Below are 56,966 nucleotides of genomic sequence, written 5' to 3'. Positions count from 1 at the left end.
ATTCCTGGCTACAGCCGTCTCTCCAAGGTCCACAAGTTCTCCGTCGCCGGCATCGCTGCCGCCGGTGTCGCCGCCGTGACCTTCGCGGCTGTGCCCGGTTCGGCCGAGGCCAACGGCGACACGCAGTCGATCGCGGTCAAGCCCGTCGCCCAGGACTCCACCACGTTCGGCACCAAGGCCCAGCAGGAGGCCCTGACCAAGCAGTCCGGTTCCTTCGCCGCCCAGGCGAAGACCGAGGCCCACACGAAGGCCGCCGAGGCCAAGCAGAAGGCCGAGGCCGACGCCAAGAAGACCGCCGGCGCCGCCAAGGCGAAGGCGGACAAGGAGCGCTCCGGCAAGGCGCCGGCGAACCGCTCGGAGAAGCGCGCCGCCGCTCCCGCCCCCAAGGCCCCCGCGCCGCGGCACTACGGCGACAACCTCGAAGGCTGGATCCGCCAGTCGCTGGACATCCTGCACTCGCAGGGCATACCCGGCAGCTACGAGGGCATCAAGCGCAACATCATGCGCGAGTCGACCGGTAACCCGCAGGCCATCAACAACTGGGACTCGAACGCCGTCGCCGGCATCCCGTCCAAGGGTCTGCTCCAGGTCATCGACCCGACGTTCAAGCAGTACCACGTCGCCGGCACGTCCTGGGACATCTACGACCCGGTCGCCAACATCACCGCCGCCTGCAAGTACGCGGCGGACCGGTACGGCTCGATGGACAACGTGAACTCGGCCTACTGAGCCGGTTCCGGCATCAGGCCGCGGCCATGAACGCCGAAGGGCGGCCGCACCCCACGACGGGGTGCGGCCGCCCTTTTGCGTGTGTGTGCGGGTGTACGGGCGTGTGCGGGCGGGGGCGGGCGTGTGGGCTCGTACGGGCGGTGTGGGCTCGTACGGGCGGGTGCGGGGGCGCGGACCCGTACGGGCCGGGTGCGGGCTCGTACGGCGCTCGTACGCCCGTAGGCGGTCTGTAGGCGGTGCGTACGGGCGCGGGCGCGCTTTGATGGCCGTACGGGCGTAGGGGCGTACGGGCGCCGGCCCGGCTGGGCCGGTCGGTACGGGCAGCCGCCCGGCCCCGTCGGTACGGGCGCCGGCCCGGCCCCGTCGCTAGCGCATGACCTCCGGCTCGTGGCGGCGCAGCAGCCGGGCGACCGCGAGGCCGCAGATGACGCCGAGGGCAAGGAGGACGGCGACGTCGAGGCCCCAGACGGCCGCGGAGTGCTCCCACAGCGGGTCGAGGTTGGTCGGGTCGTCCTTGTCCATCGGGGACATGATGTGCGCCAGGTCGAGGGTCGCGCCCGCGGCGCCGACGGCCCAGCGGGACGGCATCAGCCAGGCGATCTGCTCGACGCCGGGCGAGTCGTAGATCTTGAACATGATGCCGGTGAAGACGACCTGGACGATCGCGAACATCACCAGCAGCGGCATGGTCTTCTCGGCGGTCTTGACCAGGGAGGAGATGACGAGGCCGATCATCATCGAGGTGAAGCCGAGGGCGATGATCACCAGGCACAGCTCGACGGCGGGGAGGCTGGCGAGGACGACGCCCTCCTTCGGCAGCTCGCGGATCGAGAAGCCGATCGCGCAGAGGATGCCGCCCTGGACGGCGGTGATCACACCGAGGACGATCACCTTGGACATCAGATAGGCGGAGCGGGACAGGCCGACGGCCCGTTCCCGTTCGTAGATCACCCGTTCCTTGATCAGTTCGCGGACGGAGTTGGCGGCGCCCGAGAAGCACATGCCGACCGCGAGGATCAGCAGGATGGTCCCCGCGTCCTGGTTGAAGTGGCCCTTCGTGGGCGCGCCGAGCCCGAAGTCGGAGGGGATCACGCAGCTCACCCCGCCGAGCACGGCGGGCAGGATCAGCATCAGCCCCATGAAGCCGCGGTCGGAGGCGATGACCGAGGTGTAGCGGCGCATCAGCGTCCAGAGCTGCGAGCCCCAGCTCTGCGGCTTCGGCACCCGGGCGGGCGGCTGCGCGTAGTGCGCGTACGCCTGCTGGGGGGCGGCGGCGTCCAGGTCGGCGGCGTACATCTGGTAGTGCTGCGAGCCGCGCCAGCGGCCGGACCAGTCGTAGTCGCGGTAGTTCTCGAAGGCGGAGAAGACATCGGCCCAGGTGCCGTAGCCGAAGAAGTTCAGCGCCTCGTCGGGCGGGCCGAAGTAGGCGACCGAGCCGCCCGGGGCCATCACCAGGAGCTTGTCACAGAGAGCGAGCTCGGCGACGGAGTGGGTGACGACCAGCACGGTGCGGCCGTCGTCGGCGAGGCCGCGCAGCAACTGCATGACGTCGCGGTCCATGCCCGGGTCGAGGCCGGAGGTCGGCTCGTCCAAGAAGATCAGCGACGGCTTGGTGAGCAGTTCCAGGGCGACCGAGACGCGCTTGCGCTGGCCGCCGGAGAGGGAGTGGACCTTTTTCTCCGCGTGGATGTCGAGCTTGAGCTCGCGCAGCACCTCGCCGATGCGGGCCTCGCGCTCGTTCTCGGCGGTGTCGCCGGGGAAGCGGAGCTTGGCCGCGTACCGCAGCGCTTTTCGGACGCTCAGCTCCTTGTGCAGGATGTCGTCCTGCGGGACCAGGCCGATGCGCTGACGCAGCTCGGCGAACTGCTTGTAGAGGTTCCGGTTGTCGTACAGGACCTCGCCCTGGTCGGCCGGGCGGTAGCCGGTGAGCGCGCGCAGCAGCGTCGACTTGCCGGAGCCGGAGGGGCCGATGACGGCGATCAGCGACTTCTCCGGGACTCCGAAGGAGACGTCCTTGAGGATGGTCTTGTTCTCGGCAACCGTGACGGTGAGGTGGCGGGCCGAGAAGGAGACCTCGCCGGTGTCGACGAATTCCTCCAGCCGGTCACCGACCAGGCGGAAAGTGGAGTGGCCGACTCCGACGATGTCGTTCGGCCCGATGATCTGGTGCCGGACCGGCTGTCCATTGACATAGGTGCCGTTGTGGCTGCCGAGGTCGACGATTTCGAAGCGGCCGTCCGGGGTGGCTTTGAATTCGGCGTGATAACGGGAGACCTGAAGGTCGGAAACGACCAGTTCATTCTCCAGCGCACGGCCGATGCGCATCACGCGGCCCAGCGCCAACTGGTGGAAGGTGGTGGGGCTGCGGTCGCCGTGGACCGGCGGGACCGGGCGCCCGCCGTCCGCGCCCGGCGGCGGCTGCCGCGGGGGGACGTACGCCTGGTGCGGCGGCTGTTGGTACGCCTGGGGCGACTGGTGCGACTGGTGCGACGGTTGCTGTGCCTGCGGCCAGCCGGCGGCTTGCGGTTGTACGGGCTGCTGGTGCGGCGGGATGGGCTGTTGCTGCGGCGGTACGGACTGCTGGTGCGGCGCGGGGCGCTGGGCCCAGCCGGGGCCCGGCTGTTGGGGCTGCGGTGCCGGGTCCCGTACGCCTTGGAACCCTTGTGCTCCCTGCGCTCCCTGCACTCCCTGCGCGACCTGCGGCGGCGCGGCATTCGCCGGCTGGGCTGCCTGGGCCGGCTGGGCCGACTGCGCCGCGTCCGGAGCCGCGGCGGGGGTGCCGGAGAGGATCAACCGCGGGCCGTCGGTGGCGTTGCCGAGGTGGACGGTCGAGCCGGGGCCGATCTCCATCCGCTGGACGCGTTGTCCCTGTACGTACGTGCCGTTGGTGCTGCCGTGGTCCTCGATGACCCAACTGCGGCCGTCCCAGCGGACGGTGGCGTGCCGCCATGAGACCCGGGCGTCCTCCAGCGCCATGTCCCCCTGCGGATCTCGCCCGAGGGTATATGACCTGGATGGATCGAGTGTCCAGGTCTGTCCGTTCAATTCCAGTACGAGTTCCCGCACTCCATGCCCCACTACTTGTCCCCCGAATTACCCCCCGCGACAGGGAGTCTAGGGATGGCGAACATCGGGAGGAACTATTTCAGGGACAGTCCGTCGTCTGAAAATCGGGATTGATCAGGGGGCCGGTAACAAGGGACTCGGTAAGGGAAGCGGGTAACGCGGCCGAGGCCGGTGGGCCGGTGGCCGGGCCGCCGGCGAGGGATGGTTACGGGGCCCGTTGACGCGACCGGAAGGCGCCCGGAGAGTGGTAACCGCCCCCGGATACGTACGTATCGCGTGTATCCGGGCAACTGGTGTGGATCGGGGGGCCGTGATGACCAGCAGCGGGGGCGTGGGCGGCGGCGTCGGCAGGCGCGGGGGCAGGAGTGACGCCGGCCGGGCCGGCCCCGGCCGCGGCAGCAGGCGGACGAGGCGCGGCGCGGACATTCTCCTGACCTCCATAGCGGCGGTGAGCTGGGCTTTCCTCGCGATGGGGGCGGTCGCGGCGCTCGGCCTGAAGCTGCTCGGGGCGGACGGCACGGGGCGGTTGGGGCCGATGACGGCGGCAGCCGTGGTGCTCGCCGTCGGCGGGTCCGTCACCCCCTCCGGCGACCTGAAGGCCTTCGGTCTGGAGGGCGCGCAGGCGCGTACCGCCATCGATATCGCGCCACTGGGCGTGAGCCTGGTGGGCGCGCTCGTCCTCGGCTGGATCTTCCTGCGGTCGCTGCGGGCCGCCGGCGCGACGATCCGGGGCAGGGAGCTGGCGGCGCGGGCGGCGACCGTGACCGCGCTCTTCCTGGTGCTGGTCGGCGTGCTCGCCTGGGCCGGTTCCGACACGATCACCATCGACGGTTCGGAACTGGGCCTCGACAAGATCGGCGGCGGGCGCACCGGCATCGAGATTCCGGGCCTCGGCGACCTCGGAGACCTCGGCGGCGGGCTGGCGAACGGGCTGGCCGACCTGGCGAACGCGAAGGCCGCCGTCGGCTTCAGCGTACGGACGGGGGCCTCGCTGCTCGGGGGCGCGCTGTGGGTCCTCGCGGTCCTGCTGATCGCGCTGCTCGCCTCCCGTTCCACGCCGCTGCCGCGCGGCTGGGACGTGCTGCACCGGACCGTACGGCCGGCGGCGTCGGCGCTGCGCGCGGCGCTGGTCCTCTCGGTCTGCGCGGGGCTCGCGGCGGCCGCGTACGCGGCGATCGGCGACGACCATCCGCGCCGGGTGCTCGGCTCGGCCGTGCTCGCGGCGCCGAACGGGGTGTGGCTCGGCCTGCCGCTCGGGCTCTTCGTGCCGTGGCACGGCAGTGCGAGCGGCGCGCTGGCCCGGCTGCTGCCGGACCCGCTCGACAAGTTGCTGGGCTCGGAGTCGGACGAGTCGGTGACGGTGGGGCGGCTGGCGGAGCTGGACGGGCGGGTGTGGCTGCTGGTCGTCGCGTGCGTGTTGACGATGCTGGCCACGGGGGTGCTCGCGGCGGCCCGTACGCCGTGGGACGGGCGGCGGCCGCTCGCCTTCGCGGGGCGGCTGGCGGCGTGGCTGGGCGCGGTGACGGCGCTCACGCTGCCGCTGCTGGTGTGGCTGACGCGGGTGAAGGCGGACGCGAGCCTGTCGGTGCTGGGCTTCGACGCGTTCGGGGCGGGGCTCGACCTGCACGGGCACGCCGTGGCGGCGCTGCTGCTGGGGGCGGCGTGGGGGGCCGCGGCGGGGGTCGTCGGCGGGTTGCTGGCGTGCGCGACGGGGGCCGCGGGGCGGCGGGCCTCCCCGTACGCGCGGGGGCGCGGCGGCGACGGTTTGGGCGGACCGGGCCTCGACCGCTCGCGCACCTACCCGGACCTGGCGTACGGGCCGGGCCCGTACAACCCCTCCCCCACCTACCGCCCCCACGACGAGACCAACCCCTACCTCCGCCCCGCCCCCGACGACCCCTACTCCACCCCCACCCGAACCGCCGCCCCCAAACCACCCCCACGCCACCACTCCCCACCAGCCCCACCTCCCCCACCGCCGTCACCCCCGCCATCGCCTCCGGCGCGGGACCGCCCGGAGGATTCTGGGTGACGGCGGGACTGAGGGGGTGGTTGGGCTGGGGCTGGGGGCTGGGGCCACCTCGGGCTGGGGCCCACCTCGGGCGGGGGACGAGGAGCGGGGGTCGCCGCGGACGGGGAGGACGAGGAGCGGGGCCGCCTCGGGGCGGGAAAGGCGAGGCCGGGGGCCCACCTCGGGCTGGGGGACGAGGAGCGGGTCGCGGCGGGCAGGGAGGTGCGAGGGCCGGTGGCCCACCCCGGGCGGGGAGAGGGGGGATCGGAGGCCCGCCTCGGGCCGCGAAAGGGGTACGGACCGGAGGCCCGCCTCGGACTGAGAGCGGGGGTGCGGACCGGGGCCCACCCCGGGCTGGAAGGAGCCAGGACCGGAGGCATAGCTCGGGCTGGGCGAGGGCCCGCGGGGTAGACCGCCCGCTGAGAGGCGGCGCCCGCCGGGCGGACAGCCGGACCCCGCGGTGGGTGGGCCCCGCCGGGTGGGTCGCCCGGCGCGACGCGGTCCCGGCCCGGCCGCTCCGCCGCGCGGCGGGTGAACACCCGGGCCCGTGGTGGGAAGGGGTGCTCACCAGGTGCGCCACCGCTCGCGAGACGGTCTCGACCGGGCCACTGCGCCACCGGGCGGGCTGGAACGAGCGCCCGCCATGCGGCCCACCCGGACTGCCACGCCGCCCGGCAGGCGAACAAGCCGGCCCCCGGGGCGGGAGAGGACGCCCACCGCAGGAACCACCGCTCACGCGAGAGGGTCTTACCGGCCCCTGCATCGCCCAGCGGGCAAGCGCCCGGGGGGCCGCCTGCGGCTGGGCAGGGAGCGTCCAGCGGGCCGCTCGTTGCCGAACGAGTGGGGGGCATGCCCGTACGCAGAGGTCTGCCGGGGGGCGCAGCGGCTGCGGTGGCGGCAGCGGGCGCCGGGGCGCGGGCCGTCGCGGCACCGGCGCCGGTGCGGCCGTAGAACAGGGCTTTCCGGGCGGTAGCCCGGAGCGGCAGGGGAGTGCGTCCACGTGCCGAGAAACGCCGCCCGCGCAGGGGCTGCCGCCCGGCAGGCAAGCGCCCGGAGCCCACCTCGCCCTGGGAGCGAGCGCCCACCGGGCCATTCAGCGGCGAGCGTGGTGGCACGCCCGTACGCAGGTGGCCGTCGGGCCCGCATCGCCTGCGCGGGCGCAGTGCGCATCAGCCGCGTCTCGCCGCTGCGGTACCGGCGGCGAGCGCCGGAGCAGCCGCCTACGGGCGCCCACTCGGGCCCCGGTGCTGGCGGCCGGGGCGGGCGTAGAACAGGGCTTTCCGGGCGGCAGCCCGGAGCGGCGGGCCTGCACGGCAGTGGTGCGACCACGTGCCGGAAAACGCCGCCCGCGCAGGGCCTGCCGCCCGGCGGGCAAGCGCCCGGGGGCCGCCTCGCGGCTGGGAGGGAGCGCCCCCGGGCCGTTCGTCGCCGAGCGAGTGGGGTGGCATGGCCGTACGCAGGGGTTCGCCGGGGCGCGTCGGTGCGGCGGGCCGGTGTGCAGCGGCCTCGGATCGCTGCCGCGGGGGCGACGGCGGGCACCGGGGCTCGGCCCGTACCGGTCGCGGCCGCTCCAGCGGAGGCCGACGGTCCCCCGCCGCACCGGCGCCGGTGCGGCCGTAGAACGGGCTTTCCGGGCGGTAGCCCGGAGCGGCGGGCCGGCACGGCGGGGTGGTGCGTCCACGTGCCGAGAAGCGTCGCCCGACGGGCGAGCGCCCGGGGCCCACCTCGCGCTGGGAGCGAGCGCCCACCGGGCCATTCAGCGGCGAGCGTGGTGGCACGCCCGTACGCAGGTGGCCGTCGGGCTCGCATTGCCTGGCCGGGCGCGGTGCGCACCAGCCGCATCTCGGCGTCGCAGTCCCAGCGGCGAGCGCCGGCGCAGCCGCGTACGGGCGCCCGCACGGGCCCCGGCACCGGCACCGGCACCGCCGTAGAACAGCTATGGCCGGGCGGCAGCCCGGAGCGGCAGGGGGTGCGTCCATGTGCCGAGAAACGCCGCCCGGCGGGCGAGCGGCCGGGGCCCACCTCGCGCTGGGAGGGAGCGCCCACAGGGCCATCCAGCGACGAGCGGGGTGGCACGCCCGTACGCAGGGGGCCGTCGGGCTCGCATTGCCTGGCCGGGCGCGGTGCGCACCAGCCGCATCTCGGCGTCGCAGTCCCAGCGGCGAGCGCCGGAGCAGCCGCGTACGGGCGCCCGCACGGGCCCCGGCACCGGCACCGGCACCGCCGTAGAACGGCTATGGCCGGGCGGTAGCCCGGAGCGGCGGGCCGGCGCGGCGGTGGTGGTGCGAGCACGTGCCGGGGAACGCCGCCCGCGCAGGGGCTGGGGTCCAGCACGCGGGACACATGTACGGTTTCGGGGCGTCGCCCGATACCGTATGAGCACCATGAGCGCATCGCAGACTCCGCCTGTCTCCGGCGTCCCCGCCGTCTCCGGTCTCGTCCGGGACGACGCCCCCACCCTTCTCGTCAAGATCTTCGGCAAGGACCGGCCCGGTATCACGGCCGGGCTTTTCGACACGCTCGCCGCCTGGTCGGTGGATGTCATAGACATCGAGCAGGTCGTCACCCGAGGCCGGATCGTGCTCTGCGCACTGATCACCGCCCCCGCCGGCAACGGCGGCGGCGCCACCGAGGGCGAACTGCGGGCGACCGTGCACAGTTGGGCCGAGTCGCTGCAACTGCAAGCGGAGATCATCTCGGGCCGGGGCGACAACCGGCCGCGCGGCACGGGCCGTTCGCATGTCACCGTGCTCGGGCATCCGCTGACCGCCGAGTCGACGGCGGCCATCGCCGCCCGTATCACCGGCACCGGCGGCAACATCGACCGTATCTTCCGGCTCGCCAAGTACCCCGTCACGGCCGTGGAGTTCGCGGTCTCCGGCGCCGACACGCCCGTACTGCGCACCGCGCTCGCCACCGAGGCGGCGCGGCTCGGCGTGGACGTGGCCGTCGTGGCGTCCGGACTCCAGCGGCGGGCCCAGCGGCTCGTGGTGATGGACGTGGATTCGACCCTCATCCAGGACGAGGTCATCGAGTTGTTCGCGGCGCACGCGGGCTGCGAGGCCGAGGTCGCCGAGGTGACCGCCCAGGCGATGCGCGGCGAACTGGACTTCGCGCAGTCGCTGCACGCGCGCGTCGCGCTGCTGGCCGGACTGGACGAGTCCGTGATCGACAAGGTGCGCTCGGAGGTCCGGCTGACGCCCGGGGCCCGTACGCTCATCCGCACCCTCAAGCGGCTCGGCTACCAGGTCGGGGTCGTCTCCGGCGGCTTCACGCAGGTCACCGACGACCTCCAGGAGCGGCTGGGGCTGGACTTCGCCTCCGCCAACACCCTTGAGGTGGTGGACGGGAAGCTGACCGGCCGCGTCACCGGGGAGATCGTGGACCGGGCGGGCAAGGCGCGGCTGCTGCGCCGGTTCGCCGCCGAGGCGAAGGTGCCGCTCGATCAGACCGTGGCGGTCGGTGACGGCGCGAACGATCTGGACATGCTCAACGCGGCCGGCCTCGGCGTCGCGTTCAACGCGAAGCCGGTGGTGCGGCAGGCCGCGCACACCGCCGTGAACGTGCCCTTCCTGGACACGGTCCTGTATCTGCTGGGCATCACCCGCGAAGAGGTCGAGGCGGCCGACACCCACGAATAGGCTCGGCCCCGCCTCTCCTCGTACGGACTGCGGGCCACGGATCACGGACCACGGATTACGGATCACGGATTACGGACCAGAGCCCCGGAGCCGTCACGGCTCCGGGGCTCGACGCGCTGACCAGCCGGCGCGGGCGGCTACTCGTGCGGGGCCCAGAATTGGACGAGGCGGCCGACGCCGTGCTCGACGCCCTTCCAGGAACCTTCGAAGGTGATCACGGCGATGGAGGCGGTCGGAAAGCCGGAACGGTTCATTCGCGGCAGCAGGTCGCCCTCCGCCTCGCCCGCGAGGGCGTCGGCCAGGGCGTGCATGCCGGGGTTGTGGCCGACGAGCAGCAGGTCGCGCACGTCGTCGGGGGTCTCGTTGAGTACGGCGATCAGTTCGCCGAGGCTGGCCTCGTACAGCCGGTCCTCGTAAACGGTCTTCGGGCGCTGCGGCAGCTCGTGGACCGCGAGCTTCCAGGTCTCGCGGGTACGGGCCGCGGTCGAGCACAGGGCCAGGTCGGGGACGATGCCCGCGTCGGCGAGGCGGCGTCCGGCGATCGGCGCGTCCTTGCGGCCGCGCTCCGCGAGCGGACGTTCGTGGTCGTCCACGTCGGGCCAGTCGGCCTTGGCGTGTCGGAGAATGACGATCCTGCGGGATTCCGTGGCTTGGGGGGTCGTACCCCGGGAAGATGCGGCGGCGCTCATACGTCCAGCTTCGCATGAAACCGTCCGTGCGGCGCGGGGTGTTGAAAGCCTCGTTCACCATGGCGGACCGGCCCGCCGGAGCCTGTACACGCCAGTGCGCGAGCCGACCGAACGGCCACCTCGGGGCATCCGGACGGCGGCCTCGGGGGCACCCGGCCGGCACCCGCGGGCCTGCGGCCGGGCCATTTCGGGGTGGCGGGCCGTACGGGCCCGGGCCGCGCGGACGCAGCCACCTCGGAGGCGCCATCCGTACGGCCTCGGGCCCGGCGGCCGGGCGCCGCGATCTCGGGATGGCGGACCGTATGGCCCCGGTCACCGCGGACGGCTCCTCTCCCCCGCGGGCCGTACGGTACGGAGTGTGCGCCTGCGGACGGGCCCGCTGCCCCTGGCGTGAGCGGGACGCTCATCGGCCGGTGAGCGGTCCCCCGGCCGCGCGCCAGCCGATCCGGGCGAGCTACCCGTCGATGCGGGCGGGCCACCCACCGCCCGGCGCGGCCCGCGTAGGCCGACAGGGCCCGTACCCGCCGCCGCCCCTCGGGAAGCCACCGCGTCAGGTCAGCCACCGCCCGTCAGGACAGCACGCCGCCGAAGATGTGCCGGAGCCATTCCAGCGCGTGGGCGGCCGCGTCGGCGTTGACCGAGTCTGCGGCGGCCGGCGAGACCTTCAGGGCGAACAGTGCGACGAAGGCCACCGCGGGGAGCACCAGGGCCCACCAGGGCAGCCGCGTCTGCGCGGTACGGGGAGCGGGGACCTGCAGGTGCGTGTCGGCGGACACGGGGATCGCCTCCGAGCGGTTCGAGCGGGCACCGCCGGTTCGCGGTGTACATCAAACCTAGGGAGCGCGGGTCGTCCGTCCCATCCGGCGACCCACCCACTTCCCCCTGACCCAGCACCCCTAGGGGTGGTAGAGCTAGCCCCACCACCGGGGCCGGCGGGGGCGGTCAGGGGGACGCGAAGGACGCGACGATCGCGATGACGACGGTGATGGCGAGCATCACGCCGAGGATGGTCAGCAGGGTCTTCTGGCCGTTTTTGGGGTTCTCATCGAGCACGGGCATGGAGCAAGTCTCCCACCCTGCCCGGCGGTCGCGCCGTGGGGTCCTGCGGTCGTGCCACGGCACCCGGGGCCTGCTCCGGGGCCGTTCCCCGGCGGATCGGCAGGTGTCGTCAGACCGGAAGGCACCGGTAGGCACCGTCAGGCCGTCAGACCTCGTCCTCGATGACGCGGTCGCGGCCCGCCAGTACCCCCGCGAACACCTGAGGCACCATCAGGGCCGCCATCAGGGCGATCGGCTGCCCCCAGCCGCCGCTGTGCTGGTAGAGCACGCCGACGAGGAGCGGGCCGGGTATGGCGATGAGGTAACCGGTGCTCTGCGCGAAGGCGGAGAGGCGGATCACGCCCGAACTGGTCCGCGCCCGCATCCCGATCATCGTCAGGGCCAGCGGGAAGGCACAGTTGGAGAGGCCGATCAGCAGGGCCCAGGCCCAGGCGCCGGCGGCCGGGGCGAGGTAGAGCCCGGCGTAGCCGGTGAGGCCGAAGAGGCCGAGGAGCACGACGAGCGGGCTCTGGCTGCGCAGCCGGGCGGCGATGCGCGGCAGCAGGAAGGAGAGCGGCACGCTCACCAGCATGATCACGGCCAGCAGTACGCCCGAGGTGGAGGCGGACATCCCCGCGTCGCGGAAGATCTGCGGCATCCAGCCCATGGTGATGTACGCGCCGGTGGCCTGGAGGCCGAAGAAGACGGCCATCGCCCATGCGGTGGCGGAACGGATGATGGGGGCGCGCACGGCCCCCGCGGAGGACGTACCGGACGCGGCCCCCGCGGAGGCCGTGCCGGACGCGGCGCCCGCAGAGGCCGTGCCGGACGCGGCCGTACCGGACGCCGACGTACCGGAACCCCCGCTCCCGGCGCTCCGGCTCCGGCCCGCGAGGTCGCGGTCGGGATGCGTACGGTCGCGGGCGATGGCCGTCCACGGCAGGACCGCGAGCACGCCGAGTACGGCCCACACGCCGAGTCCGAGGCGCCAACTGCCGCCCAGCGCCTGGGTCAGCGGCACGGTCGTCGCGGCCGCCGCCGCGGTGCCCACGGCCATGGCCATGGAGTAGACGCCGGTCATCGGGCCGACCCGGTCGGGGAAGTACCGCTTGACGATCACCGGCATCAGGACGTTGGAGACGGCTATGCCGGCCAGCGCGAGGGCGCTCGCGGCCAGGAAGGCGGGCGTGCCGCCGGCGAACGGCCGCAGGACGAGGCCGGCCGTGATGGCCGCCATGCCCGCGCAGACGACCATGCCGGGCCCCCACCGGCGCGCGAGCCGGGGCGCGGCGAAGCCGAAGAGGGCGAAGCAGAGGGCGGGCACCGAGGTGAGCAGCCCGGCGACGGCGCCGCTCATGCCGAGGCCGGTACGCACCTCCTTGAGGAGGGGGCCGAGGCTGGTTACGGCGGGGCGGAGGTTGAGGGCGGCGAGGATGAGGCCGGCGATGACCAGGGGGCGCAGCCACCGCGAGCCGGCGCCACGGGAACCGGACGCCGCGGATATGTCGGGCGCCTCACGTGCCGCGTGACCCTCATGCGCCGCGTGACCATCATGTGCCTCGTGACCCTCACGCGCCGCGTACCCCTCGCACGTCCCAGGAGTCTCGTGGCCGCGATCCGCCGCCGCGCCACCCGTAGTGCTCGTCATAACCTCTTCGTCGGCCATTGGTCCATCATAGAATCATAGGATGAATGACTGTCCAGTTTTTCATGAGGTGGAAAACCTCCACCGCGCACGCTCAGGAGCCTCATGCCACTGACCTCGCCCCGGCGCTCCGCCCTCGTCGACCAGGTGATCGCCGCGCTGCGGAACCAGATCACCTCCGGTGAATGGCGCGTCGGCTCCCGTATCCCGACCGAGCCCGAGCTGGTCGAACAGCTCGGGGTGGCCCGCAACACGGTCCGGGAGGCGGTGCGCGCGCTGGCGCACAACGGCCTGCTGGACATCCGGCAGGGCTCGGGCACGTACGTCGTCGCCACCAGCGAGCTGGCCGGGGTGATGAACCGCCGCTTCGCCGACTCCGACCCCGAGCACGTCGCGGAGTTGCGCGGCGCGCTGGAGACGCGGGCCGCCGCGCTGGCGGCCCTGCGGCGCACCGACGCGGACCTGCGGCAGTTGGACGCGCTGCTCGACCGGCGCGAACGGGCGTGGGAGTCGGGGGACGCGGAGCTGTTCGTGGAGGCGGACGCGACCTTGCACGCGGCCGTCGTGGCCGCCGCGCACAACGAGGTCATGAGCGAGGTGTACGCGGACCTCGGCGGGGTGGTCCGCGGCTTTCTGCGCGCGGGCCTCGGCACGGAACTGCGGCCGGAGGCGTGGATGGACCACTCACGGCTGGTCGACGCGATCCGCGCGGGCGACAGCGAGCGGGCGGAGACCGAGGCGGCGGGGCACAACTACGACTGCCGCCCGGCGCGGTGCACCCGGAGCTGAGGGGCAGACGGCTCAGCGGTCACGGCGACGCCCCGGCCCCCGCGCGCTGCGGGTTCCGGGGCGTCGGTCGCGTACGTCCGTACGTACGGAGGGCCTGCCGGCGGGCGGTCAGGCCCCCATCATGTGGACGCCGCCGTCCACGTGGACGATCTCGCCCGTGGTGCGCGGGAAGAAGTCCGAGAGGAGGCCGACGACGCCGCGGCCGGCGGGCTCCGGGTCGGTGAGGTCCCAGCCGATGGGCGCGCGATGGTTCCAGACGTCCGCCAGCTCCTCGAAGCCGGGGATGGACTTGGCGGCCATCGACTTGATGGGGCCGGCCGAGACCAGGTTGCAGCGGACGTTCTTGGCGCCCAGGTCGCGGGCGAGGTAGCGGTTGGTGGACTCCAGGGCCGCCTTGGCGACGCCCATCCAGTCGTACTTCGGCCAGGCGAACTGCGCGTCGAAGGTGAGGCCGACGACCGAGCCGCCGTGCTCCATGAGCGGCAGGCAGGCCATGGTCAGGGCCTTCAGGGAGTACGCGGAGACGTGGACGGCGGTCGAGACGTCCTCCCAGGTCGCCTCCAGGAAGTTGAAGGCGCCCTGCGGGCCGAAAGCGATGGAGTGCACGATGCCGTCCAGGCCCGCGCCGTCGCCCTGGAGCTCGCGGACCTTGTCGGCCAGGCCGTCGAGGTGCTCCTGGTTGGTCACGTCCAGCTCGATGACCGGGGCGGGCTTGGGGAGCCGCTTCGCGATGCGCTCGACGAGGGAGAGCCGGCCGAAGCCCGTGAGGATCACCTCGGCGCCCTCGTTCTGGGCGACCTTGGCGGCCTGGAAGGCGATCGAGGACTCCGTGAGGACGCCCGTCACCAGAATGCGCTTGCCTGCGAGGATTCCGCTCATGCTGATCAGTGACCCATGCCCAATCCGCCGTCGACAGGAATGACGGCTCCAGTGATGTATGCGGCCTCGTCCGAGGCGAGGAAGCGGACCGAGGCCGCGACCTCGTCCGGCTGCGCGTAACGCCCCAGCGGGACCCGCCCGACGATGCCCTCGCGCTGCTCGTCGCTGAGTACGCGCGTCATCTCCGTGTCGACGAAGCCGGGGGCGACGACGTTGACGGTGATGTTCCGGGAGCCCAGCTCACGGGCGAGGGAGCGGGCGAAGCCGACGAGTCCGGCCTTGGAGGCGGCGTAGTTGGTCTGCCCGGCGGAGCCCGTCAGCCCGACGACGGAGGAGATGAGCACGACCCGGCCCTTGCGGGCGCGCAGCATGGGCTTCGAGGCGCGCTTGACGATGCGGAAGGTGCCGGTGAGGTTGGTCTCGACGACCGACGCGAAGTCGTCCTCGGACATCCGCAGCAGGAGCTGGTCGCGGGTGATGCCGGCGTTCGCCACCAGCACCTCGACCGCGCCCTGCTTCTCCTCGATCTCCTTGTACGCCTGCTCGACCTGCTCGGGGTCCGTGATGTCGCACTTCACGGCCAGGAACCCGGCCGGCGGCTCACCGGAGCGGTAGGTGATGGCGACCTTGTCGCCTGCGTCGGCGAAGGACCGGGCGATGGCGAGGCCGATGCCCCGGTTGCCTCCGGTGACGAGAACCGAGCGGCTCAACGGATCACCCTTTCGTAGGTGGTGCTGGATACACCGAACGTATAGGTCCGCGTCGCCGAAAACAGAATCGAGCTCCCACAGGCGCGAGTGGCCCTCCCTGTCGGGTCCCTACAGAACCCCGCCCACTCGGCCCCGCCCACTCGGCCCCGGACGACTCGGTGCGCCCGATCGGAGGGCGGCAGGCGCGTAACCCTACGGGCCCACGCGCGTAACACGGCGTGCTACGGTCAGGCGTATGGCTACCAGGGAACGCTTCAGCATCAGCATGGACCCGGCCGTCCGTGCGGCGGTGAAGGAGCACGCCGACGCCATGGGGCTCGACGTGTCCTCGTACGTCACCTCCGCCGTGCTGCGCCAGATGGCGGACGACGCGCTCGTCGCCCGCCGCTTCGCGGCAGCGGATGCCGCGGTCAGCGCCACGGAGGCGCTGCCGGCACCCGAGGCCACCGGGCCGGAGTTCGACGAGTCCGAACTGGCGGCGGCCCGGGCCGGCATCGCCGAAGCACTCGCGGCCGAGGGCCGGAACGCGGCGTGAGCTCACCGGTCTTCGTCTACGACACGGGGATGCTCATCGCCCTGGACCGCCGGGAGAAATCAGCCCACATCCTGCACACGGTCCTGACGGAGGAGGGGCACCCGCCCGTCGTGCCGCTCCCCGTCCTCGCCCAGGCGTGGCGCCCGGGGCGGTGGACTCCGCTGACGCGCGCGGTGCCGCAGTGCGTCGTCTTCGGCACCCGTACCGCGGCACTGCCCGCGTGCGGCCCCTGCCAGGCGGGGCACACGGCGGACGACGCGAAACGCGCCGGTCATCTGCTGGCCACGGCGTCGATCCCGCAGGAGAAGCGTCCCGACGCCGTCGACGCCCTGCTCGTGGTCGTCGCCGCCCGCCACCCGTCCGCGGTCATCGTCACCTCGGACCCCCACGACATCGTCGCCTACCGCGACGCCCTCACCGCTCCCCCGGACGACGGCGTCCGCGTGCTCCCCGCCCCGGACATCCCCGCCTTCCTCGCGGGCAAGCGGGTCCTGCGATAGCGCCGGGCCCCGCCCGGCTGCCGGGTCGGCTTCCGTCGAGGCGTCGTATCCCGCGGACTCCGGCCGTCCGGTGAAACGAACGAACGGTGGCCGCCCGCACCGTCGTGCGTCGGCCCCCCGCCGGGGGAAGGCGCTGGGCAACGGCGCACCCGGGCGGCATGATGCGCAGGAACCGATACCGGAGGATGCCGTGTCTGCTGCTTCACCACATTCGCTCGACATCGACGCGTCGTTCCTCGCGTTGCCGCTGCGCCCGCTGGCCGACGCGGCGCTGGCGCGGGCGCGGGCGCTCGGGGCCGAGCATGCCGACTTCCGTTTCGAGCGGGTGCGCAGCGCGTCGTGGCGGTTGCGGGACGCGCGGCCGGCGGGGGCTTCGGACACGACGGACCTGGGGTACGCGGTGCGGGTGGTGCACGGCGGGGCGTGGGGGTTCGCGTCCGGGGTGGATCTGAGCATGGACGCGGCGGCGCGGGTGGCCGCGCAGGCCGTGGCGATGGCGAAGCTGTCGGCGCGGGTGATCGCGGCGGCGGGTTCGGACGAGCGGGTGGAGCTGGCGGCGGAGCCGGTGCACGCGGAGCGGACGTGGGTCTCGTCGTACGAGATCGATCCGTTCACCGTGCCGGACGCCGAGAAGACGGAGCTGCTGGCCGACTGGAGCGCCCGGCTGCTGCGCGCGGACGGGGTGACGCACGCGGACGCGGCGCTGCTGACCGTTCACGAGAACAAGTTCTACGCCGATACGGCCGGCACCGTGACGACCCAGCAGCGGGTCCGGCTGCATCCCGAGCTGACGGCCGTCGCGGTCGACCCGGCGAGCGGCGAGTTCGACTCGATGCGCACGCTCGCCCCGCCTGTGGGGCGCGGCTGGGAGTACCTGACGGACGGCCGCTACGACTGGGACGGCGAGCTGGCGCGCATGCCGGAGCTGCTCGCGGAGAAGATGCGCGCCCCGAGCGTCGAGCCCGGCGCGTACGACCTGGTGGTGGACCCGTCCAACCTGTGGCTGACGATCCATGAGTCGATCGGCCACGCCACCGAGCTGGACCGGGCGCTGGGCTACGAGGCGGCGTACGCGGGCACGTCCTTCGCCACCTTCGATCAGCTCGGCAAGCTCGCCTACGGCTCCGAGATCATGAACGTGACCGGTGACCGTACGGTCGAGCACGGGCTGGCGACCATCGGCTACGACGACGAGGGCGTGGCCGGCCAGTCCTGGGACCTGATCAAGGACGGCACGCTCGTCGGCTACCAACTCGACCGGCGGATCGCGAAGCTGACCGGCTTCGAGCGGTCCAACGGGTGCGCGTACGCGGACTCCCCGGGCCATGTGCCCGTACAGCGGATGGCGAACGTCTCGCTGCGGCCCGCGCCCGACGGCCCGTCCACGGACGAGCTGATCGCCGGCGTCGAGCACGGCATCTACGTGGTGGGCGACCGCTCCTGGTCCATCGACATGCAGCGCTACAACTTCCAGTTCACCGGGCAGCGCTTCCACCGGATCGAGAACGGGCGGCTCGCCGGGCAGCTCCGCGACGTCGCGTACCAGGCGTCGACGCCCGACTTCTGGGGCTCGATGGCGGCCGTCGGCGGGCCACGGACATACGTCCTGGGCGGGGCCTTCAACTGCGGCAAGGCCCAGCCGGGCCAGATCGCGGCGGTCTCGCACGGCTGCCCCTCGGCGCTCTTCGAGGGCGTCAACATCCTCAACACCACGCGGGAGGCCGGCCGATGAGCCCGCGCCGCCCCCGAGCCGTACGCCCCGCAGCCCTCGAACAGCACCACCACCTCGCCCAGGAGGCCCGCCGATGAGCCCGCGCAGCAGCAAGCCCCACGAGACCGTCGAACGGGCCCTGGAGCTGTCCCGCGCGGACGGCTGCGTGGTCATCGCCGAGGAAAGCTCCACCGCCAACCTCCGCTGGGCGGGCAACGCGCTGACCACCAACGGCGTCACGCGCGGCCGCGGGCTGACCGTCGTCGCGACCGTCGACGGGGCCCAGGGCACCGCCTGCGGCGTCGTCTCCCGTTCGGCCGTCACGGCAGAGGAGCTGGAGCCGCTGGTACGGGCCGCCGAAGCCGCCGCGCGGGCCGCCGGACCCGCCGAGGACGCCCGGCCGCTGGTCACGGACGTGCCGCACTCCCCCGGCTTCGCCGACGCGCCCGCCGAGACATCCTCCGAGGTGTTCGCGGACTTCGCCCCGGCGCTCGGCGAGTCCTTCGCGCGGGCCCGCGCGGCCGGCCGGGCGCTGTACGGGTTCGCCCGCCACGAGGTCGTCACCAGCTACCTCGCCACCTCCACCGGGCTGCGGCTCCGCCACGACCAGCCCACCGGCATCCTGGAACTGAACGCGAAGGCCCCCGGCCGGGACGGCGGACCGGTGCGCTCCGCCTGGGCGGGGCGGTCCACGCGGGACTTCAAGGACGTCGACCCGACGGCCCTCGACGCCGACCTGGCCCGGCGGCTCGCCTGGGCCGAGCGGCGGACCGAGCTGCCCGCCGGCCGGTACGAGACGCTGGTCCCGCCGACCGCCGTGGCCGACCTGCTGATCTACCAGCAGTGGCAGGCGTCGTCCGCCCGGGACGCGGTGGAGGGCCGTACGGTCTTCGCCAGGCCCGGCGGCGCCACCCGCGTCGGCGAGCGGCTGTCCGAACTGCCGCTCACCCTGCGCAGCGACCCGGCCGAGCCCGGCCTGGAGGCCGCGCCGTTCGTGATCGCGCACGCCTCGGAGGACGACGCGTCGGTGTTCGACAACGGGCTGCCGCTGGCCGGCACCGACTGGATCCGCGACGGCGTGCTGAACCGGCTGCTGGCCACGCGCCACAGCGCCGAGCTCACGGGGCAGCCCGTCGCCCCGGCCGTGGACAATCTGATCCTCGACGGCGGCGGCGACCGTTCGCTGGAGCAGATGATCGCGGCGACGGAGCGCGGGCTGCTGCTGACGAGCATGTGGTACATCCGCGAGGTCGACCCGGCCACCCTGCTGCTGACCGGGCTCACCCGCGACGGCGTCTACCTGGTGGAGCGCGGCGAGGTCGTCGGCGAGGTGAACAACTTCCGCTTCAACGAGTCGCCGGTCGGCCTCCTCTCCCGCGCCACCGAGGCGGGCCGCACCGAGCGCACCCTGCCGCGCGAGTGGGGCGACTGGTTCACCCGCGCCGCGATGCCGGCGCTGCGGGTGCCGGACTTCAACATGAGCTCCGTCAGCCAGGGGGTGTGAACGGCGGCCGGGGCGCGGCCGAGCGCGGCCGGAGCGCGGCGGGGGCGGGGGCGTGTGAGCCTCGGCCTGACCGTGCCAGCCGCCGCCCGGCCATACGAGCCGCGGCCTGGCCGTACCAGCCGCCGAATAGACTGGTCCCGACCATCCCACCCGTACACCGATCATCAGGAACGCCATGACACGCCTCGGCGAATCCGTCGCCCGCGCCAGCGAGCTGCTCGCACAGGACCTCTCCTCCGACACGACGGTCGAGCGGCTGCTCACCGAGACGGGCTCGCGGCGCTATCTCGACCTGACGGATCTCTCCGCCGTGGAACAGGCGGAGCTGATCGCCGGGCGGGCCGTGAACGTGCTGCCGTCGGCGGAGAAGCTGGCCGAGGAGATCGAGTCCGTACGGGCCCAGGGCCGCGGCCTGAAGGTCAAGCTGGGCATCGACCCCACCGGGGCCGATGTCCACCTGGGCCACACCGTGCCCATGATCGTGCTGAGCCGCTTCCAGCGGATGGGCCATGACGTCACGCTGCTGATCGGCGACATCACGGCCAAGATCGGCGACCCGTCGGGGCGGTCCGCGGAGCGCCCGCCGCTCACCGACGAGGACATCGCCCGGCACCTGTCCACGTACCAGGACCAGGTCCGGCCGTTCTTCGACTTCGACAAGGTCGCCGTGCGGTTCAACAGCGAGTGGCTGGCGGGGATCACGCTGCCGAAGCTCATCGGCATCCTCGCCCAGGTACCGGCCTCGCAGTTGCTCCAGCGCGACGACTTCCGCAACCGGTTGGCGGCCGGCTCCGGGCTGACCATGTCGGAGCTGATCTACCCGATCGCGATGGCCATCGACTCCGCCGAGCTGGCCTGCGACATCGAGCTGGGCGGCGTCGACCAACTGCTCAACATGCAGATGGGCCGCAAGGTGATGGAGATCTACGGCCAGCGGCCGCAGATGATCGCCACCATGCCGCTGATCGAGGGCACCGACGGCACCGGCGCGAAGATGAGCAAGTCCAAGGGGAACGCGGTCGCCCTGACCGCCCCCGCCGACGACGTCTTCGGCAAGATCATGTCGATCCCGGACCGGCTGATGGTGCCGTACCTGCGGGCCTGGACCGAGTGGACCGACGCCGAGATCGACGCGGTGGGCGCCCGCCTGGAGGCCCGCACCCTGCACCCGATGGATCTGAAGAAGGTGCTGGCCGGCGAGGTCGTGGCCGCGCTCTACGGGGTGCCGGCGGCGATGGCGGCGCGCGCCGGGTTCACGGCGCAGTTCTCGAAGAAGAGCTTCGTGGACGTCGGCTCGCTGCCCGTGGTGGACCTGGCCGAGCACGGCGAGAAGCCCGCGACGGCGGTGCTCGCCACGGTCCTGGAGTTCCAGCCCAGCGCGTCGGCGGCCCGCCGGGTCGCCAAGCAGAACGGGCTGCGGCTGGTCGTGGAGACCGGCGACGGCCAGGAGTCGGTCGTACTGGCCGAGGCGGAGGCGATCCGGCCGCTGGCCGAGGTCGTCGCCGAGGTGCTGGCGAAGGCCGGGCTCGGGGCCGACGGCGGCGTATACCTGAAGGCCGGCCGGAAGCTCGCCCAACTCCACGGCGTGCAGAAGGACTGAGCCCTACCAGTCGGCGTTCGCGGCGGCTATGAGGCGGTACGCGGCCGGGAAACCACCCGTCAGGTGGTTTCCCGGCCGTTGCCTTGTCTCCGTTTGTGTTGCCTTGTCTCCGCTTGTGTCGCCCTGTCTCTGTTTTGTGGCGCCTTGTCTCCGCTTGTTCGGCCCCGCCCGCTCAGGTGCGCTGCTTGCCGCCCCGTACCGCGGCCCATAGCCGGTCCCCCACGGCGACGATCACGACCGCGCCCACCAGTTGCAGCAGATGCCTCGTCCAGTCGATGCCGCGGGTGTCGTTGACGCCGAGCCCGGTGGCCGCCCAGTTGCCGAGGACGCTGCCGAGGATGCCGCAGACGGCGGTCAGCCACAGCGGGATCTGCTGCTTGCCCGGAAGGATCGCCTTGGCGATCAGACCGAGCACCAAACCGACGATGATGGCCCACAACCAGCTCATGTCGCCTCCTATGCGGCGCGAAGTGGCGTGCCCAGCCAGTCTCCGTCCGATACCCGTACGGCGCATGTCGGACCGCGTTGTACGAGGTAGAGATGGCACAGGACGGCGTCGCGAGGAGCGACCCGGTCTCGAACCCCGACGTGGCTCGGCGTAACGTTGGCTACGTCCCGGACGGGGAGAGCCGGCACTGCGATCAGGTGGTGGAACGTGATGCGGAAGCAGAGCAGTGCCGAGGCTTTCCGGATCACCGGCGCCCGGCAGGGGCTGACGGAGGACGTGCGCGGCCGGCAGCGGCGCTACATCATCTCCATGTCGGTGCGGACCCTGGCCGTCATCGCGACGGTCATCTTGTGGGACGTCGAGCGTTTTGTGGCCATCGCCACGCTGGTTCTGGGCGCCGCGCTGCCTTATATCGCGGTGGTCATCGCCAACGCGGGCCGCGAGAACACCCCTTCGCTGCCGGGCACGTTCGTGCCGCCGCCGACCCGTCCGATGCTGGTCGCCGGCGCGGCGGAGCCCGGCGCGGAACCGGTCCCGGAAGCCAAGGCCCGTGAGCGGAGCGAGGGTTCGGCGCCCCAGAGCTGATCTTCAGCGCGGCACAAAGCTCAAGAAAAGCTCAGATCAATCATGTGGTTCCGGTGCACCGCCCCGGCTCGCCCGTGACATACTTCGTATGCGCTCCGCATCCCCCGTCGGAGCGACGGACCGACGCCGGGCGGCTCCCCCCGTGGCTGCCCGGCGTCGCCATGTGCACACTGGTTCCTGTGAACGACGAATCGCCGATCTGCTCGGCCAAGGGCTGCCGCGCCGCCGCCGTGTGGGTGCTGGCGTGGAACAACCCCAAGATCCACACTCCGGAGCGCCGCAAGACGTGGCTCGCGTGCGAGGAGCACCGCGAGCATCTCTCCCAGTTCCTCGGCGTCCGTTCGATGCTCAAAGACGTCGTGCCGCTCGCCGACTGGGAGGCGCGGGCGGCCGAGCGATCGGCGACCGACGGCTGACGCACCGAAGCCACCGGGCAGTCAGCCGCCCGCGACCGGCGCCTCCGGCGGTCAGCCGCCGATGGCCGACATCGGGCGCTGAGGCTGGAGGAAGGACGGGTCGTCCAGACCGGAACCGGCCTTCTTCCCCCACATCGCGCGCTTCCAGAGGCCGGCGATCTCCTCGTCGGCCGCGCCGGAGCGCAGCGCGCCGCGCAGGTCCGATTCCTCCTGGGCGAACAGGCACGTACGGATCTGGCCGTCGGCCGTGAGCCGGGTGCGGTCGCAGGCGGCGCAGAACGGCCGGGTGACGGAGGCGATGACGCCCACCCGGGCCGGGCCGCCGTCGACGATCCAGCGCTCGGCGGGCGCGGAGCCGCGCGCGTCGTCGCCCTCGGGGGTGAGGTCGAAGCGGGTGCGCAGCGACGCGAGGATGTCCCCGGCGGTGATCATGCCCTCGCGCTTCCAGCCATGCTGGGCGTCGAGCGGCATCTGCTCGATGAAGCGCAGCTCGTACTCGTTCTCGACGGCCCAGGCGAGGAGGTCGGGCGCCTCGTCGTCGTTGAGGCCCGGCATCAGCACGGAGTTGACCTTGACGGGGGTGAGCCCCGCGTCGCGGGCGGCCGCGAGCCCGTCGAGCACGTCGCCGTGGCGCTTGCGCCGGGTCATGGCCTGGAAGACATCGGGGCGCAGCGTGTCGAGGGAGACGTTGACGCGGTCGAGGCCGGCGTCGGCGAGGGCCCGGGCGGTGCGCTGGAGGCCGATGCCGTTGGTGGTGAGCGACATCTTGGGGCGCGGTTCGAGGGCGGCGACCCGGTCGACGATCGAGACGAGGCCGGGGCGGAGCAGCGGTTCGCCGCCCGTGAAGCGGACGTCGGTGATGCCCAGTTCCGTGACGGCGATGCCGATCAGGCGGACGATCTCGTCATCGGTGAGCAGATCGGGCTTGGCGAGCCACTGCAGGCCCTCCTCCGGCATGCAGTACGTACAGCGGAGGTTGCAGCGGTCCGTCAGGGAGACGCGGAGGTCGGTGGCGACGCGACCAAAGGTGTCGATGAGCATGGTGGCGGCCCCTCCTGCGGAAACAAACCATGGATACATCCAATAATCCGCAGCGTACGCGATGGGTCGGACACTCAGCACACGCCCGACGGGAGCGGGGGCGAGGTGAGCGGCCGGTGGCCTGTGCGACGAGGGGCCGCCACTGGTCGTACGGCCGGATGACGGCCGTCACGGAGCGGTACGGGCTGGTGACACCGGCCGGCGGCGCGGGCCGGCGGTACGGGCTAGTGGGCGCCGTAACCCGTGAGCGAGCGGACCTCCAGTTCGGCGTACTTGCGGGCGTCCGGCCGCTCCTTCGACAGCAGCGAGCCGAGCCAGCCGAGCAGGAAGCCCAGCGGGATGGAGACCAGGCCGGGGTTGGCGAGCGGGAAGTAGTCGAAGTCCATGCCGGGGAAGAGCGCCTTGTCGTTGCCGGACAGCACCGGCGAGAAGATCACCAGCGCGACCGAGGAGATGAGCCCGCCGTAGATCGACCAGGTCGCGCCCTGGGTGGTGAAGCGCTTCCAGAAGAGGCTGTAGAGGATGGTCGGCAGGTTGGCGGAGGCGGCGACGGCGAAGGCGAGGGCCACCAGCGCCGCGGCGTTCAGCCGGTGGGCGAAGATGCCGAGCACGATGGAGATCGCGCCGATGGCGATGGCCGCGAACTTGGCGGTGAGGACTTCCTCGCGCTCGCTGGTGCGGCCCCTGCGGATGACGTTGGCCCACAGGTCGTGCGCGAAGGACGCGGACGAGGCGAGGGTCAGGCCCGCGACGACGGCGAGGATGGTGGCGAAGGCGACGGCGGAGATGACGGCGAGCAGGATCGCGCCGCCGGTCGAATCGGCGCCGCCGCCGACCTCCTGGGCGAGCAGCGGGGCCGCGGTGTTGCCCGCCTCGTTGGAGGCGATGATCGCCTTGGAGCCGACGAGGGCGGCGGCCCCGAAGCCGAGCGCGATGGTCATCAGGTAGAACGCGCCGATGATGCCGATGGCCCAGTTGACGGACTTACGGGCGGCCTTGGCGGTCGGCACCGTGTAGAAGCGGATGAGGATGTGCGGCAGTCCGGCCGTACCGAGGACGAGCGCGACGCCGAGCGAGATGAAGTTGAGTTTGGACGTGCCGTCCTTGCCGTACTGGAGGCCGGGTTCGAGGAACGCCTTGCCCTTGCCGCTCTCCTTGGCCGCCTCGCCGAGCAGCGTGGAGACGTTCCAGCCGAACTTGTTGAGCACCAGGATCGTGACGAGCAGGGTGCCCGCGATGAGCATGACCGCCTTGACGATCTGCACCCAGGTGGTGCCCTTCATGCCGCCGATGGTCACGTACAGCACCATGACGAGGCCGACGAGGGCGATGATCCAGCGCCGGGCGCCCTCGCCCGTGGCGCCGAGCAGCAGCGCGACCAGGGCGCCCGCGCCGACCATCTGGGCCAGCAGGTAGAAGATCGAGACGACGATGGTGGAGGTGCCGGCGGCGGTGCGTACGGGCCGCTGCTTGAGCCGGTAGGCGAGCACGTCGGCCATGGTGAACCGGCCGGAGTTGCGCAGCGGTTCGGCGACCAGCAGGAGCGCGACGAGCCAGGCGACGAGGAAGCCGATGGAGTAGAGGAAGCCGTCGTAGCCGAAGAGGGCGATGGCGCCGGCGATGCCGAGGAAGGAGGCGGCGGACATGTAGTCGCCGGAGATCGCCAGGCCGTTCTGGAAGCCGCTGAACGAGCGGCCGCCGGCGTAGAAGTCGGTGGCGTCCTTGGTCTGCCGGCCGGCCCACACCGTGATGCCCAGGGTGATGGCGACGAAGACGGAGAAGAGCGTGATGATCAGGGTGCGGTGCTCGCTGGCTGCCGCGACGGCGAGCTGCTGGCTGGTGGTCACGCGTCGCCCTCCAGGCGCTCTTTGATGGCTTCGGCCTTCGGGTCGATGCGGCGGGCGGCGTGCCGGGAGTACCACCACGCGATGAGGAACGTGGTCAGGAACTGGGCCAGCCCGAACACGAAGGCGATGTTGATGTTCCCGGCGACCTTGATGTCCATGAAGCCGCCCGCGTAGTTGGACAGCAGCACGTACAGCAGGTACCAGGCGATGAACGCGACGGTGAGGGGAAAGGCGAACGAGCGCTGGGCGCGCCGCAGTTCGGCGAATTCTTCACTGGACTGGACGTCCGTGAAGCGATCCGGCCCGCCCTGCCCTTCGGCGGTGTGTGGTGCGGAGTCCACGGTCTCTCTCCTGACAAGCGGCAGCGGTGCGTGAGCCATGACATGTGATCCGGGTCACGCATCGTAGAGGGGCGCGGCGTCATTCGACAGAGGGTTGTGGTTGAAACAGGCAAGAACCACCTTCGGGGGCGACACCGGCCGTATGTGGCTTCGTTGTCCAGATGTGAACAACGCCCAGCCCCCACCGCCGCCCGGAAGGCCCGGTTCCGGCCCGATCCGGCGCCCGTACGGGATGGTCGTCCTCGCGGCTCCGGTAGCGGCCGTACGGTCGGCGCGGCGGGCCTCGCCGGCAGCCGACGGCCGCTGGTACGGACCCCGGCCGGCGCTGCCGCCGCTGAGCATCGAGGCGCTGCGGGGGCCGCCGTCTTGACGGGCGCGGCGGCGTCGCGGGAGGTCCGGCCGTGGCCCGTACCGGACTTTCTTGGGGAATTCATTGCTCAACGGCCATGATCGGCGCTAGCTTCACTCGTCATGTACCCGTCCGTGCGCGGCAAGTGCGCGTGCGGTACCCGGACGATGTGGAGAACCCATGGCTCATCTGCGATTCAGACGCCGGCGCGCCCTGCTGGCGGTGCCGGCCGGACTGGCCCTCGTCGCCTCCCTCGGCCTGCTGCCCGGCGCGGCCTCGGCCGCCCCGCAGGACGCGCTCCCGGCCAAGGCGCCCGTAGCCGCCGACGGGCCCCTGCTGTCGTACGTGGTCAACACCTCCACCGACCACGCCACGGTGGCCAAGGTGAAGAAGGCGATCGGCCGGGCCGGCGGCAGCGTCGTGACCGCGTACGGGCAGATCGGCGTGATCGTCGCCCACTCCAAGAACCCGGACTTCGCGAAGACCCTCCGTACCGTGCCGGGCGTGCAGTCCGCCGGGGCCACCCGGACCGCGCCGATCACCTCGGCCGCCACCACCGACATCGGCAAGCCCGAGAAGATCAAGGTCCCCAAGGTCACCGCGCAGAGCGAGGCGCGTTCGCTGGCCACGGGCAAGGAGCCCCTGGAGGGGCTTCAGTGGGACATCGCCGCCATCAAGGCCGACAAGGCCGCCGAGGTCAACCCGGGGTCCCGGAACGTGACGGTCGCCGTCATCGACACCGGCGTGGACGACACCCACCCCGACCTCAAGCCGAACTTCTCCCGGAGCCAGTCGGCGAGCTGCGTCACCGGCAAGGCCGACACGAGCCCGGGCTCCTGGCGGCCGTTCGACCCGGACGAGGACTACCACGGCACGCACGTGGCCGGCGAGATCGCCGCCCCGCGCAACGGCGTCGGCGTCACCGGCGTCGCGCCCAACGTGAAGGTCTCCTCCATCAAGGTCAGCCAGGCCAAGGGCAGCTTCTTCTACGCCGAGAGCGTGGTGTGCGCCTTCGTCTTCGCCGCCGAGCACCACGTGCAGGTGACGAACAACAGCTATTACGTCGACCCGTGGATGTTCAACTGCGCGGACGACCCCGACCAGAAGGCCATCGCCGACGCCGTCGGCCGCGCCGCGAAGTTCGCCACCCGCAAGGGCGCGGTGAACGTCGCCTCCGCCGGCAACTCCAACTTCGACCTGGCGGCCAAGAAGATCACCGACGCCTCCAGCCCCAATGACGGCACTCCGGTCTCCCGCGAGATAGACCCGTCGAAGTGCCTCGACGTGCCCGCCCAGATCCCGGGCGTCGTCACGGTCTCCGCGACCGGCGTCAAGTCCCTGAAGTCGTACTACTCCAACTACGGCCTCAACCAGATCGACGTGGCGGCCCCCGGCGGCGACGTCCGGCAGGTGCCCGAGCTGCCCGCCAAGGACGGCCGCATCCTGTCCACCCTGCCCGGCGGCGACTACGGCTACCTCCAGGGCACCTCGATGGCGGGCCCGCACGTCGCGGGCGTGGCGGCGCTCCTCAAGAGCGCGCACCCGGACGCCAGCCCGCAGGAGATCCAGTGGCTGCTCAAGGCCCAGGCGGACAACCCCGGTTGCCCGACCGCGCCGGCCGACCCGGCCTGCACCGGCACGAAGCACGTCAACAGCTTCTACGGCTTCGGGATCGTCAACGCCCTGAAGGCGGTGGAGGACTGACCTCCGGCTGAGTGAGGGAACCGTGGGGCCGGGCGGCACACGCCCGGCCCCACGTGCGTGTCCGGCCCCACGTGCGTGCCCGGCACCACGTGCGTGCCCGGCCCCACGTGCGTCCCCGGCCCCACGTGCGTGTCCGGCCGCTGCCCGCCCGTAGCAGCCCGTCCGCGAGCAGGTACTGGGCCGCCACGTAGGTGGCCATGATGCAGAGCTGCGGCGCGGGCGGCTGCGGCCAGTCGGCGAGGCCGCTCGCGATGAGCGTGTCCGACACCAGGAACAGCAGCCCGCCCGCCGCCGCCCGCGCCCCGACGCGCGTCGCGCCCAGCGCCATGGCGGTCAGCAGCAGCGCGTACCCGGCCACGGGGAGGCGCAGCCCGGCTTCGAGGCCGGGCCACAGGAGGGCGACGGTGACGAGCCAGGCGGCGCCGTAGGCGGCGCCGAGTGCGTACTTGCGGGGGCCGCCGCTCTTCGACTGGTGGCGGGCGAAGAGAACGAGGTAGCAGACGTGCCCGGCGGCGAAGGAGGCCATTCCGGCGAGGAAGGCGGCCCGGTCGTCGAGTTGCAGGAGCGTGTCGCCGCCGCAGCCGAAGAGCAGCGCGGCGATCAGCGAGCGGGGCGCGCCCCGGGCGGCGGCGTGCAGGGCGAGGGCGGGCATCAGCGCGGGTTTGGTGAGGTGGTGCGCGCCGTCGAGGTGGGCGGCGAGGGCGAGGAGGTGGAGGGCGACGAGGGCGGCGAAGAGGAGGCCGGTGGTGCGGGCGGCGACGGTCTGCTGCCGCCGGCTCATGCGACGCGTTCGGGGGCGACGGTACGAGCCGGAGCCGTTTCCCCGGCCTCCCCGACCGTCGTCCGTACGGGCTGCCACCCCGGCCCCCGGAACACCCGCCCGGCCCGCTCGCGCCAGCTCGTCGCGGCCCGTACGTCGCGCGCGATGGCGACGTACTCGTGGGTGGCGACGCGCAGCGGGTTGAACGTCCGGATGTTCTTGGTGAGCCCGTAGACCGGCCGCTCCGTCTCCGGCACGAAGGAGCCGAACATCCGGTCCCAGATGATCAGGATGCCGCCGAAGTTGCGGTCGAGGTAGCCGCCCTGCGAGGCGTGGTGCACGCGGTGGTGGGACGGCGTGTTCAGCACGTACTCGAACGGCCGCGGCAGCCTGCCGATCCGCTCCGTGTGCACCCAGAACTGATAGACGAGGTTGGCCGACGAACAGAACGCCACCGCCGCCGGATGCACCCCGAGCGCGATCATCGGCACGTAGAACGGCCACACGGTCAGCGTCGTCCACGGCTGCCGCAGCGCGGTCGTCAGGTTGAACTTCTCGCTGGAGTGGTGCACCACATGGCAGGCCCACAGCACGCGGATGACGTGATGGCCCCGGTGCGACCAGTAGTAGAAGAAGTCCTGCGCGAGCAGCATCAGCGGCAGCGTCCACCAGAGGACGGGGACGCGGAGCGGCGTCAGCTCATAGACCGCGGTGTAGATCGCCACGATCGGGATCTTCCAGAGCGCGTCGAAGACGAGGCTCCCGACGCCCATCCCGATACTCGTCGCAGCGTCCTTCGCCTCATACCCCGCCGCCCCGCTCTCCTGCGCGGGGTGCCGCCGGTAGCTCACCATCTCCAGAACGGTGAGCAGGACGAAGGCGGGTATGGACCACATCACGACATCGGGCAGATGAGGCATGGCCGCACCATAGGCGGCCGGGCGGCCACGCCGCTAGGGGTTGTTACCCATCGGTACCAGACAAGGGTTACCGCCGGTTCGGCCTGTCGGGGCGGGGGTGGGCGCGGATACTGGCTCCGACATCGCGCACTCGGGAGGTGGCGGCGGATGCAGGGGGCGGAGGCGGTCGTCCTACGGTTGGCGACCACGGTCGTGAGCGCGCTCGCCAAGTCGCTGATCGCCAAGAACCCGGGGGCGGGGCTCGTACGCAAGCCGGGCAGCCCGGCGCGGGCGGGGCGGCGCCCCGAGCGGCTGGGCGAGCAGGAGACGGTGCGGCTGGTGGAGTGGCTGGCTCGGCGGCTGTCGGGGGTCGGGCCCCCGTCGCTGCCGGAGCATGAGAGGCGAGCGGCGGTCGACGCGGTGTGCGACGTCTTCTGCGGCGCTGAAACCATCGACCAGGAGACGCTGTTCGCCGCGGACCTCGATCCGGCGCGGCTGCGGGCGGTGCTCTTGGGGCACTCCCCTGGCCTGCCGGAACGGGCGGGGCTCGGCGAGGTGGGAGCGGCGCTGTTCGGGGAGTTGCTGGATGCCGCTTGCTCGCACCTCGTGGAGTACGTGACGTCGCTGCGGTCCTTCCCGGCGCGTACGGACGTGGAGTTGGTGCGGCGGTCGGGCGAGACGGGGCGGGCACTGGAGGCCGTACGGGAGAGGCTGGGGCCGGCGCCCGAGGCTCGGGCCCTTGCGTTCGAGGAGCGCTACGGGCAGTACGTCGAGGCGACGCACGGCAGGCTCCAGCTCTTCGGGCTGACGCTCGGATGTACGGGGGCGCGGGAGTGGCCGCTGAGCACCGCGTACATCACGCTGAGCATGAGCAGCGAGGCCGAGCACCACTACGGCTTGGAACCGACGGCCCAGCCTATGGCCGTCTCGGTCTCGGTCTCGGCCGAACAGGCGCTGGCGGGTTGCGATCGCATGCTGCTGCGCGGCCCGGCCGGCTCGGGCAAGAGCACGCTCATGCAATGGCTCGCCACCAATGCGGCGCGCCGCGGCTTCGGGCAGACGCTGACCGACTGGAACGGCTACGTGCCGTTCATGCTGCGGCTGCGGTCCTTCGCGACGCGCGAGACGCTGCCGCTGCCGGGCGAATTCCTGGCCGCCACCGGCAATCCGCTGGCGGGGGCGGCGCCGGCGGGGTGGGTGGAGGAACTGCTCACCGCGGGGCGGGCGCTGGTCCTGGTGGACGGCGTGGACGAGGTCCCGTCGGCGCTGCGGCAGCGCACCAGGGAGTGGCTGCGGTCCCTCTTGGCCGCGTTTCCGCATGCCCGGTACATCGTCACCACCCGTCCCTCCGCCGTCCCGGAGGACTGGTTGCAGGGGCAGGGCTTTACAGCGCATTCGCTGCTGCCGATGGGGCGCGAGGACATTCGGAAGTTCATCGAGCATTGGCATTTGGCGGCTCGTGAGGAGTGTGCCGATTCTCGGCAACAGCAGCTCTTGGACGGTTACGAACACTCCCTCCAGCAAGCCGTCACCTCGCGCCGCGAGCTGGGTCAGCTCGCCACAAACCCCCTGATGTGCGCCCTCCTCTGCGCCCTCAACCGCGACCGCCGCATGCACCTCCCCCGCGCCCGCAAGGAGCTGTACGACGCCTCCCTGGACATGCTGCTCGTACGGCGCGACACGGAGCGGGAGATCGCCGGGGTGGAGGGCGTCGACCTGACGCGTGACGAGCAGATGCTGCTGCTCCAGCGCCTGGCGTACTGGCTGATCCGCAACGGGCAGGCGGAGGCGACGTGCGCGGAAGCCGTCGAGATGATCGACGGCTGGCTGGCCGCCATGCCGCAGGTACGGGCGCAGGGTGACGCACAGGCGGTCTTCAACCACCTGCTCAACCGCAGCGGCCTGCTCCTCGAACCGATCCCCGGTTCGGTGAACTTCGTCCATCGGACGTTTCAGGACTACCTGGGGTCTAAGGAGGCGGTCGAAACACGCGACTTCGGGTTGCTGGTCCGCAACGCACATGACGACCAGTGGGACGACGTCGTACGGATGGCGGTGGGGCACGCCCGGGTAGAGGAGCGGGCGCGGCTGCTCCGGCAGTTGCTGCGGCGGGCGGAGCGGGTGAAGGGGCACCGGCAGCGGCTTGTGCTGCTGGCAGCGGCATGTCTGGAACATGCGCCGGAGTTGGACCCCGCGCTTCGGGAGGATGTGGAGGGGCGGACGGCGGAGTTGCTGCCGCCGCGTAGCGATGAGGATGCCGAGGGCCTGGCCAAGGTCGGCGAGCTTGTTCTCGAACTGCTGCCGGGGCCGGACGGACTCGACGAGGATGCCGCGGCGGCGGTGGTACGAACAGCGGGGCTGGTCAAGGGGGATGTCGCCTTCGGGCTGATATCCAGGTTCCGAGAGGACACGCGTTCACGTGTCGCATTCGAAGTTGCGCAGGCTTGGGGCTCTTTCGAAACAGAGCCGTACGCTCGGGAAATTCTGAATCGCCATTCATGGGAGCATGCCGAACTAGAAGTGGAGAGCACAGAGCAACTCGCCGCCTTGCGTCACATCCCAGAAGTACACCGCGTATTTGTACGCGGCCCTCACGCCAACCTTGAGCCATTACTCCTTACCAACGGGGTGGAAAAAATCGTCATCTTCGACAATCACACCCTCCGGGACCTATCCTCATTCGCTTCTGCTCTCCACCTGCGTGAGGTCTCACTCAGCCACTGCCCAGAAGTAAGAGATCTAAGACCATTAGCTGGTCCCAAAATAAGCGCCCTATTCCTTCTCGATGTCCACCCTGACATCTCATTGGAACCGCTGCGGGACATGCCAAACCTCCGATCTTTTTCACTCGACCATCCTGTGATTGCGGACCACGTAGGAGAACTACCGGTCGGCCCTCAGCTCACAAAGCTCCGTCTCCGTCACGGCATGCGCTATCTGAGTTTGGAAGGTATTGAACGCTGGCCTCACCTCACTACCCTCGGGCTCGGCGGCGCTACACAGTTGGATCAGCTGTCCAGGACAAATCCCCTCACACGGTTGACCGAATTATCCCTGGAGGAACTAAGTTCGCTCGACCTGGCCCTGGTGAGCCGTCTCACGAGACTGCAGAAAATCTCCTTATGGCGGTGCGACATCCCCAACGGCCTCAACTCGTTGCGTGAACTGCCCGACCTCACATCCCTCTGGCTATCGCACTGCGCACTGTCAGGAGTCCCGATCGACCTGAGCCCATTGGCCGACCTGGAGAATCTCACCGTCACGGTCATTGCCAAGACTCCGACAATCGGCGATGACCAGTTCCCGCCCGAACGCCTGGTCCGCCTATAGCGCCTTACCAAACCCGCAAAGAAGCCCCCTTCGCGAATACCGGGCTTGTAGCGTCCTCTGGTGGCTCCTCCAGGGGGTGTGCGATCTCGGTGACCGTGGGGCCTGCCTTGGCCGCTATGGAGTTCAAGAGCGCCAAGTCGAAGCCGTAGATGCGGGCCGCGTTGCCGCCGACCATTGCTGCCACTTCCTCCCTCGCGACCCCCGCGAAAGCCGCCCGCAGTCCCTCGCGCGTATACGGGTAAGTCCCCTCGTCATGTGGGTAGTCGCTCCCCCACATGATCTTGTCGAGGCCGATTCGGTGGCGGAGTGGCACTTCGTGAGGGCGCATGAAGCTGGCGCCGACGGAGCAGTTGGTGTGCCATGTCTCGCTCGGGGGTGGGCCCATTGAATCGGCCAGGCCCACACCGAATTTGGCCTCGGCGGTCGCGGTCGCTCGTGTTGAAGCGGCGACCAGACGCCCGTGGTAGTAGTCCAGCATGTCCAGGACCCCGGGGATCCAGCCGGAGCCCTGTTCTGTGAGGACGAGGCGCAGGCCGGGGTGGCGGTGGAAGGCGCCGCCGAAGATCAGGTGCCATAGCGCGCGGTGTGAGAACCACGTCGTCTCGACCATGAAGACGGCACGGGCCGAAGGCTCGTCGCCCAGCGGCGGGGACGCGGAACCCGCGTGGTGGTTGACCGGGATGTCGAGTTCCGCGCAGGCGGCCCATAGGGGGTCGTACGTCCGGGAGTGCAGTTCCGGGAGGCCGGAGCCCGGTGGGGTGCCGGGGAGGAGGATGCCGCCGGTCAGGCCCGCTGCCTTCGCCCAGTGGACTTCTCGTACGGCCTCCTCGACGTCGTTCAGCAGGATCTGCGCCACGCCCGCGCGGCGGCCCGGGGCCGCCGCGCAGAAGTCGGCGAGCCAGCGGTTGTGGGCGCGCAGTCCGGCCCAGCGCTGGGCGAATTCCTCCCGTGTCGGGGCGGGGGCCATGAGCGCGGCGCTGGGGAAGAACGGCGGGATGGTGTTGGGGAAGACGACCTCGGCGACGATGCCGTCCGCCTCCAGTTCGGCCAGGCGGCGGTCGGAGTTCCAGTTGCGGTCGGCGGAGTCGGCGAGGAGGTCCTCGTACGGGTTGACGTATGTGGCGGCCCAGGCGTCGAACGCCTCGTGGTGGGCGCGTTCCAGGTACGGCCGGTAGTCGAGGAGGTCCGCCCCGGCGTGGCAGTCGGCCGAGATGACCGTGTAGCGGTCGGCCGGGGCCGGAGGGCCGGGCTCGCCCCCCTCAGCCACCGCCGACGCCACCGCCTCGCGGCCGGCGTCAGTCATCGCCGACCCCTACGTACGGGAAGTCGAACCCCGTCAGCCAGTGCCGCCCCGTCTCCCGCGACCGTCGCCAGGACGCCTCGACGGGTGCCTGGTTCGCGTTCTGGCCCAGGTCGGACGGGAGGGGGCCGATGCGGCGGGCCACTTCGGTCAGGGCCGGGACGTCGAAGCCGAAGACCTCGGCGGCCGACTGGCCGAGCATGCGGCGGGTCTCGCCGATGGGGATGTCGTGGAACGTGCTGCGCAGCCACTCCCGCGTGCGCGGCCAGGTGCCCTCGGGGTGCGGGAAGTCGCTGCCCCACAGGATGTTGTCGACGCCGATCTCGTAGCGCTGGGCGAGTTCGCGCCGCTTGGTGTTGGTGGCGCAGATGAAGATGTTGCGGTCCAGGTACTCGTGCGGCGGGCGTTTGAGTTCGGCGAAGGGCGAGAGCTTCTTGCCGCCGTGCGAGCCGAGGTAGAGGCGGTCCATGAACCACAGCAGGTTGGGCAGCCACCAGCAGCCCGACTCGGCGATGCCGAACCGCAGACCGGGGTGGCGCTCGAAGACGCCGGACCAGAGCATGAACCACAGCGGCCTGGCGGGCCACCAGGTCACCTCGGAGACGTAGATGCCGAGGTGGTCGCCGTACTCGTGGCGCGGCGCGGCCCCCGAGTGGGTGATCACCGGCATCCGGGCCTCGGCGGCGGCCGCCCACACCGGGTCGTAGCGGCGGTCGTGGTAGGGGGCCTTGTCGACCCACATGGCGGGGATCATCAGCGCGCCGAGCCCGGCCTCCTTGGCGCGGTGGATCTCGCCGACCACGCGGCCCACGTCGCCGGTGATGGGCAGCAGGGCGACGCCGCAGTGCCTCTTCGGGTCGTGCGCGCAGAAGTCGGCGAGCCAGCGGTTGTGGGCCTGGGCGCCCGCCATGCCGAGGTCCGGGTCCTGGTCGCCGGAGAGGCCGAGGCCGACGCCGAAGGGGGCGGCGGTGCGGCTGTCGACGGCGTCGGCGTCCGGGAAGACGACCTCGCCCGCCACCCCGTCGCCGTCGAGTTCCTTCGCCCGCTGCGCCGCGTCCCAGCCGCCGCGCAGCCCCTCCTCGTGCTCCTCGAACCACTTGGTGGCGAAGGTCTCGTTCCGGATGCCCAGGCGGGTCATCTCCGCGCGGCGGCTCTCGCGCTGTCCAAGGAATTCGTCGAAGTCGCGGTGGAACCTCGTGTCCAGATACGGCCGGTACTCCTCGGTGGGCAGTCCGGCGTGCGAGTCGGAGGAGATGATCAAGTACGGGTCCGTCATGTCCGTCATCACTTGCTCCTCGTTCGGGTGGAATCGGCTGGAGTCGGCTGGAATCGGTTGGCGCGCGGGGCTCTTCGTACGGGGTCCGCGTGCGGGGCTCTGCTTGCGGGTTCGCGTGCGGGGCTCTGCTTGCGGGGCTCTTCGTACGCTGCCGCGCGAGCGCCGCGCGCCGTCGTACCGGAAGCTCAGACGCTCCCCTCCGGCGGCCCGTCCACGATCTGCAGGGCGTCGTCGTACCGCTGGTGCACATACGGCAACAGGGCCTGCGGGCTGACCCGTTCGACGACCCGGCCCCGCTGGTCCGTGGACTTCTCGCCGATCGTGATCTCCACGAGCCGGCGCACCGGCAGGTCGGCGACCGGGTCGTACGCGGACTCGCGCAGCAGCACGTCGCCGCTCATCGCCGCCAGCTTGCGGACCTTCTCGGTGCGCGTGCAGTGCACGAGCACCGGGTCGGCGTCGAAGCCCGTGCCGTCCACGCCGGGCAGGAACTTGAAGTAGAAGTCGATCTTGTCGGCGGGCGGCGGCAGCGGCAGTTCGCCGCCGACCGCGCCCCGGACCTCGACGAAGGCGATGCCGTGCCGCGCCAGGTAGGCCCGTACGACGCCGCCGTCCCGCTCGATCACCACCTCGCCGAGCTTCTTCGGCTCGCCGAAGACCTCGCGCCCGCCGATCAGCGCCCGTTCGTGGGTCATCGGCATGACCAGCGGGTACCAGCCGTCGTGCCCGCCGTGGTGCGCCGCGACGGCCACCGAGCCCGCGCCCAGGGGGTAGCCGGGCAGGTCGACCTTGCTGATCGCGGCCCGTACCAGGGGGCGGCCGGTCGGTTTCAGCGGCGGCGGCAGCACCGCCGCCACCGCGTCCGGATCGCTCTCCCAGAGCGCCACCACGCCCGTGGACCAGATGTCGGGGAGCTTCGCGCTCCCCTCCCGCGCCGCCTTGACCTCGGCCGCCTCGCGCGCGCCGTACCGTACGCGTGCCATGTCCTACCGCCCTCCGACGGGATGTCCGGTGCTCGGCCTGGTGCTTGGTGCCTGATGCCTGGTGCCTCGTTCGTCGTGCCTGGTGCCTGTTACTCGTCGCGTGGTACCTGTTGCCTGGCGCCTGATCCCTGTTGCCTGTAACACAGTTACAGGCACGAGCGCGAAGGGTAAAGAGCCCCGCACACAGCGGAGTTGGGGGCGACATGCCGAAACCGGCGCTGACCCGCGAGGACGTGCTCGACGCCGCCGCGCGACTCGTCGAGCGGCACGGCCCGGGGGCTCTGTCGATGCGCGGGCTGGCCGCCGAGCTCGACACCGCCGTCACCTCGATCTACTGGCACGTGGGCAACCGCGAGTCGCTGCTCGACGCGCTCGCCGAGGCGACCGTGGACCGGCTCGCGACCGTACGGGCCACCGGACGCACCCCGCGCCAGCGCATCGTCTCGGTCGCCCGCGCGCTCCGGCGGGACCTGCTGGAGCATCCGCAGCTCATCGCGGTCGTCCATGAACGCGGCCTGACGGAGCGGATGTTCGTTCCCGCGCAGCGGGCGCTGATCCGGGAGGTGCACGCCGCCGGGCTGCGCGGGGCGCGGGCGGCGGCGGCCGTGCGGGCCGTGCAGTTCCAGGTGGTCGGGTACGTCCTCGTGGAGCGCAACCGCGAGCGCGCGCCCGTCCGGGCGCGGGGCGGGGCGGCCCGGTGGGACGCGTCCGCCGCCGACCACGACCCGCCGCTCGCGCGGGCCCTCGCCCATCCGGTCGACTCCGAGCGGCTCTTCGTCACGTCCGTACGGGCCCTGGTCGACGGGCTCCTGACGCGCTGACCACGCCCGTCGCGCGCGCACCGGCCGCGACGGGTGCGGCGGGCGGTGCGCGCGGGGCCCGGCCGGCCGCGCCCTGGCGGGGTTCGCTGTCAGCGGTGGCCCGTATCCTCTGGGACCATGCTCGAAGACCACACCGCAGCCGCACCGCCGACCCCGTGGCCGGCCGCCTACCCCGAGGGGTACGCGGTCGTCGACGTGGAGACGACCGGCCTCGCCAGGGACGACCGGATAGTGTCGGCCGGCGTCTATCAGCTGGACGCGCGCGGCGAGGTGCAGGACCACTGGTACACGCTGGTCAACCCCGAGCGCGATCCGGGCCCGGTCTGGATCCACGGCCTCACCTCGGACATGCTGGCGGGCGCCCCGCTGTTCGGGGAGATCGCCGCCACGCTGTCCGAGAAGCTGGCGGACCGGGTGCTCGTCGCGCACAACGCGGCCTTCGACTGGTCGATGCTGGCGCGCGAGTACGCCCGCGCGCGGGCCACGACCCCGGTGCGGCAGCGGCTGTGCACCATCGCGCTCTCCAAGGAGCTGCGGCTGCCGCTGCCCAACCACAAGCTGGAGTCCCTCGCCGCGCACTACGGGGTGGTGCAGCAGCGCGCCCACCACGCGCTGGACGACGCGCGGGTGCTGGCGGAGGCGTTCCGGCCGAGCCTGGCGCTGGCGGCGCGGGCGGGGCTGCGGCTGCCGCTGCTGGCCTGCCAGCCGCTCACGGAGTGGTCGGACGGGCCGTCGGCGGCCTCCCCCATCGGCTATCAGGGCGGGCGCTCCGGGCACGCTCCGGCGGGTTCGTACCGGCCGGGTACGTGGCGTCCCAGCCGTAAGCGGCCGGCCTGCCCGTATCCGAATCCGGGCCGGTACGTTCCGGGCGAACAGCTCATCCAGGGTATGCGGGTGGCGTTCTCGGGCGACACGTCCGTCGACCGCGAGCTGCTGGAGGACCGGGCCATCGAGGCCGGGCTGCACATCGCGACCAGCGTCTCGCGGCTGACCAGTGTGCTGGTGACCAACGATCCCGGCGCGGCCACGTCCAAGACCGTCAAGGCCGCCTCCTTCGGCACTCCGGTGATCGACGAGGCCGCTTTCATGCAGTTGCTCTCGCACGTGGTGCCCGCGGCGCCCTCCGCGTGAGGCCGGGGGGCCCGGGCGGGCGCGCAGGGCCGGGGTCGCCCGGCCGAGACCGCCCGGCGCCCCGGGTGCCGGCAGCCCGGCCCGGCGGGACCCAATAGTCCGGGTCCGCACCCCTGCGGGTACCGTCAAAGTCGTGTATCGCTTCCTGTTGTCCCGGCAGTGGGTGATCCTCACGCTGGTGGGGCTCGTCCTGATTCCGGTGATGATCAAACTGGGCTTCTGGCAGTTCCACCGCCATGAGCACAAAGTCGCGCAGAACCAGCTCATCGCGGACAGCCTCGCAGCCGAGCCCGTACCGGTCGGCAAGCTCACCGCGCCCGGCCGCCCGGTTCCGCACGACGACATGTGGCGGCGGGTGACCGCGCAGGGAACGTACGACACCAAGGACGAGGTGGTGGTCCGCCAGCGGACCTCGGCGGACGGCCGGAGCCAGGGTTACTACGTCCTCACCCCGCTGCTGCTCGACGACGGCCGGGCGGTCCTCGTCAACCGCGGCTGGATCCCCGCCGACGGCAACCTCACCGAGTTCCCGAAGGTGCCCGCGGCACCCGCCGGGAAGGTCTCCGTCCTCGGGCGGCTCAAAGAGGACGAAACCAGCGGCTACAGCGGCATCAAGGATAAAAAGGGCCTGCCGCCCCGCCAGGTCATGCTGATCAACAGCGGCGAGCAGGCGAAGAACGTGCACCGCCCGCTGCTCTCCGGCTACATCGAGCTGATCTCCCCGCACGCCAAGGGCCAGCCCGAACTCGTCCCCGCCCCGGACCACAGCGAGATCGGCCCGCACATGGCCTACGCCATCCAGTGGTGGCTGTTCACCGCCGCGGTCCCCGTCGGCTGGGTCATCCTGGTCCGCAGGGAGCGCCGCGACCGCCTGGCCTCGGCGGCCAAGGCGGCTGCCGAGGCGAAGGAGGCCGGGGCCGGCCCCGAGCCCAAGGAAGCCGGGGCGAGCGCCAAGGATGCCCGGACCGATACCCCGGGCAGGCCGGAGGGCGGCGAGATCGCCCGTACGGCCGCCGCGGCGGAGTAGCACCCCCGCCGACCGGGAAGGCGGCACGCGTGGCTCAACGTATCGAGGACTACGCGCTCATCGGCGATCTCCAGACCGCCGCCCTGGTCGGCAAGGACGGCTCCATCGACTGGCTGTGCCTGCCCCGGTTCGACTCGGCGGCCTGCTTCGCCGCGCTGCTCGGGGACGAGGACAACGGGCACTGGCGGCTCGCCCCGGCCGGCGCCGGCACCTGCACCCGCCGCGCCTACCTGGAGGACTCCCTCGTCCTGGAGACGGTCTGGGAGACGGAGAGCGGCGCCGTCAAGGTCATCGACTTCATGCCGCAGCGCGACAAGGCCCCCGACGTGATCCGCATCGTCGAGGGCGTCAGCGGCACGGTCGAGATGCGGGGCGTACTGCGGCTGCGCTTCGACTTCGGCCGCGTCGTCCCCTGGATGCGCCGCTCCGGCACCAGCCGGCGGGTGGCCATCGCCGGCCCGGACTCCGCCTGGCTGCGCAGCGAGCCCCCGGTCAAGACGTACGGCCACGCCTTCTCCACCTGCTCCGACTTCACCGTCACCGAGGGCGAGCGGGTGGCCTTCGTGCTGACCTGGCACCCTTCGCACAAGCCGCGCCCGAAGGAGCACGACCCGTACCGGGCCCTCGAACACAGCCTCGCGGACTGGCGCGCCTGGGCCCGCAAATGCAGCCACCAGGGCCCGTACCGGGAAGCCGTCGTCCGCTCCCTGATCACCCTCAAGGCGCTCACGTACGCGCCCACCGGCGGTATCGTCGCCGCCCCCACCGCCTCCCTCCCCGAGTCCATCGGCGGCGTGCGCAACTGGGACTACCGCTACTGCTGGCTGCGCGACTCCACGCTCACCCTCGGCGCGCTGCTCTCCGCCGGGTACCAGCAGGAGGCCGCCGACTGGCGCGACTGGCTGCTGCGCGCCATCGCCGGCGACCCCGCCGACCTCCAGATCATGTACGGCATCGCGGGCGAACGCCGGCTGCCGGAGTACGAACTCCCGTGGCTCGCCGGGTTCGAGGGCTCCACGCCCGTACGCATCGGCAACAGCGCCGTCGACCAGCTCCAGCTCGACGTGTACGGCGAGGTCATCGACTCGCTGCACCTCGCCCGCTCCGCCGGGCTCAAGGACAAGCCGCACGCCTGGAACGTGCAGCGGCGCTTCATGGAGTTCCTGGAGTCCACCTGGCGGGAGCCCGACGAGGGGCTGTGGGAGGTCCGCGGGCCGCGCCGGCACTTCGTCCACTCCAAGGTGATGGCCTGGGTCGCCGCCGACCGCGCCGTACGCACCCTGGAGGCCGACCCCGAGCTCGACGGCGACCTCGACGCGTGGCGGACGATGCGCGACGAGGTGCACCGGGAGGTCTGCGAGAAGGGGTTCGACGCCGAGCGCAACACGTTCACGCAGTCCTACGGCTCGACCGCGCTCGACGCCGCCACGCTCCTCATCCCGCGGGCGGGCTTCCTGCCGCCCGACGACCCGCGGGTGGTCGGGACGGTGGACGCGGTGGCGCGGGAGCTGTGCCACGACGGTCTCGTACGCCGTTACAGCACCGAGGAGGACGGGGACGGCACGGTCGACGGGATTCCCGGGACCGAAGGCGCCTTCCTCGTCTGCTCGTTCTGGCTGGCCGACGCCCTGTGCATGACCGGCCGGAAGAACGAGGCTGAGCGGTTGTTCCAGCGGCTGCTGTCGCTCCGCAACGACGTGGGGCTGCTCGCCGAGGAGTACGACCCCGTGGCCCGCCGGATGCTCGGCAACTTCCCGCAGGCGTTCAGCCACATCGGCCTGGTCGGCACCGCCCACACGCTCACGGACGGGAACCCGGCAGACTGACCCCATGGATCTTGGACTCGAAGACCGCGTATACATCGTCACCGGCGCCACCCGAGGGCTGGGCAACGCCACCGCGCGCGAACTGCTCGCCGACGGCGCGAAGGTGATCATCACCGGGCGGGACGAGAAGGCGGTGGACGCCGCCGCCGAGCAGCTCGGCGCGGGCTGCGTGGGCGTCGCCGCCGACAACGCCGACCCCGCCGCGGCCGACCGCCTCATCACCGCCGCCCGCGACCGCTTCGGCCGCCTCGACGGCATCCTCATCAGCGTCGGCGGCCCGCCGCCGGGGTCGGCCGCCGAGAACACCGACGCGCAGTGGCAGACCGCCTTCGACACCGTCTTCCTCGGCGCGGTCCGGCTCGCCCGCGCCGCCGCGGAAGTGCTCGACGCGGACGGCGTGATCGCCTTCGTCCTCTCCGCGTCCGTGCACGAGCCGATCGACGGACTCACGATCTCCAACGGGCTCCGGCCGGGGCTCGCCGGGTTCGCCAAGTCCCTGTCCGTAGAGCTCGGCCCCCGCGGCATCCGCGTACTCGGCCTGCTCCCCGGCCGCATCTCCACCGACCGCATCCGCGAACTCGACGCGCTCGCCGGCGACGCCGACGAGAACCGCGCGCGCCGCACCGCCTCGATCCCCCTGCGCCGCTACGGCACCCCCGCCGAGTTCGGCCGCACCGCCGCCTTCCTCCTCTCCCCCGCCGCCTCGTACATCAACGGCGTCATGCTGCCGGTCGACGGGGGCGCGCGCCACGGCTTCTAGCCGGGCCGGGCGCCCCGCCGGGGCCCCCGGGCCGGAGGGCTCCGCCGGGGCCCTCCGGGCCGGGGGGCTCCGCGCGCGGCGGGTGCCGGGTCCGTACGGACGAAGGCCCAAGCCGTACGGGCGCGCACGACGCGCGACGGTGTCCCCCTGGCCGCGGGCCATGCGGCGGACGCCTGAGCCCCTGCGGGGGGCTCACGCCCATACGGCCGATGTCTGAGCCTCCACGGCCGGCTTCAGGCCGGTACGGCCGGCGCCTGAGCCTCCGCGGCGGTTTCACGCCCGTGCGGCGGATGCTCGCACTTCCGCGGGGGGCTTCACGCCCGTACAGCCGACGCTCGAACTTCCGCGGGGGGCTTCACGCCCGTACAGCCGACGCTCGAACTTCCGCAGCCGGATTCAGGCCCGTACGGCCGATGCCTGAGCCTCCGCGGCGGCTTCACGCCCGTGCGGCGGATGCTCGAACCTCCGCGGGGGGCTTCACGCCCGTACGGCCGATGCTCGAACCACCGGGGTCGGCTTCGCGCCCGTACGGTCGGCGCCTCAGCCGTCCGGTGCGCGGGCGTGCCGGGTCCGGGCCCGGTCGTGGTTCGGACGGCAGCGGTACGGGCGGCCGAGCTACGGGCGGCAGTGGTACGGAGCCGGGGGCGGGCCCGGAAGGGTCATGTCACGCGGCGGGCGCGGTGGCGGAGGGCTCGGAGGCGGACCTCGGCCGGGAGGCTGTCGAGGCCCGCAGAGACGCGGGCGTGTTCCAGGGCCTCGGTCCGCAGCCGGTCCAGCGCGACGGCCGGCTGCGCGTGCGGCTGGAGGACCAGGCCCACCCGGGTCCGCGGCGAGGTGCGCCGGCCGCGGAGCATCACGTGGGCGCGGTCGACGCCGTCCAGGTCCTCCGCCTCGGCGGCGAGCGCGTCCTCCAGCGCCCGGCCGCGCAGCAGCGCGCCCTCGCCGTCGCCGCTGTCCACCAGCAGCTCGCGCAGGCGGCGCCGTCGCAACTGTGCCAGCAGCCACCACAGGCACAGCAGCACCAGTACGGCCAGCACGGCGATGACCACCGGCCACCACCAGCCGGCCGACCGCCACTTGGTCCGGTCCGCGTCGCTCAGCAGCACGTCGTGGGGGTCGCTCCACGGCCAGGCGGAGGGCAGCGAGAACCCCCACCGGCGCGGCAGGTCCAGGCCGCCGAGCAGCACGGCGGCGCCCAGCGCCACCAGCACCAGGCCGACGAGCCCGAGCAGTACCCGATTGACGGTCCTCAACACCGCGCGCTCACCTCTTCGACGGTCGGCGTACGTGCACGGACAGGCCGGGCTGCCGCACCAGCCCCAACTCGCGGATGCCGTCGGACAGCGCCGCGTCCAAGTCGCCGCGCACCGCCTCCACGTCCCGGAAGTGCGACTGCGCCCGCGCCTTGACCCGGCGCCGCTTCACATCCACCCGCACCGACTGCACCCCGGCGACCTCCATCGCCCGGTCCCGCAGCACCAGCGCGGCAGCGGGGCGGTCCAGCCCGGCCCGTACGTCGCCGGACCGGCGCATCGGCAGCGACCCGCGCAGCCCCGGAGTCAGGGCCAGCACCAGCAGCCACAGCCCCAGCACCACGGCGATCGCGGCCCCGGCGATGACCCAGCCGTGTTCGAGGTGACGGGTCGCCAACTGGTCCGCGAGCCACCGGCGCCACCGCATCGCGGGGCGGTCGGCCCGTACGGCCGCCACGTCGTAGAGGAAGAGCCCGGCGGCGCCCAGCAGCACCAGCGCGACCACGATGGCCGGCGCCCGGCGCGTGGACCAGAACCGCCCGGCCCGGCCGCCGTCCGGCTCCGGGGCCGCCGCGTCGCGCCCGGCCCCCGCCGCGCCCGCGCCCGTGCCTGCCCCCGTGCCCGATGTCTTCTCCAGCGTCGGGGCGCTCCGCGTACCCGGTTCGATGTCGCTCATCGCACCCTTCCCTGGCCCGCGCGCTGGAGCTGCGGCGACTGCAGCCGCTCCACGGTGACCGCGACCTCGGGCACCTCCATGCCCGTCAGCGTCCGTACCCGCTCGGCTACTCGGCGGCGCACCGCGCCGCACTGCGCGCCGATGTCGGACGGGTAGCCGAGCGCGACGGAGACCCGCACCCTGGCCGACATCTCCCGGACGGCCACGGCCGCGTGCGGTGCGTCGGTCACGCCGTCCGACGCCGGGCCGGCCAGCGCCTCGCGCGCCGCCTGCGAGGCGATCTTCGATACGACCCGGTCCGCGATGCGCGTGGCACCGCGCTCAGCCGGCTCCACCGTGCCCCCTCACCGCGCGTTCCCGCGCTGCGTTCTCGGCGTTCTCGGTGTTCTCGGTGTTCTGAGTGCTCTGAGTGCTCTGAGTGCTCTCAGCGGTTTCGGTGCTCTGCTCTGCGGCCTCGGCGTTCTTCTCGGCGGCCTCGGCGATGCGAGCGCCTTCAGGGTGGGCCGGCACCGTCACCGCCGGCGTCCGTCACGCTCGCGCGTGCGGAAGAAATCCCCCGGCTCCAGATCGCCGTCCAGGAACCGGCCGGCCACGAATCCGATGGCACCCAGGGCCGCCACCAGCAGAAAGGCTCCGAACCCGCCGAAGTACCCGGCGAACCCCAGCGCCATGCCCACGATCAGACCGACCACGGCCATGCTCATCCTGTGCTCCTTCTACTGGAGCCTCGGCTCCGACTCGTCCTCTTCTTCGTCCGGCAACTTCACGTCGCTCACCGCGATATTGACCTCGACCACTTCGAGGCCGGTCATCCGCTCGACCCCGGAGACCACGTTCTCCCGCACGGAGCGCGCCACATCGGCGATCGACACGCCGTACTCGACCACGATCTCCAGATCGAGCGCCGTCTGCACCTCACCCACTTCGGCCTTCACACCACGCGTGACGGACTTCCCGCCGCCGGGCACCCGGTCCCGTACCGCGCCGAAGGTCCGCGAGAGACCACTACCCATCGCGTGCACGCCGACCACATCGCGGGCCGCCAGCCCGGCGATCTTCTCCACGACGCCGTCGGCGATGGAGGTCCGGCCCCGGTCGCCCGGCGCGTCGCCGCGCTTGCCGCCCGACCCGAGCGTCTTTCTGCCCTCGCCGCCCGACTGCTGCTGGCCGGACGATCCGGACCGGTTGAACTGTTCCGTGTCGCTCATCGCCGATCATCCCTTTCCGCGGGGAAGGAGCGGCCTGCCGCTCCTTTTGCCACCCTAAGGGCGATTCCGCCGTCCCGCTCCGGGGATACGGCGACCGTGGCGCGTCACCCGCCGATCGGGTGGGCCGGTGCGGCAGGCTGGGCGTACGGACGGACGAAGGGGCGACGGACACGTGGTCACGGACCGGTTGGCACAGGCGGTACGGCAGCAGCTCGGCCTCGGCAGGGTGCTGCCGCTGGGCGGCCCGGCGGACGGGGCGTGGATCACGGAGCGCGCGGCGAGCGGCGTACTGCGCCGGGCCGCCGACGCGCTGCCGGGCGTCCGGCTCGGCCGCCTGCGCGTCGCGGCGCGGGACTCCGGCCCGGCGGCGGACCCATCGGCGCCGTCGGTACCGCCGGTGCCGCCCCCGCCGAGCGCCCTGCCGCCGGGGCCGCTGCGTATCGAGGCCGACTTCGCCGCCACGGCCGACCAGCCGCTGCCCACCACCGCCGGCCTGCTGCGCGACGCGCTACGGGCGGCGGCGGTGGACCGGCTCGGGCTGACCGTGGACACGGTGGACCTGCACATCACGTCGCTGCTGGACGGCGGCGGCGACACCGGTACCGCTGCCGCGGGGGGAGCCGACGAGAACGCGGAGCCCACGGGCCCGTCCGCCGACACCGCCTTCCCCCCGGGCGGCGCCCGTACGGAGACCGCCGCCATCGAGGACGCGGCGCTGAGCGTCCCCGGCGTCACCCGACTGGCCCCGGCCCTCGGCGGCCCGGCCGCCCACGCCGTACGCACCGAGCCCGCCGACCGCCACGTACAACTCCAACTCGCCGTCAGCGCCGACCACCGCGCCCTGACCGCAGCCCTGGCCGCCCGCGACGCAGTAGCCGCCGCGGCATCCAGCCCCGACGGCCCGGTCACCGTCGCCGTACTCGTCACAGCGATCGACGACGATGCCGAGGTCTGAGCCTCACAAACCGCCGGATTCGCGTCGTCAAGCGCTCCCGGCCCGCTCGCCGCGGCGGCGACCAAAGCCTCGGCGGCCGAGGGCTCAAGCCCGCCGACGGGGTCCTGGCCCACCCGCGGAGCCGAACCCGGCCGGAGGCCGAGCGGAAATCAGTCGGAGAGGCCCGCCAGGTCGCGCAGGCGGCGGCCCTGGGCCGCGCGTTCGGCGGCGCGTTGGGTGTCGTACGGGCGGCCGGCGGCGTCGCGCAGGAGCGCCTTGGTCTCGATGACGGCGTCGCGGGGGGCGGCGAGGAGGGCGGCGGCCAGGTCGGCGACGGCGGCGTCGAGGTCGGCGGCGGGGACGACGAGGTTGGCGAGGCCGGTGCGTTCGGCTTCCTCGGCGTGGACGAAGCGGCCCGTGGCGCAGATCTCCAGGGCGCGGGCGTAGCCGACGAGGGAGAGGAGCGGCGTGGTGCCGGCGAGGTCCGGCACCAGGCCGAGGCTGGTCTCGCGCATCGCGAACTGCGCGTCTTCGGCGCAGACGCGCAGGTCGCAGGCGAGGGCGAGCTGGAAGCCGGCGCCGATCGCGTGCCCTTGGACGGCGGCGATGGAGACGATGTCGTTCCGCCGCCACCAGGTGAACGCCTCCTGGTATTCGGCGATGGCGGCGTCGAGGCCGCTGTCCGAGCCGCGTGCCAGGTCGAGGAAGGACGGTTCGCCGTCGAAGCCCTCGGGGGTGAATGCCTGCCGGTCGAGGCCCGCGGAGAAGGACTTGCCTTCTCCGCGCACGACGACGACGCGCACCGTGCCCGGCAGCACCCGCCCGGCCTCGGCCAGCGCCCGCCACAGGGCGGGCGACTGGGCGTTGCGCTTGGCCGGGTTGGTCAGTGTCACCGTGGCCGTGGTCGCCGCTTCGTCGACGGCGAGCCGCACGCCGTCGTTGTCGAGCAGGGTCAAGGGGTGCCTCCGGAGTCAACCGCGGTTAAGTTGACTGAACAGTAACCACCCGATCGGCCGACCGGCAGACCGGGTGGCGGCACTGCTTTCCGGGGCCCCGCCTCGTCATGCAGAGGCGGGTTTCTTGCCCCTCGTCGCTCCTCCGCGGCCACGCAGAGTTACGCCCGATTCGCTGAGCATCCGGTGGACGAACCCGTAGGAACGGCCGGTTTCCTCGGCCAGCGCCCGAATGCTCGCACCGGAGTCGTACTTTTTCTTCAGGTCTGCCGCGAGCTTCTCGCGCGCGGCGCCGGTAACCCGGCTGCCCTTCTTCAGAGTCTCGGCCACCCGTGCCTCCTCATGGGAAGTGCGCTCTGGACTCTCATGATCACCCCTCCACGCCGTCCTGGCCACCCATTCGGCAAGGTAGGTGGGAGGGGTTTTCCCGGCGTTCTGGGGCCGACAGCCGCCGGAACTCGGGATTCCGAGGAGGCCCGACCGTACGGCCGTCCGGGTTGCCGGGCGAAGCGCCAGGTCAGGCCCGGCAGGGGCGCGGGCCGGGCCGGAGGGGCCGGCGGGACGCACAGGGCGCACGCCGGGGCGCTCAGCCACGCTGCGGTACGAGCCGCACTCACTCAGATGATGGATCACGCGTCGGCCGAATGATCCAGTCGGCACTGATCAGCTCACGCAGATCGGCCCGTACCCCTGGGGTACGGGCCGATCGCGGCATTCGGTTACGTTCCGTGCTCAATCAGGCGAGGGCGACCAGGTCCAGGTAGTCGGCGCCCCACAGGTCCTCGACGCCGTCCGGGAGCAGGATGATGCGCTCCGGCTGGAGCGCGTCCACCGCGCCCTCGTCGTGCGTCACCATCACGACCGCGCCCTGGTACGTGCGCAGCGCGCCCAGGATCTCCTCGCGGCTGGCCGGGTCGAGGTTGTTCGTGGGCTCGTCGAGGAGGAGCACGTTGGCGGAAGAGACGACGAGGGTGGCGAGCGCCAGCCGCGTCTTCTCGCCGCCGGAGAGCACCCCGGCCGGCTTGTCGACGTCGTCGCCGGAGAAGAGGAACGAGCCGAGCGTCTTGCGGACCGCGACGAGGTCGAGGTCGGGGGCGGCGGAGCGCATGTTCTCCAGGACCGTGCGGTCCGGGTCGAGCGTCTCGTGCTCCTGCGCGTAATAGCCGAGCTTGAGGCCGTGGCCGGGGGTGACCTGGCCGGTGTCGGGCTGCTCGGCCCCGGCGAGCAGCCGCAGCAGCGTGGTCTTGCCCGCGCCGTTGAGGCCGAGGATGACCACGCGGGAGCCCTTGTCGATGGCGAGGTCGACGTCGGTGAAGATCTCCAGCGAGCCGTACGACTTGGACAGGCCCTCGGCGGTGAGCGGGGTCTTGCCGCACGGCGCGGGGTCGGGGAAGCGCAGCTTGGCGACCTTGTCGGCGGCGCGCACCTCCTCCAGTCCGGAGAGCAGCTTCTCGGCCCGCTTGGCCATGTTCTGCGCGGCGACGGTCTTCGTCGCCTTGGCGCGCATCTTGTCGGCCTGCGAGTTGAGGGCCGCGGCCTTCTTCTCGGCGTTCTGCCGCTCGCGCTTGCGGCGCTTCTCGTCGGCCTCGCGCTGCTGCTGGTACAGCTTCCAGCCCATGTTGTAGATGTCGATCTGGGACCGGTTGGCGTCGAGGTAGAAGACCTTGTTGACGACGGTCTCGACCAGTTCGACGTCGTGGGAGATGACGATGAAGCCGCCGCGGTAGGTCTTGAGGTAGTCGCGCAGCCAGACGATGGAGTCGGCGTCGAGGTGGTTGGTCGGCTCGTCGAGGAGCAGGGTGTCGGCGTCGGAGAAGAGGATGCGGGCCAGCTCGACGCGGCGGCGCTGGCCGCCGGAGAGGGTGTGCAGCGGCTGGCCGAGCACCCGGTCGGGCAGCCCGAGGCTGGCGGCGATGGTCGCGGCCTCCGCCTCGGCCGCGTACCCGCCCTTGGTCAGGAACTCCGTCTCCAGGCGCTCGTACTTCTTCATGGCCTTCTCGCGCGTGGCCCCCTGCCCGTTGGCCATGCGGTCCTCGTTCTCCCGCATCTTGCGGAGCACGGTGTCCAGGCCGCGGGCGGAGAGGATGCGGTCGCGGGCGAGCACGTCGAGGTCGCCGGTGCGCGGGTCCTGCGGCAGATAGCCGACCTCGCCGGAGCTGGTGATGGTGCCGGCGGCGGGCTGGCCCTCGCCCGCGAGGCACTTCGTGAGCGTGGTCTTGCCCGCGCCGTTGCGGCCGACGAGGCCGATGCGGTCGCCCTTGGCGATGCGGAAGGACGCGGACTCGATGAGGACGCGTGCTCCGGCACGCAGCTCGACGCCTGAGGCGGTGATCACGGTGTTGCTCCTGGGCAGGTTGGACGGCGGGCGGGACGGTCGAGGTCTGTCTGACGCCGTCTAATGCACAAGGAGGTAAGCCATACGGACCATTCTAACGGGGGCTCGCAACTGGATTTGCGCCCTGGACTCGCACGCCGGGTTCCCCCGTGGCGACGCGCGGCGCCGGTTCTCACGGGGGCGGGGGCGGATCGCGGGGCCGGCGCGGGGCCGGGCCCCGGCTAAGAGCCTGTGTCATATCCCTGGCCGGGCGCCCGACGTCTGGCACGCACGCTCGCGGCGTTGCCGAAATGCCCTAGTAGCTCCTTCCCCGAGCTCTCGGCCCCGCTCAAGCAGGGGAGGCCCCATTCGAGGACCTTCCGGCGCCTTGCGATCGCACGCACCAGACGCCGTGCGCTGATCCGACCAGGGATATGACACAGGCTCTCAGACCCCGCCGGTGTGCACCTGGAACGCCGCCCGGCGCACCGCCTTGGCGAGCGCCGGGTCGGGGTGGGCGGCGGCCAGCGCGACCAGGACCTGCACCGTGCGCGGGTGGCCGACGGCCCGGACCTCCTCCAGGAGTGCCGGCACGGTGCCCTGCACGGCCGAGTCGAGATGGCGGACCAGGAGCCGGCTCTCGCCGTGGTCGGCGACGGCCGCGGCGGTGTCGACCCACAGCCAGGTGGCCTCGGCGCGGGTCAGCACCTCCAGCGTGCTCTCGGGGTCGCCGCCCTCCTGCTCGGCCAGCCACAGCAGGGCGTACGGGCGCAGGACCGGCTCGTCGGCGGCGGCGCGGACGGCGGGTTCGGCGGGGGCGCCGACCGCGCGCAGCGCCTCGAAGGCGAGGCCGCGCAGCAGGGCGTCGTCGCCCCGGGCGGCGTCGAGGAGTTCGGTGACGGCGCTGCCGACGGGGCGGGCGGCGAGCCAGGCGCGGTATTCGGCGCGGGCCGGGCCGGGGGTGAGGTCGGCGCAGCCGCGCAGCATGGCCTCGGCGGACAGTTCGATGTTGCCGGCGGGGCTCTGGGCGGCGACGCAGATCTGTTCCAGCTTGACCCACACCGCCCAGTTGCCGAGCGGGGTGAGGGCGGCGACGCGGGTGTCGGCGTAGGCGGTGCCCGGCCGGCCGGTCGTGTCGGCGGCGTCCGCCGGGGTGCCCTCGCGGACGACGAGCGCGCCGACGGAGGCGAGGGCCGCGAGGGCCCAGTCGAGCAGCCGGGGCAGCGGGTCGCCGGGCGCCGCCGGGTCGGCCGCGGAGGTTCGTACGGCCTGGTCCGCGGGGTCGGGGCCGGGCTGCTCGGTCGCGGTGGCGGGGGGCTCGGAGCCGGAGCCCTCGGGAGCGGGGGGCTCGGAGCCGGTGGCCGGGTGTTCGGGGGCGGTCGGGAGCCGCCGGCCGTACGGCACCTCGCACCGCTCGGCGCGGATCTCGGCGACGCGCTGCTGGAGCAGGTCGAGGAGCATCGCGGCGGAGAGCGCGCCGGCCGACAGGTGCATGACGGACAGGAGTTGCGGAACGGCCTCGACGACTTCGGCGGCTATGGCCGGGTCGACGTCGGGGTGCACCGGGTGGGCGAGGGACCAGGCGTCGAAGAGGGCGACCCAGCCGCGCAGTACGGCGCTGTCGTCGCGGTCCCACGCCTGGAGCCGCCAGCCGGGGCGGGCGGCGGCGCCGTGGAGTTCGACGAGGCCGGCGAGGCGGGCGCGGTCCCAGTCGGCGCGGACGCGCGGCTCGGGGAGCCGCAGGGCGGCGGCGGCCCGTTCGACCGCCTCGTCGGAGAGGGCCGCGACGCCGCCGGCCCGGGTCCCGGCGCCGTGGCCGCGCTCCTCGGCCACCCAGCGGGCGACCTTGACGGCGCCGGCGAGCCCGACTCTCGCGTGCCGGGCCAGCTCGGCCGGTGGCGGCATGCCCGCCGGGGGGCGGGGCGCCGGGCGGGAGCCGCGGTTCGCCACGGCCCGGCGGGCAGCGGCGATCGGCGCTTGGGGGACGAGTCGGAGCCGGGAGTCGCGCGGAGTACGGGACGTCACAGGAGCAGTCTTGCCGTTGACGCTCCGAAAACCCAATCGGAATGCCCGATGAGGATCTTCGCCGCGGTGCGCGACGGTGGCCGGGGCGCTACATGAGCGGTGTCATGAAGCGCCGCAGGGCTTCTTCGTAGCCCTTCGGATCAGCGTTCCACATCGCGGCGTGCGGCGCGCGGCGAACGGTGTGAAGCGTGATCAGTTCGGGTCGCGCGGCGGCCAGTTCGCGGGAGCTGTCCCAGGGGGCGAGGGTGTCGTCCGGGCCGTGCACGATCAGGGTGGGGACGGCCAGGGCGGCGGCGTCGGCGGCCCGGTCGCGGTCGCCGGTGCCCAGGCCCGTACGGCCCTGGGCGGCCCGTACGGCCAGCGGCAGCAGGGCGGCGGGGGTGTGCCGGGCGGCGGCCGTGGCGCGCAGCGTGGCCCGCCAGTCGAGGACCGGGGAGTCCAGGACGATGCCGCTGACGCGGTGGCGCAGGGCGGAGCCGGTGGCGGCGCGCAGCGCCATGGTGGCGCCGGTGGAGAAGCCGTGCAGGATGACGTCGCGGGCGCCGTAGCGCACGGCGAAGCGGATCGCGGCGTCCACGTCGCGCCATTCGGTGTCGCCGAGCCGGCCGATGCCGTCGGGCTGGCGGGGGGCGCCGCTGTCGCCGCGGTAGGCGAGGTCCAGTACGGGGAACCGCTGGCCGTGCAGGAACGGCATGACCACCATGGGGTGTTCGCGGGTGGTGCCGAGGCCGTGCGCGGTGATGACCCAGGTCTCCCGGGCGCCGGGCACGAACCAGGCGGGCAGCGTGCCGAGTTCGCCGGGCACGTCGACGTCGGCGTGGTCGAGGCCGAGCGCTTCGAGCGGGTCGCCCACGTGCACCTGGGGCGTGAGCCGCAGCCGCAGGCCGGGTTCGAGTCTGCCGCGGACGACGCGTTCGAGCCGGCGGACCACGCAGGCCGCAGGCGACTGCGCGCCCTCGATGACGGGGCCGACGACGGCGTGCACGCCGGGGCCCGTGAGGCCGTACGTGCCGGGGCGCGTCGAGGCGAGGGTGCGGCTGAGGGTGATCTGGCCGGCGGCGAGGGCGTGCACGGTGAGCTGCGGGTCGCCCGGCAGCGGCCGGCCCGCCGCGGGCTTGAGGGCGGCATCGCTGGCGTACCGGCCGACCGCCACTGCGGCGGCCCCGGCACCGAACACGGTGGTGACGGCCGCGGCCGTCGCTGTACGCATGCGCATCCTCCTCAGTGTGAGCGCACCTGGGTGACACGGCCAGTGGACGGGGGCGCCCGAGTGACGCGGGCGCTCCCGCGCCGGGCTCCGGAACGGTCCGGCATGGGCCGAACCGGACCTGGCCGGGCCGGGCGATACGGGTACGGCGCGGGAGCGTTCGGCGGGGCGGTGGCCGGAGCGCACGTCCGCGGTAAGGCCCCGGGCGCGTCCGGGGGTCCGGGGGTCCGACGGCGAGGGTCCCGCGGGCCCGCACCGAGCGCGTACGGCGGATTCGGGTCGGGCGTACCCGGCCGGTGCGACCGAGGCGCGTACCGCCGACGCGGCTCGGACGCGGCCCGGCGGGCATGGGCCGGGCGCCTACGGCCGGCGCGGCCCGGGTCGCGTACAGCCGGACGCGTTCCCGGCCGCGTACGGACGTCCCCCGGGTCAGCCGCGCTGGCCGTAGCCGCGCAGTTTCTCGGTCACCTGGTGGAGCTGATCGGGGGTCAGCAGGGAGGGGGTGCGGCCCGGCAGGGCGGCGGCGGTGAGCCAGACGCGGCACATCCAGTCGAGCTGGGCGGTGCGGTCGTAGGCCTGGTCGAGGGTGGCGCCGTAGGTGAGGGTGCCGTGGTTCTGGAGGAGGCAGCCGGTGCGGCCGTGGAGGGCGCGGAGCACGCTCTCGGCCAACTCCTCGGTGCCGTAGAGGGCGTAGGGGGCCACGCGGACCGGGCCGCCGAGCGCGGCGGCCATGTAGTGGATCAGCGGCAGCTCGGGGACGAGGGTGGAGACGGCCGTGGCGTGCTCGGCGTGGGTGTGCACGACGGCCGCGGCGGGCGTCTCGCGGTAGACGGCGAGGTGCATGGGGAGTTCGCTGGTGGGGATCAGCTCGCCGGCCACCTGGCGGCCGTCGAGGTCGACGGCGACGGCGTCGTCAACACCGAGCCTGTCGTAGGGGACACCGCTGGGGGTGACGACGATCAGGTCGCCGGCGCGGGCCGAGACGTTGCCGGAGGTGCCGACGACGAGGCCGTCGGCGACCGTCCGGCGGGCCGTGGCGACCACGTCGGCCCAGGTCCGTTCCACCGTCGTGCGGTCCGTCATGAGTCCTCGCCTCCGTTGGGTACCGCTGGATTCCGCTGACGCGCGCCGTGTTCCGCCGAGCCCCCGTGCGCCGCCGGGCGCTCGCGTCCGCTTCCGCGCGCCTCCGCGCACTTCTGTCGCGCGATGGTAGGGGCGCCGGGACGCGCCGTGGGCCAGCGGGGCTCCGAGCGGAGGCTCCCGGCGGGGTCCCGGGCGGGGTCCCGGGCGGGCCCCCATCGAAGGACTCGCGACGGAGGGCTCCCGGCGGAGGTTCCGAGCGGAGGGCTCCCGGCGGAGGGCTCCAAAGGGATGGCGTCAAGGGGGCGCGGCGGCGGGCGGCACTGTAGCGCGGAGTCCCGGCGTCCGGAATCCGCTATATAGAGCCTGATAAGCGACTTACTGTGATTGGCTGGTGATCGACGGTGTTGGTCATGACATCCACTAATCTTGCCGGGATTTGTCATGCACTCCGCCTTCTGGGGGGAACCATGGACCATGACAACCATCCGGCGCGGCGGCGCGGCAGACTGATCGCCGCCTCCGCCTCCGCCGCCGCGCTCGCTCTCGGGGCCGCCGTCCTCGCCGAGAGCACCCCGGCCGCCGCCTGGACCAGGCCGCACGGGCACGACGTCTCCTCGCATCAGAAGAAGGTCGCCTGGTCGGCGGTCCGCGCCGAAGGGGCGAGCTTCGTCTACGTGAAGGCCACCGAGGCCACGAACTACCGCAATCCGTACTTCACGCAGCAGTACAACGGCTCACGCAAGGCCGGGCTGCTGCGCGGCGCGTACCACTTCGCGGTGCCCAGCCACTCCTCGGGCCGCGCGCAGGCCGCGTACTTCCTGCGGAACGGCGGCGCGTGGCGCGCGGACGGCTGGACGCTGCCGCCCGCCCTGGACATCGAGGGGAACCCGTACGGCAAAAGGAAGTGCTACGGGCTGAACCGGACGGAGATGGTGCGCTGGATCGCGTCCTTCAGCGGCGAGGTGCGGCGGCGTACGGGCCGCCGTCCGGTGATCTACACCACCGCCCGCTGGTGGAACAGTTGCACGGGCGGCAGCCGGGCCTTCGGGGCGAACCATCCGCTGTGGCTGGCGAGCTGGCACGGCTCGCCGGGGCCGATGCCGGCCGGCTGGTCGTTCGCGACCTTCTGGCAGCACGCCAACCGCGGCCTGCTCCCCGGCGACCAGGACGTGTTCAACGGCACGATGAAGGGGCTGCGGCGGCTCGCCGCCGGGTGACGACCGGCCCGTAGGCGCGTGGCGCGGCCCCCGGTGCGCCGGGTGCCGCGCCACTCCGGTCGGCGTCACCACCATGCCCGTTCCAGTTCACCTTCTGTTCATCCAGGCTCTTTAGGTTCGCCGCGTCACTGCCCACCAAACTGATTGCCTGGGTGAATGGAACACATCACGCTTCTCATCGGGATCGTGATCGTCACGGCCTTGGTGTTCGACTTTACGAACGGCTTCCACGACACGGCCAACGCCATGGCCACCACCATCTCCACCGGCGCCCTGAGCCCCCGGATCGCGGTGGCGATGTCGGCGGCGCTCAACCTCCTCGGCGCGTTCCTCTCCGTCGAGGTGGCCAAGACCATCTCCGGCGGGATCATCGACGAGAGCGCGGGCATCAGGCCCGAAGTGATCTTCGCGGGGCTCGTCGGCGCGATCGTCTGGAACCTGCTGACCTGGCTGGCCGGGCTCCCCTCCAGTTCCTCGCACGCCCTCTTCGGCGGGCTGATCGGCGCGACCCTGGTCTCCGTCGGCACCGGCGGGGTCAACGGCGACGCCGTCATCATGAAGGTCGTCATCCCGGCGGTGGCCGCCCCCTTCGTCGCGGGCCTCGCCTCGCTGCTCGCGACCCGGCTGACCTACCGCGTGGCCCGCAACCGCGACGAGCGGGACACCGCCAAGGGGTACCGCGCGGGCCAGATCGCCTCCGCCGCCCTGGTCTCCCTCGCCCACGGCACCAACGACGCGCAGAAGACCATGGGCGTGATCACCCTCGCGCTGGTCACCGGCGGCGCCGTCGCCCCGCACGCCGACCCGCCGCTGTGGGTCATCGTCTCCGCCGGCCTCGCCATCGCGCTCGGCACGTACCTGGGCGGCTGGCGCATCATCCGCACCATGGGCAAGGGCATCACCGACATCCAGCCGCCGCAGGGCTTCGCCGCCCAGACCGGCGCGGCCGCCGTCATCCTCTCCTCCTCGCACCTCGGCTTCGCCCTCTCCACCACCCAGGTCTGCTCCGGCGCGGTGATGGGCGCCGGGCTCGGCCGCAAGGGCGGTGTCGTCCGCTGGTCGACCGCCGGCCGCATGGTCATCGCCTGGTGCCTGACGCTGCCGGCCGCGGCTCTCGTCTCCGGCGGCGCGGCCTACCTCGCCGAGCGGGGCGACTGGGGCGTCACGGCCGTCGCCGTGCTCGCCCTCGCCGCCTGCGGCGCGATCTGGGCGGCCTCGCGCCGCAAGCCGGTCGACCACACCAATGTGAACGCGACCGGGGAGGAGGCGACCGAGCCGGCCGGGGTCATAACCGCCGCACTCCAGAGCGTCGCCCCGCCGCCCGCCGGGCCGCTCGCCGCCGACGCGGCGGGTGCGCCCGCCGCGTCGAGTGCCCCGGTCGCTCCGGTCGTCCCCGGCGCGCCGGGCGCGTCGAGCGCCCAGCCCCCGCACGACCTCGCCCCGGCCGCCGCGGCCACCAGCTAAGGAACCAGGACCCCCATGAACATCGACTGGGCAGCCCTCGGGCAGGTCTTCGGCGTCAGCCTCGTGGTGACCGTCGGGATGGTGGGCGTGTTCACGCTCGGCATCGTCGGCACGTCCCGCAAGCCGCGCGGACAGGGCGACGGCACGGCCGCCGCCGGCGCCGGCCCCGGCGCCCTCGCCCGTACCGGCGCGTACGCCTGCTTCGCGCTGTGCGCGGCGGTCGTCGCGTACGGCATCTACCTCATCGTCGCCTGAGCGCCCGTACGAGCCGACGCCTGAGCGCCCGTACGGCCGACGGCTGAGCGCTGCGCGTACGGGCGGTGGCTGAGCGCTGCACGTACGGGCGGTGGGCTCGGCGCGCGTACGGGCCTGGGTCCCGCGGCGGGGCTGTGGGCCTCCGCACACTCCCCCGCCGCAGGTCAAGCGTGAGTTGACGCCGTTCCCGGACCATGGTGGACTTCCGGAGCCAAACGGCGACAGCAGAGGAAGCCGGTGCGAATCCGGCGCGGTCCCGCCACTGTCACCGGGGAGTGCTCCCCCACCACCCACAGGCCACGGCTCCCGCCCGGAGCTGGAAGGCCGGGGAGAGCGCGGATCCGGGAGCCAGGAGACTCTGGTCGCCGGTCACGTCGAGCCAGGGCGCGGACCCTGAGTGAGGACATACGGATGCGTGCCGGTCACGCCCCTTTCGCGTACGGTGCCGCGCTCGGCTTCCTCGGCGACCTCCTCGCGGGCGACCCC

49 protein-coding genes, 1 pseudogene and 1 riboswitch (2 of these 51 running past the window's edge) are annotated in these 56,966 nt (G+C 72.7%); of the genes and pseudogenes, 23 read left to right on the top strand and 27 right to left on the bottom strand.

The genetic code is table 11. The features are described 5' to 3' along the window. Nucleotides 1-729: the 3' portion of a transglycosylase SLT domain-containing protein gene (locus IF55_RS24885; RefSeq protein WP_030892943.1), read on the top strand. 15 nt of this gene lie to the left of the window's left edge; only the last 729 of its 744 coding nucleotides appear in the window; its start codon lies beyond the left edge, outside the window; its stop codon occupies nt 727-729. A 366-nt stretch (nt 730-1,095) separates the two neighbouring features. On the opposite strand, the gene IF55_RS24880 is transcribed toward IF55_RS24885, so the two are convergent. Beyond that, nucleotides 1,096-3,807: an ABC transporter ATP-binding protein/permease gene (locus IF55_RS24880; protein WP_425428526.1), complete on the bottom strand. Its 2,712-nt coding sequence runs from the start codon at nt 3,805-3,807 to the stop codon at nt 1,096-1,098. Between the two features lie 301 nt (nt 3,808-4,108). On the opposite strand from IF55_RS24880, the gene IF55_RS24875 reads away from it, so the two are divergent. Beyond that, a complete protein-coding gene (locus IF55_RS24875) occupies nt 4,109-5,827 on the top strand; it encodes a streptophobe family protein (RefSeq protein ID WP_211270034.1) in 1,719 nt (572 codons plus the stop codon). Between the two features lie 2,363 nt (nt 5,828-8,190). Beyond that, nucleotides 8,191-9,447: a phosphoserine phosphatase SerB gene (gene serB / locus IF55_RS24870; RefSeq protein WP_030889189.1), complete on the top strand. Its 1,257-nt coding sequence runs from the start codon at nt 8,191-8,193 to the stop codon at nt 9,445-9,447. A 137-nt stretch (nt 9,448-9,584) separates the two neighbouring features. On the opposite strand, the gene IF55_RS24865 is transcribed toward serB, so the two are convergent. The 4 genes from IF55_RS24865 to IF55_RS24855 form a co-directional block, all read right to left on the bottom strand. Then, nucleotides 9,585-10,136 carry a SixA phosphatase family protein gene (locus IF55_RS24865; protein WP_048832411.1) on the bottom strand — a complete coding sequence of 184 codons (552 nt, stop codon included), beginning with the start codon at nt 10,134-10,136 and terminating at the stop codon, nt 9,585-9,587. Nucleotides 10,137-10,705: 569 nt separating this feature from the next. Next, entirely contained in the window at nt 10,706-10,912 is a 207-nt protein-coding gene (locus IF55_RS24860; protein ID WP_048832410.1) for a hypothetical protein, read from the bottom strand. A gap of 166 nt (nt 10,913-11,078) precedes the next feature. Beyond that, nucleotides 11,079-11,195 (bottom strand): SGM_5486 family transporter-associated protein, encoded by a 117-nt coding sequence (locus IF55_RS41235; protein WP_281181038.1) that lies wholly within the window; start codon nt 11,193-11,195, stop codon nt 11,079-11,081. Nucleotides 11,196-11,340: 145 nt separating this feature from the next. Then, nucleotides 11,341-12,840, bottom strand: a complete 1,500-nt coding sequence (locus tag IF55_RS24855; protein WP_245661393.1) for a CynX/NimT family MFS transporter — start codon at nt 12,838-12,840, stop codon at nt 11,341-11,343. A gap of 84 nt (nt 12,841-12,924) precedes the next feature. Here IF55_RS24855 and IF55_RS24850 point away from each other — a divergent pair, with 84 nt between their 5' ends. Then, nucleotides 12,925-13,608: a FadR/GntR family transcriptional regulator gene (locus tag IF55_RS24850; RefSeq protein ID WP_030889197.1), complete on the top strand. Its 684-nt coding sequence runs from the start codon at nt 12,925-12,927 to the stop codon at nt 13,606-13,608. Between the two features lie 108 nt (nt 13,609-13,716). Here the strand turns inward: IF55_RS24850 and fabI are convergent, their stop codons facing one another. Together fabI and fabG are read right to left on the bottom strand one after the other, a co-directional pair. After that, on the bottom strand, nt 13,717-14,487 hold the full coding sequence (gene fabI / locus IF55_RS24845; RefSeq protein WP_030889200.1) for an enoyl-ACP reductase FabI: 771 nt from the start codon (nt 14,485-14,487) through the stop codon (nt 13,717-13,719). A gap of 5 nt (nt 14,488-14,492) precedes the next feature. After that, nucleotides 14,493-15,197 carry a 3-oxoacyl-[acyl-carrier-protein] reductase gene (gene fabG / locus IF55_RS24840; RefSeq protein ID WP_030889202.1) on the bottom strand — a complete coding sequence of 235 codons (705 nt, stop codon included), beginning with the start codon at nt 15,195-15,197 and terminating at the stop codon, nt 14,493-14,495. A gap of 235 nt (nt 15,198-15,432) precedes the next feature. Here fabG and IF55_RS24835 point away from each other — a divergent pair, with 235 nt between their 5' ends. From IF55_RS24835 to tyrS, 5 genes are all read left to right on the top strand, one after another. Then, nucleotides 15,433-15,732 (top strand): hypothetical protein, encoded by a 300-nt coding sequence (locus IF55_RS24835; protein ID WP_037966670.1) that lies wholly within the window; start codon nt 15,433-15,435, stop codon nt 15,730-15,732. After that, nucleotides 15,729-16,232, top strand: coding sequence for a hypothetical protein (locus IF55_RS24830; protein WP_048832409.1), 504 nt, complete (start codon nt 15,729-15,731; stop codon nt 16,230-16,232). The genes IF55_RS24835 and IF55_RS24830 overlap by 4 nt, the downstream gene beginning before the upstream one ends. A gap of 190 nt (nt 16,233-16,422) precedes the next feature. Then, nucleotides 16,423-17,964 carry a TldD/PmbA family protein gene (locus IF55_RS24825; protein ID WP_030889208.1) on the top strand — a complete coding sequence of 514 codons (1,542 nt, stop codon included), beginning with the start codon at nt 16,423-16,425 and terminating at the stop codon, nt 17,962-17,964. A 73-nt stretch (nt 17,965-18,037) separates the two neighbouring features. After that, complete coding sequence (locus IF55_RS24820) at nt 18,038-19,447, top strand: metallopeptidase TldD-related protein (protein ID WP_030889210.1); 1,410 nt, start codon at nt 18,038-18,040, stop codon at nt 19,445-19,447. A 175-nt stretch (nt 19,448-19,622) separates the two neighbouring features. Then, complete coding sequence (tyrS, locus tag IF55_RS24815) at nt 19,623-21,047, top strand: tyrosine--tRNA ligase (protein WP_030889211.1); 1,425 nt, start codon at nt 19,623-19,625, stop codon at nt 21,045-21,047. A gap of 172 nt (nt 21,048-21,219) precedes the next feature. Here the strand turns inward: tyrS and IF55_RS24810 are convergent, their stop codons facing one another. Continuing rightward, nucleotides 21,220-21,495 (bottom strand): GlsB/YeaQ/YmgE family stress response membrane protein, encoded by a 276-nt coding sequence (locus IF55_RS24810; protein WP_030889213.1) that lies wholly within the window; start codon nt 21,493-21,495, stop codon nt 21,220-21,222. A gap of 210 nt (nt 21,496-21,705) precedes the next feature. Between IF55_RS24810 and IF55_RS24805 the strand changes: the two genes are divergently transcribed. Together IF55_RS24805 and IF55_RS24800 are read left to right on the top strand one after the other, a co-directional pair. Next, nucleotides 21,706-22,080, top strand: a complete 375-nt coding sequence (locus tag IF55_RS24805; protein WP_037966674.1) for a DUF3099 domain-containing protein — start codon at nt 21,706-21,708, stop codon at nt 22,078-22,080. Nucleotides 22,081-22,259: 179 nt separating this feature from the next. Next, the gene (locus tag IF55_RS24800; RefSeq protein ID WP_030889217.1) at nt 22,260-22,496 is read left to right on the top strand and encodes a hypothetical protein; all 237 of its coding nucleotides are present in this window, start codon (nt 22,260-22,262) and stop codon (nt 22,494-22,496) included. Nucleotides 22,497-22,547: 51 nt separating this feature from the next. Here IF55_RS24800 and moaA read toward each other — a convergent pair whose 3' ends face one another. From moaA to IF55_RS24785, 3 genes are all read right to left on the bottom strand, one after another. Next, nucleotides 22,548-23,537, bottom strand: coding sequence for a GTP 3',8-cyclase MoaA (gene moaA / locus IF55_RS24795; RefSeq protein WP_030889220.1), 990 nt, complete (start codon nt 23,535-23,537; stop codon nt 22,548-22,550). Nucleotides 23,538-23,761: 224 nt separating this feature from the next. Beyond that, on the bottom strand, nt 23,762-25,384 hold the full coding sequence (locus IF55_RS24790) for a solute symporter family protein (RefSeq protein WP_030889222.1): 1,623 nt from the start codon (nt 25,382-25,384) through the stop codon (nt 23,762-23,764). Then, complete coding sequence (locus IF55_RS24785) at nt 25,381-25,764, bottom strand: DUF485 domain-containing protein (protein ID WP_078645146.1); 384 nt, start codon at nt 25,762-25,764, stop codon at nt 25,381-25,383. The genes IF55_RS24790 and IF55_RS24785 overlap by 4 nt, the downstream gene beginning before the upstream one ends. Before the next feature lie 490 nt (nt 25,765-26,254). Between IF55_RS24785 and IF55_RS24780 the strand changes: the two genes are divergently transcribed. Beyond that, entirely contained in the window at nt 26,255-27,778 is a 1,524-nt protein-coding gene (locus IF55_RS24780; protein ID WP_030889225.1) for a S8 family peptidase, read from the top strand. Here the strand turns inward: IF55_RS24780 and IF55_RS24775 are convergent. Both IF55_RS24775 and IF55_RS24770 read right to left on the bottom strand, forming a co-directional pair. Next, nucleotides 27,750-28,559 carry a lysoplasmalogenase gene (locus IF55_RS24775; protein ID WP_063764033.1) on the bottom strand — a complete coding sequence of 270 codons (810 nt, stop codon included), beginning with the start codon at nt 28,557-28,559 and terminating at the stop codon, nt 27,750-27,752. The two genes, IF55_RS24780 and IF55_RS24775, sit on opposite strands and share 29 nt — an antisense overlap. After that, nucleotides 28,556-29,458, bottom strand: coding sequence for a sterol desaturase family protein (locus IF55_RS24770; protein WP_030889233.1), 903 nt, complete (start codon nt 29,456-29,458; stop codon nt 28,556-28,558). The genes IF55_RS24775 and IF55_RS24770 overlap by 4 nt, the downstream gene beginning before the upstream one ends. 147 nt (nt 29,459-29,605) lie before the next feature. Here IF55_RS24770 and IF55_RS24765 point away from each other — a divergent pair, with 147 nt between their 5' ends. Continuing rightward, the gene (locus IF55_RS24765; RefSeq protein ID WP_030889236.1) at nt 29,606-32,767 is read left to right on the top strand and encodes an NACHT domain-containing protein; all 3,162 of its coding nucleotides are present in this window, start codon (nt 29,606-29,608) and stop codon (nt 32,765-32,767) included. A gap of 4 nt (nt 32,768-32,771) precedes the next feature. Here the strand turns inward: IF55_RS24765 and IF55_RS24760 are convergent, their stop codons facing one another. The 3 genes from IF55_RS24760 to IF55_RS24750 form a co-directional block, all read right to left on the bottom strand. Beyond that, nucleotides 32,772-34,070, bottom strand: a complete 1,299-nt coding sequence (locus tag IF55_RS24760) for an amidohydrolase family protein (RefSeq protein WP_078645142.1) — start codon at nt 34,068-34,070, stop codon at nt 32,772-32,774. Next, entirely contained in the window at nt 34,063-35,352 is a 1,290-nt protein-coding gene (locus IF55_RS24755; protein WP_030889243.1) for an amidohydrolase family protein, read from the bottom strand. Before IF55_RS24755 ends, IF55_RS24760 begins: the two co-directional genes overlap by 8 nt. Nucleotides 35,353-35,528: 176 nt before the next feature. Then, nucleotides 35,529-36,326 carry an acetoacetate decarboxylase family protein gene (locus IF55_RS24750; protein ID WP_030889246.1) on the bottom strand — a complete coding sequence of 266 codons (798 nt, stop codon included), beginning with the start codon at nt 36,324-36,326 and terminating at the stop codon, nt 35,529-35,531. Between the two features lie 203 nt (nt 36,327-36,529). Between IF55_RS24750 and IF55_RS24745 the strand changes: the two genes are divergently transcribed. The 5 genes from IF55_RS24745 to IF55_RS24725 all read left to right on the top strand — a co-directional run bounded on the left by IF55_RS24745 (nt 36,530) and on the right by IF55_RS24725 (nt 41,891). Then, the gene (locus IF55_RS24745) at nt 36,530-37,147 is read left to right on the top strand and encodes a TetR/AcrR family transcriptional regulator (protein WP_030889252.1); all 618 of its coding nucleotides are present in this window, start codon (nt 36,530-36,532) and stop codon (nt 37,145-37,147) included. 117 nt (nt 37,148-37,264) lie between these two features. Beyond that, entirely contained in the window at nt 37,265-38,278 is a 1,014-nt protein-coding gene (locus IF55_RS24740) for a DEDDh family exonuclease (RefSeq protein ID WP_030889254.1), read from the top strand. Between the two features lie 133 nt (nt 38,279-38,411). Next, on the top strand, nt 38,412-39,305 hold the full coding sequence (locus IF55_RS24735; protein WP_030889257.1) for an SURF1 family cytochrome oxidase biogenesis protein: 894 nt from the start codon (nt 38,412-38,414) through the stop codon (nt 39,303-39,305). Nucleotides 39,306-39,334: 29 nt separating this feature from the next. Beyond that, on the top strand, nt 39,335-41,131 hold the full coding sequence (locus IF55_RS24730) for a glycoside hydrolase family 15 protein (protein WP_030889260.1): 1,797 nt from the start codon (nt 39,335-39,337) through the stop codon (nt 41,129-41,131). A gap of 4 nt (nt 41,132-41,135) precedes the next feature. Beyond that, the gene (locus IF55_RS24725; protein ID WP_030889263.1) at nt 41,136-41,891 is read left to right on the top strand and encodes an SDR family oxidoreductase; all 756 of its coding nucleotides are present in this window, start codon (nt 41,136-41,138) and stop codon (nt 41,889-41,891) included. Nucleotides 41,892-42,550: 659 nt separating this feature from the next. Here the strand turns inward: IF55_RS24725 and amaP are convergent. From amaP to IF55_RS24695, 5 genes are all read right to left on the bottom strand, one after another. Next, a complete protein-coding gene (gene amaP, locus IF55_RS24720) occupies nt 42,551-43,147 on the bottom strand; it encodes an alkaline shock response membrane anchor protein AmaP (protein ID WP_030889266.1) in 597 nt (198 codons plus the stop codon). 7 nt (nt 43,148-43,154) lie between these two features. Continuing rightward, nucleotides 43,155-43,820, bottom strand: coding sequence for a DUF6286 domain-containing protein (locus IF55_RS24715; protein WP_030889268.1), 666 nt, complete (start codon nt 43,818-43,820; stop codon nt 43,155-43,157). Next, nucleotides 43,817-44,155 carry an Asp23/Gls24 family envelope stress response protein gene (locus tag IF55_RS24710; RefSeq protein WP_030889271.1) on the bottom strand — a complete coding sequence of 113 codons (339 nt, stop codon included), beginning with the start codon at nt 44,153-44,155 and terminating at the stop codon, nt 43,817-43,819. Before IF55_RS24710 ends, IF55_RS24715 begins: the two co-directional genes overlap by 4 nt. 177 nt (nt 44,156-44,332) lie before the next feature. Further along, nucleotides 44,333-44,524, bottom strand: a complete 192-nt coding sequence (locus IF55_RS24700) for a hypothetical protein (protein ID WP_030889278.1) — start codon at nt 44,522-44,524, stop codon at nt 44,333-44,335. Between the two features lie 12 nt (nt 44,525-44,536). Continuing rightward, nucleotides 44,537-45,028: an Asp23/Gls24 family envelope stress response protein gene (locus IF55_RS24695; protein ID WP_030889281.1), complete on the bottom strand. Its 492-nt coding sequence runs from the start codon at nt 45,026-45,028 to the stop codon at nt 44,537-44,539. A gap of 172 nt (nt 45,029-45,200) precedes the next feature. Here IF55_RS24695 and IF55_RS24690 point away from each other — a divergent pair, with 172 nt between their 5' ends. After that, on the top strand, nt 45,201-45,983 hold the full coding sequence (locus tag IF55_RS24690) for a hypothetical protein (protein WP_030889284.1): 783 nt from the start codon (nt 45,201-45,203) through the stop codon (nt 45,981-45,983). Nucleotides 45,984-46,132: 149 nt separating this feature from the next. On the opposite strand, the gene IF55_RS24685 is transcribed toward IF55_RS24690, so the two are convergent. The 6 genes from IF55_RS24685 to IF55_RS24665 form a co-directional block, all read right to left on the bottom strand. After that, nucleotides 46,133-46,918 carry an enoyl-CoA hydratase/isomerase family protein gene (locus tag IF55_RS24685; protein ID WP_030889286.1) on the bottom strand — a complete coding sequence of 262 codons (786 nt, stop codon included), beginning with the start codon at nt 46,916-46,918 and terminating at the stop codon, nt 46,133-46,135. A 105-nt stretch (nt 46,919-47,023) separates the two neighbouring features. Beyond that, the gene (locus IF55_RS37610; RefSeq protein WP_030889289.1) at nt 47,024-47,245 is read right to left on the bottom strand and encodes a helix-turn-helix domain-containing protein; all 222 of its coding nucleotides are present in this window, start codon (nt 47,243-47,245) and stop codon (nt 47,024-47,026) included. 406 nt (nt 47,246-47,651) lie between these two features. Further along, complete coding sequence (locus tag IF55_RS24680) at nt 47,652-49,250, bottom strand: ABC-F family ATP-binding cassette domain-containing protein (protein WP_030889292.1); 1,599 nt, start codon at nt 49,248-49,250, stop codon at nt 47,652-47,654. Between the two features lie 426 nt (nt 49,251-49,676). Beyond that, complete coding sequence (locus IF55_RS24675) at nt 49,677-51,254, bottom strand: hypothetical protein (protein ID WP_048832408.1); 1,578 nt, start codon at nt 51,252-51,254, stop codon at nt 49,677-49,679. Between the two features lie 88 nt (nt 51,255-51,342). Then, nucleotides 51,343-52,470: an alpha/beta hydrolase gene (locus tag IF55_RS24670; protein WP_030889296.1), complete on the bottom strand. Its 1,128-nt coding sequence runs from the start codon at nt 52,468-52,470 to the stop codon at nt 51,343-51,345. 420 nt (nt 52,471-52,890) lie between these two features. Next, on the bottom strand, nt 52,891-53,544 hold the full coding sequence (locus IF55_RS24665; protein WP_030889298.1) for a class II aldolase/adducin family protein: 654 nt from the start codon (nt 53,542-53,544) through the stop codon (nt 52,891-52,893). Between the two features lie 467 nt (nt 53,545-54,011). On the opposite strand from IF55_RS24665, the gene IF55_RS24660 reads away from it, so the two are divergent. From IF55_RS24660 to IF55_RS24645, 4 genes and pseudogenes are all read left to right on the top strand, one after another. Next, a complete protein-coding gene (locus tag IF55_RS24660; RefSeq protein ID WP_030889303.1) occupies nt 54,012-54,761 on the top strand; it encodes a lysozyme in 750 nt (249 codons plus the stop codon). 156 nt (nt 54,762-54,917) lie between these two features. Then, nucleotides 54,918-56,225 carry an inorganic phosphate transporter gene (locus IF55_RS24655; RefSeq protein ID WP_048832407.1) on the top strand — a complete coding sequence of 436 codons (1,308 nt, stop codon included), beginning with the start codon at nt 54,918-54,920 and terminating at the stop codon, nt 56,223-56,225. A gap of 15 nt (nt 56,226-56,240) precedes the next feature. Next, complete coding sequence (locus tag IF55_RS24650) at nt 56,241-56,480, top strand: hypothetical protein (protein WP_030889309.1); 240 nt, start codon at nt 56,241-56,243, stop codon at nt 56,478-56,480. 228 nt (nt 56,481-56,708) lie between these two features. Then, nucleotides 56,709-56,838: riboswitch (cobalamin riboswitch) on the top strand. A 53-nt stretch (nt 56,839-56,891) separates the two neighbouring features. Further along, nucleotides 56,892-56,966 (top strand): annotated as a pseudogene (locus IF55_RS24645) (cobalamin biosynthesis protein) (its annotated part continues 882 nt past the right edge of the window); the annotation flags it as partial.

It is taken from the genome of Streptomyces varsoviensis (genome assembly GCF_000718635.1).
GTDB classification, from domain to species: Bacteria; Actinomycetota; Actinomycetes; order Streptomycetales; family Streptomycetaceae; genus Streptomyces; species Streptomyces varsoviensis.
The sequence above is the reverse complement of the archived record's forward strand: the minus strand, read 5'-3'. Positions and strand labels throughout refer to the sequence as shown.

What these genes read in the sequence shown, in the direction of transcription:
- IF55_RS24725 (WP_030889263.1), top strand. Translation starts at nt 41,136, where the DNA reads ATGGATCTTGGACTCGAAGACCGCGTATACATCGTCACCGGCGCCACC.
- IF55_RS24820 (WP_030889210.1), top strand. Translation starts at nt 18,038, where the DNA reads ATGAGCCCGCGCAGCAGCAAGCCCCACGAGACCGTCGAACGGGCCCTG.
- IF55_RS24660 (WP_030889303.1), top strand. Translation starts at nt 54,012, where the DNA reads ATGGACCATGACAACCATCCGGCGCGGCGGCGCGGCAGACTGATCGCC.
- IF55_RS24835 (WP_037966670.1), top strand. Translation starts at nt 15,433, where the DNA reads ATGGCTACCAGGGAACGCTTCAGCATCAGCATGGACCCGGCCGTCCGT.
- IF55_RS24775 (WP_063764033.1), bottom strand. Translation starts at nt 28,559, where the DNA reads ATGAGCCGGCGGCAGCAGACCGTCGCCGCCCGCACCACCGGCCTCCTC.
- IF55_RS24875 (WP_211270034.1), top strand. Translation starts at nt 4,109, where the DNA reads ATGACCAGCAGCGGGGGCGTGGGCGGCGGCGTCGGCAGGCGCGGGGGC.
- IF55_RS24810 (WP_030889213.1), bottom strand. Translation starts at nt 21,495, where the DNA reads ATGAGCTGGTTGTGGGCCATCATCGTCGGTTTGGTGCTCGGTCTGATC.
- IF55_RS24655 (WP_048832407.1), top strand. Translation starts at nt 54,918, where the DNA reads ATGGAACACATCACGCTTCTCATCGGGATCGTGATCGTCACGGCCTTG.
- IF55_RS24765 (WP_030889236.1), top strand. Translation starts at nt 29,606, where the DNA reads ATGCAGGGGGCGGAGGCGGTCGTCCTACGGTTGGCGACCACGGTCGTG.
- IF55_RS24805 (WP_037966674.1), top strand. Translation starts at nt 21,706, where the DNA reads ATGCGGAAGCAGAGCAGTGCCGAGGCTTTCCGGATCACCGGCGCCCGG.
- IF55_RS24865 (WP_048832411.1), bottom strand. Translation starts at nt 10,136, where the DNA reads ATGAGCGCCGCCGCATCTTCCCGGGGTACGACCCCCCAAGCCACGGAA.
- tyrS (WP_030889211.1), top strand. Translation starts at nt 19,623, where the DNA reads ATGACACGCCTCGGCGAATCCGTCGCCCGCGCCAGCGAGCTGCTCGCA.
- IF55_RS24700 (WP_030889278.1), bottom strand. Translation starts at nt 44,524, where the DNA reads ATGAGCATGGCCGTGGTCGGTCTGATCGTGGGCATGGCGCTGGGGTTC.
- fabI (WP_030889200.1), bottom strand. Translation starts at nt 14,487, where the DNA reads ATGAGCGGAATCCTCGCAGGCAAGCGCATTCTGGTGACGGGCGTCCTC.
- IF55_RS24760 (WP_078645142.1), bottom strand. Translation starts at nt 34,070, where the DNA reads ATGACTGACGCCGGCCGCGAGGCGGTGGCGTCGGCGGTGGCTGAGGGG.
- IF55_RS41235 (WP_281181038.1), bottom strand. Translation starts at nt 11,195, where the DNA reads ATGCCCGTGCTCGATGAGAACCCCAAAAACGGCCAGAAGACCCTGCTG.
- IF55_RS24855 (WP_245661393.1), bottom strand. Translation starts at nt 12,840, where the DNA reads ATGGCCGACGAAGAGGTTATGACGAGCACTACGGGTGGCGCGGCGGCG.
- IF55_RS24670 (WP_030889296.1), bottom strand. Translation starts at nt 52,470, where the DNA reads ATGCGCATGCGTACAGCGACGGCCGCGGCCGTCACCACCGTGTTCGGT.
- IF55_RS24750 (WP_030889246.1), bottom strand. Translation starts at nt 36,326, where the DNA reads ATGGCACGCGTACGGTACGGCGCGCGCGAGGCGGCCGAGGTCAAGGCG.
- IF55_RS24770 (WP_030889233.1), bottom strand. Translation starts at nt 29,458, where the DNA reads ATGCCTCATCTGCCCGATGTCGTGATGTGGTCCATACCCGCCTTCGTC.
- IF55_RS24650 (WP_030889309.1), top strand. Translation starts at nt 56,241, where the DNA reads ATGAACATCGACTGGGCAGCCCTCGGGCAGGTCTTCGGCGTCAGCCTC.
- IF55_RS24850 (WP_030889197.1), top strand. Translation starts at nt 12,925, where the DNA reads ATGCCACTGACCTCGCCCCGGCGCTCCGCCCTCGTCGACCAGGTGATC.
- IF55_RS24665 (WP_030889298.1), bottom strand. Translation starts at nt 53,544, where the DNA reads ATGACGGACCGCACGACGGTGGAACGGACCTGGGCCGACGTGGTCGCC.
- serB (WP_030889189.1), top strand. Translation starts at nt 8,191, where the DNA reads ATGAGCGCATCGCAGACTCCGCCTGTCTCCGGCGTCCCCGCCGTCTCC.
- moaA (WP_030889220.1), bottom strand. Translation starts at nt 23,537, where the DNA reads ATGCTCATCGACACCTTTGGTCGCGTCGCCACCGACCTCCGCGTCTCC.
- IF55_RS24740 (WP_030889254.1), top strand. Translation starts at nt 37,265, where the DNA reads ATGCTCGAAGACCACACCGCAGCCGCACCGCCGACCCCGTGGCCGGCC.
- IF55_RS24715 (WP_030889268.1), bottom strand. Translation starts at nt 43,820, where the DNA reads ATGAGCGACATCGAACCGGGTACGCGGAGCGCCCCGACGCTGGAGAAG.
- IF55_RS24780 (WP_030889225.1), top strand. Translation starts at nt 26,255, where the DNA reads ATGGCTCATCTGCGATTCAGACGCCGGCGCGCCCTGCTGGCGGTGCCG.
- IF55_RS24745 (WP_030889252.1), top strand. Translation starts at nt 36,530, where the DNA reads ATGCCGAAACCGGCGCTGACCCGCGAGGACGTGCTCGACGCCGCCGCG.
- IF55_RS24755 (WP_030889243.1), bottom strand. Translation starts at nt 35,352, where the DNA reads ATGACGGACATGACGGACCCGTACTTGATCATCTCCTCCGACTCGCAC.
- IF55_RS24785 (WP_078645146.1), bottom strand. Translation starts at nt 25,764, where the DNA reads ATGGCTCACGCACCGCTGCCGCTTGTCAGGAGAGAGACCGTGGACTCC.
- IF55_RS24695 (WP_030889281.1), bottom strand. Translation starts at nt 45,028, where the DNA reads ATGAGCGACACGGAACAGTTCAACCGGTCCGGATCGTCCGGCCAGCAG.